At 58.6% G+C, this 57,671-nt stretch carries 48 protein-coding genes and 9 pseudogenes (2 of these 57 cut by a window edge); 37 read left to right on the top strand and 20 right to left on the bottom strand.

The features are described from left to right. The 8 genes from glmU to C1896_22335 form a co-directional block, all read left to right on the top strand. Positions 1–835 carry the 3' portion of a UDP-N-acetylglucosamine diphosphorylase/glucosamine-1-phosphate N-acetyltransferase gene (glmU, locus tag C1896_22370; GenBank protein AZZ47437.1) on the top strand. 530 nt of this gene lie to the left of the window's left edge, so only the last 835 of its 1,365 coding nucleotides appear in the window; the start codon falls outside the window, past its left edge; it ends in the stop codon at positions 833–835. Between the two features lie 314 nt (positions 836–1,149). After that, positions 1,150–1,365, top strand: coding sequence for a hypothetical protein (locus C1896_22365; protein AZZ47436.1), 216 nt, complete (start codon positions 1,150–1,152; stop codon positions 1,363–1,365). A gap of 54 nt (positions 1,366–1,419) precedes the next feature. After that, positions 1,420–2,202: a DeoR/GlpR transcriptional regulator gene (locus C1896_22360; protein AZZ47435.1), complete on the top strand. Its 783-nt coding sequence runs from the start codon at positions 1,420–1,422 to the stop codon at positions 2,200–2,202. A 2-nt stretch (positions 2,203–2,204) separates the two neighbouring features. Continuing rightward, positions 2,205–4,055 carry a glutamine--fructose-6-phosphate transaminase (isomerizing) gene (gene glmS, locus C1896_22355; protein ID AZZ47434.1) on the top strand — a complete coding sequence of 617 codons (1,851 nt, stop codon included), beginning with the start codon at positions 2,205–2,207 and terminating at the stop codon, positions 4,053–4,055. 269 nt (positions 4,056–4,324) lie between these two features. Further along, positions 4,325–5,182, top strand: a complete 858-nt coding sequence (locus tag C1896_22350) for a hypothetical protein (GenBank protein ID AZZ47433.1) — start codon at positions 4,325–4,327, stop codon at positions 5,180–5,182. Further along, on the top strand, positions 5,182–7,362 hold the full coding sequence (locus C1896_22345) for a transposase (GenBank protein AZZ47432.1): 2,181 nt from the start codon (positions 5,182–5,184) through the stop codon (positions 7,360–7,362). Before C1896_22350 ends, C1896_22345 begins: the two co-directional genes overlap by 1 nt. Further along, positions 7,359–8,819, top strand: a complete 1,461-nt coding sequence (locus C1896_22340; GenBank protein AZZ47431.1) for an ATP-binding protein — start codon at positions 7,359–7,361, stop codon at positions 8,817–8,819. Before C1896_22345 ends, C1896_22340 begins: the two co-directional genes overlap by 4 nt. Before the next feature lie 14 nt (positions 8,820–8,833). Further along, a complete protein-coding gene (locus C1896_22335) occupies positions 8,834–10,663 on the top strand; it encodes a hypothetical protein (GenBank protein AZZ47430.1) in 1,830 nt (609 codons plus the stop codon). A 10-nt stretch (positions 10,664–10,673) separates the two neighbouring features. Here the strand turns inward: C1896_22335 and C1896_22330 are convergent, their stop codons facing one another. Next, complete coding sequence (locus C1896_22330) at positions 10,674–12,332, bottom strand: hypothetical protein (protein AZZ47429.1); 1,659 nt, start codon at positions 12,330–12,332, stop codon at positions 10,674–10,676. A 340-nt stretch (positions 12,333–12,672) separates the two neighbouring features. Between C1896_22330 and C1896_22325 the strand changes: the two genes are divergently transcribed. After that, positions 12,673–13,653: an IS5/IS1182 family transposase gene (locus C1896_22325; GenBank protein AZZ47428.1), complete on the top strand. Its 981-nt coding sequence runs from the start codon at positions 12,673–12,675 to the stop codon at positions 13,651–13,653. A gap of 168 nt (positions 13,654–13,821) precedes the next feature. Here C1896_22325 and C1896_22320 read toward each other — a convergent pair. Together C1896_22320 and C1896_22315 are read right to left on the bottom strand one after the other, a co-directional pair. Beyond that, positions 13,822–14,424 (bottom strand): annotated as a pseudogene (locus tag C1896_22320) (hypothetical protein). Positions 14,425–14,613: 189 nt separating this feature from the next. Further along, positions 14,614–14,946, bottom strand: a pseudogene (locus C1896_22315) (integrase). Between the two features lie 278 nt (positions 14,947–15,224). On the opposite strand from C1896_22315, the gene phnC reads away from it, so the two are divergent. The 7 genes and pseudogenes from phnC (at position 15,225) to C1896_22280 (ending at position 20,737) form a co-directional block, all read left to right on the top strand. Further along, positions 15,225–16,052 carry a phosphite import ATP-binding protein PxtA gene (gene phnC / locus C1896_22310; protein AZZ47427.1) on the top strand — a complete coding sequence of 276 codons (828 nt, stop codon included), beginning with the start codon at positions 15,225–15,227 and terminating at the stop codon, positions 16,050–16,052. Further along, positions 16,049–16,912, top strand: coding sequence for a phosphate/phosphite/phosphonate ABC transporter substrate-binding protein (locus C1896_22305; GenBank protein AZZ47426.1), 864 nt, complete (start codon positions 16,049–16,051; stop codon positions 16,910–16,912). Before phnC ends, C1896_22305 begins: the two co-directional genes overlap by 4 nt. A gap of 8 nt (positions 16,913–16,920) precedes the next feature. Beyond that, entirely contained in the window at positions 16,921–17,748 is an 828-nt protein-coding gene (gene phnE / locus C1896_22300; GenBank protein ID AZZ47425.1) for a phosphonate ABC transporter, permease protein PhnE, read from the top strand. 8 nt (positions 17,749–17,756) lie between these two features. Continuing rightward, on the top strand, positions 17,757–18,767 hold the full coding sequence (locus C1896_22295) for a phosphonate dehydrogenase (protein AZZ47424.1): 1,011 nt from the start codon (positions 17,757–17,759) through the stop codon (positions 18,765–18,767). After that, positions 18,761–19,630, top strand: coding sequence for a LysR family transcriptional regulator (locus tag C1896_22290; GenBank protein AZZ47423.1), 870 nt, complete (start codon positions 18,761–18,763; stop codon positions 19,628–19,630). The genes C1896_22295 and C1896_22290 overlap by 7 nt, the downstream gene beginning before the upstream one ends. A 107-nt stretch (positions 19,631–19,737) precedes the next feature. Then, positions 19,738–20,043 (top strand): annotated as a pseudogene (locus C1896_22285) (IS5/IS1182 family transposase). Between the two features lie 96 nt (positions 20,044–20,139). Further along, positions 20,140–20,737: pseudogene (locus C1896_22280) on the top strand (MBL fold metallo-hydrolase). A gap of 132 nt (positions 20,738–20,869) precedes the next feature. Here the strand turns inward: C1896_22280 and C1896_22275 are convergent. After that, the gene (locus C1896_22275) at positions 20,870–22,465 is read right to left on the bottom strand and encodes a ferredoxin:oxidoreductase FAD/NAD(P)-binding protein (GenBank protein ID AZZ47777.1); all 1,596 of its coding nucleotides are present in this window, start codon (positions 22,463–22,465) and stop codon (positions 20,870–20,872) included. A 140-nt stretch (positions 22,466–22,605) separates the two neighbouring features. On the opposite strand from C1896_22275, the gene C1896_22270 reads away from it, so the two are divergent. From C1896_22270 to C1896_22245, 6 genes are all read left to right on the top strand, one after another. Next, positions 22,606–23,013, top strand: coding sequence for a DUF1924 domain-containing protein (locus C1896_22270; protein ID AZZ47422.1), 408 nt, complete (start codon positions 22,606–22,608; stop codon positions 23,011–23,013). Between the two features lie 10 nt (positions 23,014–23,023). Then, positions 23,024–23,548, top strand: coding sequence for a cytochrome C (locus C1896_22265; GenBank protein AZZ47421.1), 525 nt, complete (start codon positions 23,024–23,026; stop codon positions 23,546–23,548). Between the two features lie 150 nt (positions 23,549–23,698). Further along, entirely contained in the window at positions 23,699–24,259 is a 561-nt protein-coding gene (locus C1896_22260) for an RNA polymerase subunit sigma-24 (GenBank protein AZZ47420.1), read from the top strand. Then, positions 24,252–24,680 carry a hypothetical protein gene (locus C1896_22255; protein ID AZZ47419.1) on the top strand — a complete coding sequence of 143 codons (429 nt, stop codon included), beginning with the start codon at positions 24,252–24,254 and terminating at the stop codon, positions 24,678–24,680. The genes C1896_22260 and C1896_22255 overlap by 8 nt, the downstream gene beginning before the upstream one ends. Then, entirely contained in the window at positions 24,677–25,141 is a 465-nt protein-coding gene (locus C1896_22250) for a hypothetical protein (GenBank protein AZZ47418.1), read from the top strand. The genes C1896_22255 and C1896_22250 overlap by 4 nt, the downstream gene beginning before the upstream one ends. Positions 25,142–25,233: 92 nt before the next feature. Then, complete coding sequence (locus C1896_22245) at positions 25,234–25,716, top strand: hypothetical protein (protein ID AZZ47417.1); 483 nt, start codon at positions 25,234–25,236, stop codon at positions 25,714–25,716. 13 nt (positions 25,717–25,729) lie between these two features. On the opposite strand, the pseudogene C1896_22240 reads toward C1896_22245, so the two are convergent. The 9 genes and pseudogenes from C1896_22240 to C1896_22200 all read right to left on the bottom strand — a co-directional run bounded on the left by C1896_22240 (position 25,730) and on the right by C1896_22200 (position 32,896). Further along, positions 25,730–27,499 (bottom strand): annotated as a pseudogene (locus C1896_22240) (hypothetical protein). A 177-nt stretch (positions 27,500–27,676) separates the two neighbouring features. Continuing rightward, a pseudogene (locus tag C1896_22235) lies at positions 27,677–28,105 on the bottom strand (AAA family ATPase). A 4-nt stretch (positions 28,106–28,109) separates the two neighbouring features. Continuing rightward, positions 28,110–28,313: pseudogene (locus tag C1896_22230) on the bottom strand (integrase). A 172-nt stretch (positions 28,314–28,485) separates the two neighbouring features. Next, positions 28,486–28,821 (bottom strand): DUF1508 domain-containing protein, encoded by a 336-nt coding sequence (locus C1896_22225; GenBank protein AZZ47416.1) that lies wholly within the window; start codon positions 28,819–28,821, stop codon positions 28,486–28,488. A gap of 355 nt (positions 28,822–29,176) precedes the next feature. After that, a pseudogene (locus C1896_22220) lies at positions 29,177–29,451 on the bottom strand (diacylglycerol kinase). A gap of 13 nt (positions 29,452–29,464) precedes the next feature. Further along, positions 29,465–30,184: an InaA protein gene (locus C1896_22215; protein AZZ47415.1), complete on the bottom strand. Its 720-nt coding sequence runs from the start codon at positions 30,182–30,184 to the stop codon at positions 29,465–29,467. 2 nt (positions 30,185–30,186) lie between these two features. Beyond that, positions 30,187–30,864 carry a class I SAM-dependent methyltransferase gene (locus C1896_22210; protein ID AZZ47414.1) on the bottom strand — a complete coding sequence of 226 codons (678 nt, stop codon included), beginning with the start codon at positions 30,862–30,864 and terminating at the stop codon, positions 30,187–30,189. A gap of 81 nt (positions 30,865–30,945) precedes the next feature. Further along, positions 30,946–32,223, bottom strand: a complete 1,278-nt coding sequence (locus tag C1896_22205) for a sensor histidine kinase (GenBank protein ID AZZ47413.1) — start codon at positions 32,221–32,223, stop codon at positions 30,946–30,948. After that, the gene (locus tag C1896_22200) at positions 32,213–32,896 is read right to left on the bottom strand and encodes a DNA-binding response regulator (protein ID AZZ47412.1); all 684 of its coding nucleotides are present in this window, start codon (positions 32,894–32,896) and stop codon (positions 32,213–32,215) included. The genes C1896_22205 and C1896_22200 overlap by 11 nt, the downstream gene beginning before the upstream one ends. A gap of 191 nt (positions 32,897–33,087) precedes the next feature. Between C1896_22200 and C1896_22195 the strand changes: the two genes are divergently transcribed. The 7 genes from C1896_22195 to C1896_22165 all read left to right on the top strand — a co-directional run bounded on the left by C1896_22195 (position 33,088) and on the right by C1896_22165 (position 40,175). Then, positions 33,088–33,777: a thermostable hemolysin gene (locus C1896_22195; protein ID AZZ47411.1), complete on the top strand. Its 690-nt coding sequence runs from the start codon at positions 33,088–33,090 to the stop codon at positions 33,775–33,777. After that, positions 33,761–35,896 (top strand): AMP-dependent synthetase, encoded by a 2,136-nt coding sequence (locus tag C1896_22190; GenBank protein ID AZZ47410.1) that lies wholly within the window; start codon positions 33,761–33,763, stop codon positions 35,894–35,896. The genes C1896_22195 and C1896_22190 overlap by 17 nt, the downstream gene beginning before the upstream one ends. Next, a complete protein-coding gene (locus tag C1896_22185) occupies positions 35,883–36,719 on the top strand; it encodes a short chain dehydrogenase (GenBank protein ID AZZ47409.1) in 837 nt (278 codons plus the stop codon). The genes C1896_22190 and C1896_22185 overlap by 14 nt, the downstream gene beginning before the upstream one ends. Next, positions 36,716–37,366 carry a tetratricopeptide repeat protein gene (locus tag C1896_22180; protein ID AZZ47408.1) on the top strand — a complete coding sequence of 217 codons (651 nt, stop codon included), beginning with the start codon at positions 36,716–36,718 and terminating at the stop codon, positions 37,364–37,366. Before C1896_22185 ends, C1896_22180 begins: the two co-directional genes overlap by 4 nt. Positions 37,367–37,427: 61 nt before the next feature. Continuing rightward, a complete protein-coding gene (locus C1896_22175; GenBank protein ID AZZ47776.1) occupies positions 37,428–38,087 on the top strand; it encodes a DNA-binding response regulator in 660 nt (219 codons plus the stop codon). Then, entirely contained in the window at positions 38,081–39,502 is a 1,422-nt protein-coding gene (locus C1896_22170; GenBank protein AZZ47407.1) for a two-component sensor histidine kinase, read from the top strand. Before C1896_22175 ends, C1896_22170 begins: the two co-directional genes overlap by 7 nt. Positions 39,503–39,623: 121 nt before the next feature. Then, positions 39,624–40,175: a cytochrome b gene (locus tag C1896_22165; protein ID AZZ47406.1), complete on the top strand. Its 552-nt coding sequence runs from the start codon at positions 39,624–39,626 to the stop codon at positions 40,173–40,175. A gap of 533 nt (positions 40,176–40,708) precedes the next feature. On the opposite strand, the pseudogene C1896_22160 reads toward C1896_22165, so the two are convergent. Together C1896_22160 and C1896_22155 are read right to left on the bottom strand one after the other, a co-directional pair. Then, a pseudogene (locus tag C1896_22160) lies at positions 40,709–40,902 on the bottom strand (hypothetical protein). Positions 40,903–41,001: 99 nt separating this feature from the next. Beyond that, positions 41,002–41,307, bottom strand: a complete 306-nt coding sequence (locus tag C1896_22155; protein AZZ47405.1) for an integrase — start codon at positions 41,305–41,307, stop codon at positions 41,002–41,004. Here C1896_22155 and C1896_22150 point away from each other — a divergent pair. After that, entirely contained in the window at positions 41,254–42,108 is an 855-nt protein-coding gene (locus tag C1896_22150) for a hypothetical protein (GenBank protein AZZ47404.1), read from the top strand. The genes C1896_22155 and C1896_22150 overlap by 54 nt on opposite strands. Before the next feature lie 57 nt (positions 42,109–42,165). Continuing rightward, positions 42,166–42,798 carry an HAD family hydrolase gene (locus tag C1896_22145; protein ID AZZ47403.1) on the top strand — a complete coding sequence of 211 codons (633 nt, stop codon included), beginning with the start codon at positions 42,166–42,168 and terminating at the stop codon, positions 42,796–42,798. An 86-nt stretch (positions 42,799–42,884) separates the two neighbouring features. Here the strand turns inward: C1896_22145 and C1896_22140 are convergent, their stop codons facing one another. Then, positions 42,885–43,775 carry a sodium:proton antiporter gene (locus C1896_22140; protein ID AZZ47402.1) on the bottom strand — a complete coding sequence of 297 codons (891 nt, stop codon included), beginning with the start codon at positions 43,773–43,775 and terminating at the stop codon, positions 42,885–42,887. 92 nt (positions 43,776–43,867) lie between these two features. Here C1896_22140 and cadR point away from each other — a divergent pair, with 92 nt between their 5' ends. Next, complete coding sequence (gene cadR, locus C1896_22135; protein AZZ47401.1) at positions 43,868–44,272, top strand: Cd(II)/Pb(II)-responsive transcriptional regulator; 405 nt, start codon at positions 43,868–43,870, stop codon at positions 44,270–44,272. Between the two features lie 122 nt (positions 44,273–44,394). Here cadR and C1896_22130 read toward each other — a convergent pair whose 3' ends face one another. From C1896_22130 to C1896_22120, 3 genes are all read right to left on the bottom strand, one after another. Beyond that, positions 44,395–45,768: a HAMP domain-containing protein gene (locus C1896_22130; protein ID AZZ47400.1), complete on the bottom strand. Its 1,374-nt coding sequence runs from the start codon at positions 45,766–45,768 to the stop codon at positions 44,395–44,397. After that, entirely contained in the window at positions 45,765–46,439 is a 675-nt protein-coding gene (locus C1896_22125) for a DNA-binding response regulator (GenBank protein ID AZZ47399.1), read from the bottom strand. The genes C1896_22130 and C1896_22125 overlap by 4 nt, the downstream gene beginning before the upstream one ends. A gap of 320 nt (positions 46,440–46,759) precedes the next feature. Continuing rightward, positions 46,760–48,079 (bottom strand): outer membrane porin, OprD family, encoded by a 1,320-nt coding sequence (locus tag C1896_22120; GenBank protein ID AZZ47398.1) that lies wholly within the window; start codon positions 48,077–48,079, stop codon positions 46,760–46,762. A gap of 374 nt (positions 48,080–48,453) precedes the next feature. Here C1896_22120 and C1896_22115 point away from each other — a divergent pair. From C1896_22115 to C1896_22100, 4 genes are all read left to right on the top strand, one after another. After that, a protein-coding gene (locus C1896_22115; GenBank protein AZZ47397.1) for an IS3 family transposase occupies positions 48,454–49,616 on the top strand; the annotation gives its coding sequence in 2 pieces (ribosomal slippage) (positions 48,454–48,709 and positions 48,709–49,616; 1,164 coding nt in all). A 544-nt stretch (positions 49,617–50,160) separates the two neighbouring features. Further along, positions 50,161–51,468, top strand: a complete 1,308-nt coding sequence (locus C1896_22110; protein AZZ47396.1) for a TolC family protein — start codon at positions 50,161–50,163, stop codon at positions 51,466–51,468. A gap of 8 nt (positions 51,469–51,476) precedes the next feature. Beyond that, complete coding sequence (locus tag C1896_22105; protein ID AZZ47395.1) at positions 51,477–52,823, top strand: efflux RND transporter periplasmic adaptor subunit; 1,347 nt, start codon at positions 51,477–51,479, stop codon at positions 52,821–52,823. Between the two features lie 17 nt (positions 52,824–52,840). Continuing rightward, positions 52,841–56,011: a CusA/CzcA family heavy metal efflux RND transporter gene (locus C1896_22100; protein AZZ47394.1), complete on the top strand. Its 3,171-nt coding sequence runs from the start codon at positions 52,841–52,843 to the stop codon at positions 56,009–56,011. A 638-nt stretch (positions 56,012–56,649) separates the two neighbouring features. Here the strand turns inward: C1896_22100 and C1896_22095 are convergent. Next, positions 56,650–56,979, bottom strand: coding sequence for a hypothetical protein (locus C1896_22095; protein AZZ47393.1), 330 nt, complete (start codon positions 56,977–56,979; stop codon positions 56,650–56,652). 377 nt (positions 56,980–57,356) lie between these two features. Here C1896_22095 and C1896_22090 point away from each other — a divergent pair, with 377 nt between their 5' ends. Beyond that, positions 57,357–57,671, top strand: partial view of a cation transporter gene (locus tag C1896_22090; protein ID AZZ47392.1) — the start only. Its footprint extends 606 nt past the window's final position; 315 of the gene's 921 nt are visible here — the first part of the coding sequence; its start codon is at positions 57,357–57,359; the stop codon falls past the right edge of the window.

The raw sequence follows: 57,671 nt of genomic DNA, 5'->3' as shown, positions 1-57,671 counted from the left end.
CGGTGATTGGCTGGGTAGACTTTCAAACAGCAACGCCCAGGGTGAGTACTACCTGACTGATGTGATCGCCATGGCCGTGGCAGACGGCCTAGTGGTGGCTACCGAACAGCCGTTGCATGCGATGGAAGTCCAGGGCGCTAACGATCGCATTCAGCTGGCTGAGCTTGAGCGGCACTATCAGCAGCGCGCCGCGCGCCGTTTGATGGCGCAGGGTGTGACCCTGCGAGATCCGGCGCGCTTCGACTTGCGCGGTGAGGTCACCGTTGGACGTGACGTGCTGATTGATGTGAACGTGATTCTCGAAGGCAAGGTGTTGATCGAGGACGGCGTGGAGATCGGCCCTAATTGCGTGATCCGCAACAGTACGCTGCGCCGCGGTTCGGTGGTCAAGGCCAACAGTCATCTGGAAGGCGCCGAGCTTGGCGAAGCCGCCGATTGCGGACCGTTTGCCCGTTTGCGTCCCGGCGCGGTATTGGGCGCCAAAGCGCACGTCGGCAACTTCGTTGAGGTGAAGAACTCAAGCCTGGGTGATGGCGCCAAGGCCGGTCACCTGGCTTATCTAGGTGATGCGGAAATTGGCGCACGGACCAATATTGGCGCCGGCACCATTACCTGCAATTACGACGGTGCAAACAAGTTCCGCACGGTGATGGGCGAGGATGTTTTCATTGGCTCCAACAGCTCGTTGGTTGCCCCGGTCACCCTAGGCGATGGCGCAACCACCGGCGCAGGCTCGGTGATTACAGCCGACGTCCCGGCCGGAACTCTGGCCCTCGGGCGGGCGCGGCAAGCATTGATCACGGGCTGGCGACGGCCGCAGAAAAAGCAGAAATAGTGCTCGATGCCCGTCACTGGAGCATGCGCTGGCGGGAGCGTGCCGAGCGTGTTCACGTGTTCATTCCCCGGGCTGGCCATTGCTGTTGCGATCATCGGGGTGCTGATCAGTGCTTCCCTCTACCAATCGCATCAGGCCAGTCGTACAGGTGAGCGCCTCGAGCAGCGCAATCCTTGAGCAATCTTGCGTAATAAGCTACTGAACTGCCGCCTGGCTTAGGCCCTGCCTACGGAGCGTCGGTCAACGAGGCCTATCGGTACGTCCAGGGCTTCGTCCGACACTTTCTGCCGTAGCATGAGCAAGCCATCGAGTGCATGCCTAATGCGTTCGAACTGCGCGAAGCCCGCTTTCAGGCCAACCCGAAGCTAATCGGGATCTGTACGGCGCTGGTTGGCTTGCCCTTGATGTCGACTCCCGCCCGCAGCGTGACCCCGCCGGTCGAAGCTGTTGCGGCGACGCTCAACGATATCGCCAGCGGCGAGGGAATTCGACCAACTTGTTGGGCTTCATCGGTGGCAGGAGTTGACTGAGTCGCTGGATTAGGTTTTGATTCGCCAAATTTTCTTTCGAACCGAAACTTAGTCATGTCGAAACGCAACACTCCGCAACGACGTCACGCCATACTCGCCTTGCTCAATGAGCAGGGCGAGGTCAGTGTCGATGAGTTGTCCAGGCGTTTCGAGACCTCCGAAGTGACCATTCGCAAAGACCTCGCCGCGCTGGAGAAGAACGGCTTGCTGTTGCGCCGGTACGGCGGTGCGGTGCCCTTGCCGCAGGAGCTGATCGGCGACAGTGCGCAGCCAGTCTCGCTCTGGAAGCAAGCCATCGCCCGAGCCGCTGTAGGGTGCATTCGCGAACATGCGCGAATCATCATCGACAGTGGCACCACCACCGCGGCGATGATCCCGCAGCTGGGCCACAAGCACGGTCTGTTGGTCATGACCAATTCCCTGAGTGTCGCCAACGCGTTGCGTGAGCTGGAGCATGAGCCGACACTGCTGATGACTGGTGGTACCTGGGATCCGCATTCCGAGTCGTTCCAGGGGCAGGTGGCAGAACAGGTGCTGCGCTCTTACGACTTCGACCAGTTGTTCATCGGGGCAGACGGTATCGATCTGCAGCGTGGCACCACCACGTTCAATGAGTTGCTCGGCCTGTCACGGGTCATGGCCGAAGTCGCGCGCGAAGTCATCGTGCTCGCCGAGTCCGACAAGATCGGCCGACGTATACCCAATCTTGAGTTGCCCTGGGGCGACATTCATACCCTCATCACGGACGAACGCCTCACCACCGAGGCGCGTTCAAGCATTCAGGCCCGCGGCGTCAAACTGATCTGCGCGGCCGTCGAAACCCATCAGGAGACCTGACCATGTGTGGCATCGTTGGCGCCGTCGCTGAACGCAATATCACCCCGATCCTGCTAGAAGGCCTCAAGCGCCTGGAATACCGTGGCTATGACAGCGCTGGCGTCGCCGTGCTGGACGACGGTTGCCACCTGCACCGTCTGCGACGTTCCGGCAAGGTCGCCGAGCTGGAACAGGCTCAACAGGAAGAGCAGCTCACTGGTCGCCTGGGTATTGCGCATACCCGTTGGGCGACCCATGGAGCACCTTGCGAGCGCAACGCCCATCCACACTTTTCCGGCGACGACCTCGCGGTGGTGCACAACGGCATCATCGAAAACCACGAGGCGCTGCGTCAGCAATTGAAGGGGTTGGGTTATACCTTCCTCTCAGATACCGATACTGAAGTCATTGTCCATCTGCTGCACCACAAGCTCGGCGAGTTGGGCGATCTGACCGTCGCCCTGAAGTCAGCGGTCAAGGAGCTGCATGGTGCCTATGGCCTGGCTGTGGTCAGCGCTAAGCAGCCCGATCGTTTGCTAGCCGCCCGCAGCGGCAGCCCTTTGGTGATCGGCCTGGGGCTGGGTGAGAATTTCCTCGCCTCCGATCAGCTGGCTCTGCGTCAGGTGACCGACCGTTTCATGTACCTGGAAGAAGGTGACATTGCCGAGATCCGCCGCGACAGCGTGAAGATCTGGGACTTCGACGGCCAGGCCGTTGAGCGTGAAAGCGTGCAATACCACGAGGGCGCCGAGGCAGCAGACAAGGGCGAGTATCGGCATTTCATGCTCAAGGAAATTCATGAGCAGCCCAAGGTGGTGCAACGCACCCTCGAAGGCCGCCTTGGTGATCATCAGGTGTTGGTTCAGGCGTTCGGCCCGCAGGCGGCGGAGTTGTTCGCCAAGGTGCGTAACGTGCAGATCGTCGCCTGTGGCACTAGCTATCACGCCGGAATGGTTGCTCGCTACTGGCTGGAAGAGCTGGCTGGTATTCCGTGTCAGGTAGAGGTCGCCAGCGAATTTCGCTACCGCAAGGTTGTGGTGCAGCCCGACACCCTGTTCGTCACCATTTCCCAGTCTGGCGAAACCGCTGATTCGCTCGCCGCGCTGCGCAACGCCAAGTCACGTACCGAAGGGGAAGGGCGTTACCTCGCCAGTCTGGCCATCTGCAACGTTGGCATCAGCTCGCTGGTCCGCGAGTCCGACCTGACCCTGTTGACCCAGGCCGGTCCGGAGATAGGCGTGGCTTCGACCAAGGCGTTTACCACCCAGCTGGTTGGCCTGTTGCTGCTGACCCTGTCGCTGGGTCAGGTGCGCGGCACCTTGGCGCCGGCGCTGGAAGCGGAGCTGATAGACGAATTGCGCCGCCTGCCGACGCGTCTCGGTGAGGCGCTGGCCATGGATACCACGGTGGAAAAGATCTCCGAGCACTTCGCCGAGAAGCACCACACCCTGTTCCTCGGCCGCGGTGCGCAGTATCCGGTGGCCATGGAAGGCGCGCTGAAGCTCAAGGAGATTTCCTACATTCACGCCGAGGCCTATCCGGCCGGTGAGCTCAAGCATGGCCCCTTGGCGCTGGTCGACGCAGACATGCCAGTGGTTACCGTGGCACCGAACAATGAATTGCTGGAAAAGCTTAAATCCAACCTCCAGGAAGTGCGTGCGCGCGGCGGAGAGCTGATTGTTTTCGCGGACCGCGAAGCGGGCATCGAAAACGGCGAGGGCACCTTTATCGTCAGCATGCCGCATATCCACGACGTGCTGGCGCCGATCCTCTACACCATCCCCTTGCAGCTGCTTTCCTACTACGTCGCTGTCCTGCGGGGCACTGACGTCGATCAGCCGCGCAACCTGGCTAAATCGGTAACTGTGGAATAGCGGTTGAGATCCTCAACGTCCGTAATGGTTTTTGCCAAAATATTTTGACAACAAACAAAATATTATGACAAAACGCAAGTGTATGATTTCCATACACTTATTAGAGGTAGCCAGCCCGCCTATCCGAATCACGCGAAAGTCGACCGGATGAAGCTAATCTGTTCTCGCGTTTTTCAACTTATCCACAGCCTGCGAAGTTTCCTAAGACTTTTGAGCGTATTTTCAAGCTTCGGATTGGTGGAGGTGGCTGAAGGCACCGGGAGGCTTGTTTGCGAGGTCGTAGCTTTAGAACCCAGTCCGACATTGATCGGCATATCGAAAAAGGTTTTGGGCAAGGGAGTCTAGAGCACTACGTGCCATGGCTGCGGGTGCAGGATGTTCCATCCCATGGGCGGTCGCGCAAGATACATGGAGCCAAGGTCAATCGGCTTCATCACCTTCTTTCCGATTTGGAATATGGCTATCTACTTCTGCTTGAGTTTTCAGAATCGGTAATAGATATCAGGGAGCAATATCCCCTGTTGCCCCAATCGGCAGCCCAGTCGATTGCAAACTCGCTGAACATCGCTTATCCGGTTTATCCCGGAACGAAAGTACCTTTCGTGATGACCACCGATTTTTTAGTTACGCTGCGACAGCCTGACGGAAGCGAGCGGTTAGTTGCGCGTACGATTAAATACACCGAGTCATTCGCTTCGGGTCGAAGGCTTGAGCGCACTTTACAAAAGCTGAAGATAGAACGAGAGTTTTGGAAAAATCGCAACATTGACTGGAACGTGGTTACAGAAGAAAACATACCCGCAACCCTGAGCAGTAACTTAGATTGGTTTCGCAAAGGAGCCACGCTCAAAAGGGAGCTCCAGCAACGCGCATTAATCGTTAGTTTCCTCGATGAAGTTAAAAGCATGCGAGAGTTTCAATGGCCTCTTGATCGTATGCTAAAAAGCATTGCTAAATCGCTATTTATCCCATATAGCGACGCCAAAAACATCTTCATGCACCTGGTTTGGAACAAGAATATAATTCTTGATCTAGTAGCCGAACGGCTAATGATGAAGAGCGTCTTTCTAATTGCAGATATCTTGTATCCTTCCGAAGACTCTCGATATGAGAGTAGGGCTAGCTGATGCCATATCTAAATATTAACGATGTCATCGAACCAGTCACCGAAACCAGTGAGTTTCAACAATTGGCCAGGGTGCTCTGGCTGGATACTATAAGCGATCAAGTTGTACTTTTTAATATTGTGAAGACGCCCAATAAGCCTTGGGTGATGCGTTTGTCAGAGCTAATAAGTTTTTTGGATAATGGTGATATAAAGACAGCAACTATTGTACCTAGCCCATTTATGCTACGGATTGAAGAAGATATTTCTGAAAAAGAGAAATGTTCTCGTGATAAAAACTGGCTGCGTATCCGGGATCTGATTGAGACGGAAGTTCCGGGAGAGATATTTCAGCCTGGAGCTATGGGGCGCTTAATAACTGACCAAGCGATAAAATGCGAAATACCCAAAAAAACTATATATCGACTACTGTATCGATATTGGATGAACGGCCAGGTTCGTAACGCGTTACTACCTGACCGTTTTAACTCTGGGGGTCCAGGTAAACCCAAGCAGTATAGGGTTGGAAAAAAACCCGGCCGCAAAGCCCATTTTCAAGGAGTGGAAGTCGATACTCAGTCAAAGGTTCTGACGGAGGCCGACAAGAACTGCATTAAGGTAGGCTTTTCTTTATTTGCAACCGGAAAAGTTGGCACTATCGCTGATGCTTACATAAAAATGCTCAGGCGGTTTTATACATCAAAAACGCTTCCAGGCGATTGTATGGAACCACCACTACTTTCCGCAAATGAACTTCCAACCGCTAGGCAGTTCGCTTATTGGGGACACAAAGCGTATGACGATATTACCGTTCTTAGAGGAAGAGGCGGTGAGCGAAATTGGAAAAAGGATCATCGTCCGCTGACTGGTACTGTACGCGATGGTCTGCGTGGTCCTTGCCACTTGTTTGAAATAGACGCTACTGTGGCTGACATATATCTGGTCAGCCGATACAACCGAGACTGGGTTATTGGCCGCCCGGTTGTTTATGTGGTAATTGATACTTTCTCAGGCATGATCACTGGCGTTTATGTCGGCCTTGAAGGGCCGAGTTGGAACGGCGCCCGTCAGGCACTGTTTAATGCATTTACGTCGAAGAAAGATTTTTGCGCGGATAATGGTGTTGATATTACCGAGGACGATTGGCCTTGCCACCACTTACCTCATGAAATCTTTGCTGACAGAGGAGAGATGTTGGGTCAGGCTGCAGAAGGCTTGGCTTCAGGGCTCAGAATAAACCTTGGTATAGCCCCTCCTTATCGGCCGGACTGGAAGGCCATCGTTGAGAGCAGTTTCAAAGTACTCAACGTTACTACCCAAATACATTGGATCCCCGGCGCAGTACGTAAGAGGAATAAAGAACGGGGAGAGCGTGATTATAGGCTGGATGCTACGCTCAATTTGGCAGAGTTTACAAAGATTATTGTTCAGGGAATACTCCATTATAACAAGCACAATCGGCAGCCCGACCGCCTTACCAAAGAGATGATAGCCGATCAGGTGGAACCTACCCCAATAGGCATATGGAGTTGGGCGCTCCGAAATGATCGAATCGATGAAAATTCCCAGGCTGACGAACTTATTTACCTACATCTTTTGCCCCGAGACAGAGGTTCTATACAAAAGGGAGGGATTAAGTTCAAGGGTATGTTTTACATCTGTGACTTAGCCGTTGAGCAGAACTGGTTTGCCAGAGCAAGACATAGAGGGGTAAGCAGCATTCTTTGTTGGTATGACCCTAACAGCACTGAACATATCTGGATCCAAAATAATCAAGGTAACTTCCTACGCGGTGATCTAAGGAAATCTGAAGTTCGCTATATCGGGTATCGGTTTGATGAAGTTATAGACATGCTCGCCATCATCAAACAAGAGTCCCCAGACAGCAAATACACCAAGCTAGTCAGTAAAGTCTCGCTAGATGCCGAAATATCTGACGTCGTTAAAGCTGCAAAACAAGATAAGTTGTTAAAAACTGAAGTTTCGACGAAATCTGAAAAGTTGGGCAACATTCGTAGTAATCGAGCTAGCGAACGCTTGCAAGAACGTAAGGAGTCGTTCGTCCCCGATGACTTGCGATCTTCTGTTCCTCCGCGACCCGACGCGATTATTAGCGCTGGCGTCGCGGAAGATTACGCCGGTGCCCGCAGCGCTGAGGTCTTTGATCTACTGAGCCGGCTACGCCCAGGGGCCAAGAAATGAGCCGAAATATACATTTCGTCGCCCAGTATGAGGCATCGCCTGTTTTAGAGTTTCAAGGGAATCCATTAATAGAAGCGTTACCACCAATCTTCTCCGAAACCGACACGGCTTCATTGATCACGCATTTTCCGCCGGTGAACGAGCATGAGCGCGAACTCGATAGAGCGGTACGGCTTCACTGCATCGATCGCTTACGTACGGTCGTTCAGCCTTTACCGGTTCATCTTGAGCTGGAATCAAGCCTGTCTTCGTTGATTCGAAGTGGATACGTAGGGCGTAATCCGCTGTCGCCAACGACCGTGAGGCACCTTCACTCACTTTCAACGAGCAGGCGGACATCCGACGGGTTTCGCTCTACTGCAACGACCTTCAGCTTGGTTGGGTTGAGCGGGATCGGAAAATCGACGGCCCTTGAATCAATTCTGCGTCTTTATCCGCAGACAGTTCTCCATGAACGCTATGAAAGTCGTCAGTTTGTACAAACGCAAATCACTTGGTTAAAGCTGGATTGCCCGTTCGATGGTTCACTTAGCGGTTTGTGTCGGGCGTTCTTCCGTGCGGTGGATCAGGCTATTGGCCAAGATCGATACGCAAACAGCTACCGCTCTCGAAGTGGCCTCCCTGACACCATTCAACGCATGGAACAGGTTGCGAGCACCTATTTTATAGGCGCCTTGCTAATCGATGAAATTCAGCATCTACGGTCGGCGCGAACCGGCGGAAAAGACAACATGCTCAATTTCTTCGTCAACCTGATCAATTCGATTGGCATCCCAGTCGTGTTCATCGGGACTAACTCAATGATCAGCCTGTTTTCGGACGTGCTTCGAAATGCAAGACGTGGATGTGGCCTTGGCGTTATCGAGTTTCAAAGATTCGAGAAGCACGATCGGTACTGGAAGATGTTGGTGCAGTCCTTGTGGGCCTATCAATGGTGCCGTGAGGTTAGTCCGCTGTCGGATGAGCTGTTCGACGTACTCTATGATTTAACTCAAGGTGTCACAGACTTCCTGGTTAAGCTCTTGATCCTAGGTCAGCGCTTCGCTATTCAGTACGGCGAGGAGCGCCTTGATCCAAGCACGTTCAGACGCGTGGCCGATACCAAGATGCAGATCCTTAAACCGGCGTTGTCGGCCTTACGTAGCCGGGATCCTAGGCAGCTGGGGCGGTTCGAAGACCTATTGCCAATTGATTCCCAGCTTGAGGGCATGATGCTGCCGAGCTCTGACGACGTGTCGAAACGGTATTCACTGCTGAGCGGCATTAGTCCTATGCCGACGGTGAAACCGCTAGGCAAACCAATGGCAGCTGTACCAAAGCTTGTTACCGCGTCCTCTCAAGAGTCCGCGAGGCTGTCTGAAATAGCCAAGAGTGAAAATCCCCTTCAGCAATTGCGCGATGAGGGCTGGCTGTGTGAGCAGATATTTGAGTTCTCTGACGCCTATCGCGATAGGTAGGTTTGAGGTGGGGGATGGATACTGGACCAGGCTTTTTCTTAGCTCCCTTCCCAGACGAAACACTTCACAGTCTGTTAAGTCGTTATTGCCGGCTGACTGGGTTTGCTTCGGTCCGCCAAGCATTCAACAACGTTGAGCACAGCTACGCCTTTACCCGAAACACTAGCCTCCCTTGCCATTTAAAAGAATCAGAAAGGCTTCTCAACCCGGTTACTGGGCTGGACGCCAACGCTCTCATCTCTCGACATACTTTGCTCCCTTACTTCCAACCATTTATGTCGTCAGAGCAGCTAGCGATGACGCGCCGTCAAATGGAGAGCAGGAACGGCCAAGGGTTGAAGATGAGGCTTGGGCTTATTGCAAGTTCTCTAGAAAGATACGTTCGGGTTAGGTTTTGCACGGCATGTCTTGAAGAGGATGATCAAAGACATGGTCAATCCTACTGGCATCGCGTACATCAGCTACCTGGGGTGTGGATATGCCCCCATCACGTACAGCGCCTTTTAATCGTTGAACCGGCTTGGCTCCGGGATAAAGCTACGCGGTGCTTCCTGCCTACTGACGATGAATTACAGGCGCACACCCTTGCACTAAAGGTCAGTGCGCTTCAGAGAAACGCTCTTCATCGTCTCGCGGCTCTGTCATGGTCAGTACTCCATAGAGACTCTGCCCCACTGCAACCTGACATGGTCCAGCAAAATTTGTTGAGGGGGGCACAGGTCCGTGCGCTCGTGAGTTCCAATGGCAGGCTTCGACTGACGCCGTTGGCTGAAATGTTAGCTATCTACTTCAAAGCGTTGCCCAGCACAGGGGAGTTTTCGCGACTGTGCCCAGCGAGCGCAAAACAAGCTCCCTCCTGGATCCTCAAGCTGTTGCGAAAGCCAAGAGGTGCCCATCACCCGCTGCATTATTTAGTTCTTGCGGATGCGCTTGGACTCAGCTTCGATCATCTAACCGTTAGGCGCTCTGTTTCCTTCGTCCCCACGGTGGGCAGCATTGCGAACACGGCGACCGGCGGAACTGGTGGACTAATGGAGACGCTTGAGGAAATGTACACGGAAGGACGTTCTCTTCGGCAGATTGCGGCTGTGACAAGCGTGAGCGTCTCTACACTGCACGTCCATGCTGTTCAGCTTGGATTAAGTGTCCGTTCTCGCCCGTCCATTCTCCTGCCAGGCCTCAAAGCGCAAATCCGGGATCAGGTAATTGCGGGGAAATCCTTTGCTGAAGTAGCTACGGATTGTGGTGTTTCATTGACGTCGGTGTATCGAGTACTGAGGATGGAAACCGGCCTTAAAGACATGTTGTCAGGGTTGCGAGTGGAGCGAGACCGAGAGAACCGCCGTACTCGTTTCATTATGGAACGTGAGAGGAACACGACAGCTCAGGCGTGCACCGATTACGCTTGGCTTTACCGTAACGATAGAGATTGGCTGAAAGAAAAGCTCCATCGCATCGGAAGGATCGCTCGTAAGCGCACCGCCGCTGTTGACTGGGCAAGGCTGGATAAAGAGTTGTCGCGTCGAATCCGAGAGTGCGCGCGGAGCCTTAGGGCTCGGCCAGGGAAGCCACTTCGGATCTCTGTTTCGCGGATAGGACGTGAGCTGAATTCTTCCACACTGTTCGAGAAAAAATTGCCTAAGTTGCCTCGATGCAGCATGGAGCTTAAGGCAAGCTGTGAATCAAAAGATCAATTTCATCACCGCAGATTAGAATGGGCTGCTAAAGAATTACGCGCACGTAAGGCAAGTTTTGGTGCTGCGACCTTGTTGAGGTTCGCAGCCATTCGCCCACCCAGTGGAAATGCAGCTTCGTATCTCATGAGATTGATCAACGAAGCTTAGCCATATGGGGTTAGTCTAATTTGACCATACGAGCTTTTTGATAAGCTCGGCCGGCATAGCCTGCATCAACCGTTACAGGGCCCGACCATTGCCGCGTGATTGAAAATTTGTTCATTTCATCTAGGTGGCTAAACTTTTGATTTACCATCACCTCGATGTTCCAGCCAAAATGGCTGAGAATCGAATTACAGCTAATCTTATTAATTTTTATCAAATCACTTAAATTAACAATTGACGGATTAAGGTCGAGCCTTTTGAGTTCGTGTATTCCCCATATTATCCGCCGGACATGGAAGTGCCAAAGGGATTCATGATGTTCTTTAACCTTTTTTGAAACTTCAGGATAAAGTTTTTCCCTGTCTCGCCCACCCGGCAACCTTTTAGGTAGAAGAGAAAGAATATTCCCGATATTTACTCTTTTAGGTTTAGAAGAAAGCGAGTAAAGACCCTCAATTCCGTCCTCTATGGTCTTTGCATAACTAAGATCGGCGATGCTAGTATCAGGCTCTGTCGTTCCAGCTAAATAGGTGATTAACCACTTACGATCATGTTTAAAAAGCCATGAAGTTGCCTTCAAAGAGTTCTTCCAGCAGTCTTCTAGTGTTGAATTTGGCCAGCGGTTTACGATCTGCTGTATCTTAGCCCTGTAAACCGAGCTTTTACTTTCCGTCGATTTTGGATGCTTTGAATCTGTCCTGCGAGCTCTTACGAGAGGCAAGGTCTGTTGATTTTGTAGAGCGCTTTTAAATACGTTGAAATCGCGAAATAGGAAAAAGCTTAGTATCAAATGCCGTGTTACTGGCATATCTAGTTGATTATCTATTGTAGAAAGACGAATCCACGTTTTTGTCTTCTTGGCAGCGTATGCAGCGTCTGCTTGACAGAGAAATTCATCTCCAAAAGTTTCGACTATACTTTTGAATAGTGATGCTTGTGAAACTAGGCTGCCAGCTCGGAGCCCTAGCATGGAAGCTTGTGTTCTGTACGCTTGCGCAAGGGATTCTTGCGAGATAGTAGGAACGTCTCCGTGCAATAGCTCTTTGGAGAACATAGCGAATTCGTTCTCAAGTACGGGAGCGATTTTGCTGCACGTGTTTGTACTAACAGACCAGCCACACTCACAGGGCAGCCACGGCATCGTTAGAATTCGATTCTTCGTATAAAACGGCTTGGAACAAAATAGACATGAGCTTATCAAGCTTTCACAGTGCTTCCAGCAACTGGAAACTCCTGGTATTTGATGAGCTCTATGCCAATAACTGGAGCCAAACTCAGTTTCGTCGCTCTGGCAGCATGTGATGCAGAGTTTAGCTGTGCCATGCACGCCTACCACGCGCTGAGGAACTCGTGACAGCGCGGTTGTAGAAGTTTCTTGGTTAAGTTTTTTGTGAGAGTCCTCGGTTCCAAGAAATGATGTAAACAATGGCAGAAGTGTATTGGTATTTAGCAAGCTTTTAAGGTTTTCTTCAGCTTCTCCTGGGAGCCGTTCAGCTAGCTGAGATATTTTCTTCGGGACAACAACGTCCAAAGGAAACGGGGCAGCGTCGAATGCATCTCGGAAAGTCAATGGCTGTGTTTTGTTGCCTGATAGAAAATGGTAGCGAGAAACTCTTGAGTGCAATGTTTCATCAGGAAGTGAATGTGGAAAAAATGGAATCTTGTGATGCACCGTTACAACTCCTGCTTAGCACATACATGTAAGTTAAACGTAACATGGATTCCATTCACAAGTCTCTCGTCGATTGCCAGCGTGATCAGAGAATAACCTAACTGGTACTTTCTAATGGACGATTTAATGTGTGGTCAGGATTGGCCAATGTGCATAACCTACGACGAACAATATTGTTGCGCTAAACCGCGTAAACGTGATTTTCTACGCCTCAAGTCGACCCTGCTTCAAAGATAGGCGTTGCTCAAGACTCGGTGGAAGTAACTAGTCTCTTAGGGAAACTCTGAAAAGACTTTCTGATTTGGCAAAATGTGCCCAATCCCACCCGCCGAGTTTTCCGATGAAGCAGATGACCTTCGCCGACGCAGAGTACGCCGGCAAGCGCAAACAGACCCGCAAGGAGCTGTTCCTGATCGAGATGGATCGGGTGGTGCCGTGGACGGGTTTGATTGCGTTGATCGAGCCCCATTACCCCAAGGGTGAAGGCGGCCGACCGGCCTATCCGCTGATGGCAATGCTGCGGGTTCATCTGCTGCAGAACTGGTTCGGCTACAGCGACCCAGCGATGGAAGAGGCGCTGTACGAGACCACTATCCTGCGCCAGTTTGCGGGGTTGAACCTGGAACGCATCCCCGACGAAACGACCATCCTCAACTTCCGCCGGCTGCTGGAGAAACATGAGCTGGCTGCCGACATCCTGGCTGTGATCAACGGCCACCTGGGTGACCACGGCCTGTCGCTGCGCCAAGGCACTATCGTCGATGCCACACTAATCAACGCGCCGAGTTCGACCAAGAACAAGGACGGCAAGCGCGACCCGGAGATGCACCAGACCAAGAAAGGCCGGCAATACTACTTCGGCATGAAGGCGCACATCGGCGTGGATGACGAATCGGGCTTGGTGCACAGCGTGGTGGGCACGGCGGCCAACGTGGCGGATGTCACCCAGGTCGATAAGCTGCTGCACGGCGACGAGAATGTGGTTTGCGCCGACGCTGGTTACACCGGCGTTGAGAAGCGTCCCGAGCATGAGGGGCGTCAGGTGATCTGGCAGATCGCGGCACGCCGCAGCACCTACAAGAAGCTCGATAAGCGCAGCGCGCTATACAAAGCCAAGCGCAAGATCGAGAAGGCCAAAGCCCAAGTACGCGCCAAGGTCGAGCACCCGTTCCGCGTGATCAAGCGGCAGTTTGGCTATACCAAGGTGCGCTTCCGCGGGCTGGTGAAGAACACCGCTCAGTTGGTCACGCTGTTCGCGCTGTCGAATCTGTGGATGGCGCGCCGACATTTACTGACCAACGCGGGAGAGGTGCGCCTGTAATGCGGGGAATGGCCGCCGCGAGGTGCTCGCGGCGGCTAAAACACAGAAATGAGCGGTGATCTGATCGTTTTTGGTCGATTTTCCGCTTTCAAAATCGGCGGAAGCTGAAGTCAGCCAGAAATACATGGCTACTTCAGACCATCCTTAGTGGGACCGAGCGTGGCATGGTCAAACGTAAATCGCCGTTTGGGCCTCTATTACTTGCTCGACGGCAGCATAAAGGTCAACGTTGGTTTGCTGTGTCTTGATCGATACTACGAGGCTGTACCTGACGGTATCGTCGTAACGCTGATGCTTGACCAAAGTTTTCCACCAGCCCAAGGCGGGATAGATGCCGAGCATGCCGCGGCCTGCTAGGTCAGCAGCAGTACCCCGCCATATGTCCGAATGAAGTGAGTCGCGATGCCTGGTTTGGGTGCCAAGCAGCCAACAGGGGTCTGAGCCGCCTCCCTGATAGGCACCTTCCTCCTCATCCCGAGCACGCTTGTTGATGCGTTGCCGGAACTGGTCCTTGTCTTCATTAGGGCGACTTACGTCAAATCGAAGACCATGCGACTCGTAGCGATAGCGGCCTTTGATGCCGCGCTCGGCGATGCCCGGGTTTGGCTCAATGAAGTAGGAAAGGGTTACTCGCATCTCCACTTCGACGTTGCCGAGGTTGAGCAATTCCTGACGAGGCCAAGGAAGAAGGTGCAGATGCATGTCTCGCGCGGTGGGAGGTTTCGTGCCTTGCCTCGCAAAAGGCTTCAGTTGGTCCTCAACGATCATTGTGTCCCGCGGAAGCCAGACCAGGCGGGTGAGCCCGTCAAATATGGCCACGGTCATGCCCCGGTTAGAGGGTGTCCGATTGGTTGTGTACTCATTCCATGTAGACACTGCCGTTGCTCACACTCTGCCGTTAGCCACTGGCTGCTTTTGGCCGGTTAGCGACGGTCTGACTTCGACCGTCGCAATATATGGTCAGACCTCGGTCTGCTCCGCCATTTCCAGAGCGTCATCGACCTCAATCCCAAGATATCGGACGGTGCTCTCAAGCTTCGTATGGCCGAGCAGAATTTGAATCGCCCGTAGGTTCTTCGTCCTGCGATAGATCAGCGATGCCTTCGTACGTCTCATCGTGTGTGTGCCATATATGGCAGGATCTAGGCCAATGGCTTTTACCCAGCCTTTGACGATACGAGCGTATTGACGAGTGGATAGATGGTCTGATGTATGCAGCCTGCTCGGGAAAAGGCAGTCCTGGCTCCGGAGCTGTGCTTGATGTATCCAGGCGGCGAGAGCAGACCGTGTTTCCCTAGTGTGCGCTCTCTTGCTTGGATGGCATTACGTTCTGGCCCAACGTTACTGTAGCGAATCCGCAGCAGTATCAATCAAAGCCTCCTGTATCCCGCGTGAAGAAAGACGCTACGTTGCGCCCGTTCTTCCACGGCTTCGCTTGCCGCCCCGCTACGGCAGATTCGAAGTATTCATCGAAATGTCATCCTTTAGAAGCAGTGCGTTAACAAGGAATTTCTACCCTTTGCATCGCGAACCGCAATTGTGCGGCCAGCAATATTGCGAAAGGTGATCAAATGACGCCCCATCCGATACAGGACGCCGTGCTGCGGGTCGACCGGTTGAGCGTCGTCTATCCAGGCGGCGTGACAGCCCTACGCGATACCTCGATTGCATTTCGGCGTGGTGAGTTCACCGTGCTGCTTGGTCTCTCGGGCGCAGGCAAGTCGACCTTGCTCCGTAGTCTCAATCGACTCGTCACGCCCACTGGCGGCAGTGTCACCAGCGAACTCGGTGAGCTCGGCAGCGGCTCGGCCTTGCGTCAGCATCGTCGGCGTACCGCCATGATCTTTCAGCACCACCAGCTAATCGAACGTCAAAGCGCACTGGCTAATGTGCTTACCGGTCGGCTGGCCTTTCACAACACGCTCCGCTCGCTGTTTCCTCTGCCGCGTGCCGATCAGGAGATTGCGCTCAGTTGCCTCGCTCGGGTCGGTCTGGCAGACAAGGCGCTAAGCCGGGTGGACAAACTGTCCGGTGGCCAGCAGCAGCGGGTAGGCATCGCGCGTGCGCTAGCGCAACAGCCGGCGATCATTCTGGCCGATGAGCCGGTAGCCAGTCTCGACCCGGCCACTTCGGTCCGTGTTCTCGGATTGCTGCGCGACATCTGCAAGGAAGACGGCATCACCGCCATCGTTTCGCTGCATCAACTCGAATATGCCCGCCGCTTCGCCGATCGCGTCGTCGGGCTGGCCGATTCTCAGATCGTTTTCGATGCCGCGCCCTCGGAACTCACCGATGCGCAGCTTGAGCGCATCTATGCAGGCCGCTCTACGACTCAGCCAGCGAATGCTCCGGCTGAACCACCTGTCATGCTCGAACCTTCACTGGAGATGTCCCGATGAAACGCTTATCCGCGCTCTTATTGACTTGCTTGCTGTCCGCTGTTTCAAGTTTGTCCGCCCTAGCGGCCGATGCCGATCCGGATGTGCTAAAGGTTGCCCTGCTGCCGGACGAAAACGCCTCCGAGCTGATCAAGCGTAACCAGCCGCTGAAGGATTATCTGGAAGAGCATCTGGACAAGAAGGTGCAGCTGATCGTAACCACCGACTATTCCTCGATGATTGAGGCGATGCGCTTTGGCCGTATCGACCTGGCGTATTTCGGTCCGCTGTCCTACGTCATGGCCAAAAGCAAAAGCGACATCGAGCCCTTCGCTGCCATGGTCATCGACGGCAAGCCGACCTATCGCTCGGTGATTATCGCCAATGTGGCGTCAGGCGTGAATGAGTATGCCGACCTTAAGGGCAAGAAGATGGCCTATGGTGACCGGGCATCGACGTCCAGCCATTTGATTCCCAAAACCGTGCTTCTTGAGACGGCCGATTTGACGGGTGGGCAGGACTACGAACAACATTTTGTGGGCACGCATGACGCCGTTGCCGTCAACGTGGCGAACGGCAACGCCGATGCGGGTGGGCTGTCGGAGGTAATTTTCAATCACGTAGCCGAACGTGGCCTAATCGATCCGAGCAAGGTGAAAGTACTTGGTTACAGCGGCGAATACCCCCAGTACCCCTGGGCGATGCGCTCGAACCTGAGCCCCGAGCTGAAAACCAAGGTGCGGGATGTATTCGTCGGTATCGACGATCCCGAAGTGCTGCGCAACTTCAAGGCCGAGGCCTTCGCGCCAATCACCGACGCCGACTACGATGTGATCCGCAACATGGGATCGCTGCTCGGCCTCGACTTCGCCACGATGTGAGCACCGATATGTCTACTCATTACGACGTGCAGGCGCTGCCTGCAGAGCAACGCGAGCACATCCTTCGAGGCTTCGGCCTCGGTTGGTGGCGCCAGCTGGGGCAGGTGGCGATTGTATTCGGAGTGGTGCTGTTGGCCTGCTGGTACGTGGGGCTGCTCGATGCCACCACGCTGCTGAACGGGCTGCCCTCCATCGCGACCCTGGCAGGCGAGGCCATGCCGCCAGACTTTTCGGGCTATCGAAGCTGGATTCGCCCCTTGATCGACACCTTGGCGATGAGCATCGCCGGTACGGCCATCGCAGTGGTGTTCTCGCTGGTGGTGGCCTTCGTTGCAGCGCGCAATACGGCGCCGCACCCCCTTGTGTTCGGTGTTGCCCGGGTGCTGCTCAATGCCCTGCGGTCGGTGCCGGAGCTGATCATGGGCATCATCTTCGTTGCAGCCGTAGGGTTCGGCGCCTTGCCGGGCGTGCTTGCCCTGGGTCTGCATTCGGTCGGCATGGTCGGCAAGTTCTTCGCCGAGGCCATCGAGCACGTCGACGAAGCGCCGGTGGAAGCCGCTCGGGCGGCGGGGGCTACGCCGATGCAAGTGCTGCTGCACGCGGTTTTGCCACAGGTGACGCCGCAGTTCGCCGACGTGGCGATCTACCGCTGGGAATACAACTTTCGCGCCTCCACCGTGATGGGCATGGTTGGCGCCGGCGGTATCGGCTTCGAACTCATGGGCTCGCTGCGCATCATGCAGTACCAGGAGGTTGCAGCAATCCTGCTGGTCATCCTGGCCATGGTCACGCTAGTAGACGCCTTCAGTGGCGTGCTGCGCAAACGTTTCAAATAGGACAAACCATGCTGCCGAAACTCGTTATAACTCACCGAGTACACGATGAGATCCTGCAACTGCTGGCGCCACATTGCGAGCTGATGACCAACCAGACCGACAGCACGCTGACGCGCGAGGAAATTCTGCGCCGCTGTCGCGATGCTCAGGCGATGATGGCGTTCATGCCCGATCGGGTCGATGCAGACTTTCTTCAAGCCTGCCCTGAGCTGCGTGTAGTCGGCTGCGCGCTCAAGGGCTTCGACAATTTCGATGTGGACGCCTGTACTGCCCGCGGGGTCTGGCTGACCTTCGTGCCTGATCTGTTGACGGTCCCGACTGCCGAGCTGGCGATCGGACTGGCGGTGGGGCTGGGGCGGCATCTGCGGGCAGCAGATGCGTTCGTCCGCTCTGGCGAGTTCCAGGGCTGGCAACCACAGTTCTACGGCACGGGGCTGGATAACGCTACGGTCGGCATCCTTGGCATGGGCGCCATCGGACTGGCCATGGCTGATCGCTTGCAGGGATGGGGCGCGACCCTGCAGTACCACGAGGCGAAGGCTCTGGATACACAAACCGAGCAACGGCTCGGCCTGCGCCAGGTGGCGTGCAGCGAACTCTTCGCCAGCTCGGACTTCATCCTGCTGGCGCTTCCCTTGAATGCCGATACCCAGCATCTGGTCAACGCCGAGCTGCTTGCCCTCGTACGGCCGGGCGCTCTGCTTGTAAACCCCTGTCGTGGTTCGGTAGTGGATGAAGCCGCCGTGCTCGCGGCGCTTGAGCGAGGCCAGCTCGGCGGGTATGCGGCGGATGTATTCGAAATGGAAGACTGGGCTCGCGCGGACCGGCCGCGGCTGATCGATCCTGCGCTGCTCGCGCATCCGAATACGCTGTTCACTCCGCACATAGGGTCGGCAGTGCGCGCGGTGCGCCTGGAGATTGAACGTTGTGCAGCGCAGAACATCATCCAGGTATTGGCAGGTGCGCGCCCAATCAACGCTGCGAACCGTCTGCCCAAGGCCGAGCCTGCCGCATGTTGAATCCGGTCTGGCTGAAGAGCCTGGTAGCGATCGTTCAAACAGGCAGTTTTCAGAGCGCGGCGAGGGCGTTGGGGCTGGCCCAGCCGACGGTGTCGCAGCACTTGCAGAAGCTTGAAGAGCAGGTCGGCGTAACGCTGGTGCAGCGCAGTCGTAGCGGCTGCCAGCCTACCACACGGGCGCTGGCCTTCATGCCGCATGCGACCGCCTTGCTCGACATGCACGCCCGGGCGCTAGAAGCCCTGCATGGCAATCGTGAGCGCGTCGGGGCCAGCTCCAACATCGGCACCTACCTTCTCCAGCCATTCGTGCGCAACTATCTGACGACCGCAAATGAGAGGGGCGAGGTGGATCTGCGCATCGCCGCCAACCCGGATGTGGCCGACCAGCTACTGGCGGGCCAGCTCGACGCCGCGATCATGGAATGGTGGCTACCTCACCCCGACTTCGAATACCGCCTCTGGCGGGTCGAGCCGCTGGTGCTTATCGTCAGCCCCGACCATGCGCTGGCTGAAGCAGGGTGCATAGAACGTGATCGTCTGGTGGACCTGCCGATGCTGGGAGGTGAACCGGGTAGCGGTACCGGACGGCTTCTGACCGAATACTTTGGCGAACTGGGCGTGCCTCGCAGCGGTATGCAGCTAGGCAGCACCGAGGCAGTCAAACAAGCAGTGAGGGCGGGACTCGGCGTGTCGTTGGTGATGGCTTCCGCAGTACAAGACGAAGTTCGCAGTGGCGCGCTGGTAGCTCTTCCCATCCCGGGGCTTGAAAAGCGTCTCCAACTGATCTGGCGCAAACCTCCCGGAAATCTGCACCCGCCGGGATTTGTGCGGCACTTATTGGAGGAGGCAGATCTAGCTGGATAAGGTGATGGATGGTTGCGATCCAGCGCTTGGCTTGTCAGCCTAGGGAAACTCTGAAAAAGACTTTCTGATTTGGCAAAATACCGCGACCCCACCCACCGAGTTTCCCGATGAAGCAGATGACCTTCGCCGACGCCGAGTACGCTGGCAAGCGCAAGCAAACCCGCAAGGAGTTGTTCCTGATCGAGATGGATCGGGTGGTGCCGTGGAAGGGCTTGATTGCTTTGATCGAGCCACATTATCCGAAGGGTGAAGGTGGCCGTCCGGCCTACCCGTTGATGGCGATGCTGCGTGTGCATCTGCTGCAGAACTGGTTCGGCTACAGCGATCCAGCGATGGAGGAAGCGCTGTACGAAACCACGATCCTGCGCCAGTTTGCCGGGCTGAACCTGGAGCGCATCCCCGACGAAACCACGGGGTGCTGCTGGTCCGCAAGTGACCCGCTGCGATTGAACGCCGGCGGCCAACCGGCGCTCACATCCGTAACCCTCACGGATTACGGAGGCACACGCATGCTGGTATTCGAGTCGATCTACACCGAAGGTCTGGCGCAGATTTCCTATCTGGTGGGCGACAGCAAGGCCGCCGTCGCCGCGGTGATCGATCCGCGGCGCGACGTCGAGGTCTACCTCGACCTGGCGCGCGACAAGGGCCTGCGCATCGCCTATGCCATCGAGACGCACATCCACGCCGACTTCGTTTCCGGCGCCCAGGCGCTGGCCGAACGCTGCGGCGCCGAGATCATCGGCGGACTACGCCTTCGGGCTGCGTCAGGTGGACGACGGCGAGGTGCTGGAACTGGGTCAGGTCAGCCTGGAAGTGCTGCACTCGCCAGGCCACACCCCCGAGCACATCTCGCTGCTGCTACGTGACAGCCAGCAGGGCGAAGCGCCCTTCGCGCTGTTCACCGGCGATACGCTGTTCAACCTCGACGTCGGCCGCCCCGACCTGCTCGGCGAGGACAGCACCAAGCAGCTGGCAGCGCAGCTCTACGCCACGCTGTTCACCCGCTACCTGCCGCTCGGCGAACGCATCGAGATCTACCCCTGCCACGGCGCCGGCTCGGCCTGCGGCAAATCCATCGGTGACCGTCGCCACTCCACCCTCGGCAAATGGCCAATCGCTTTTTCCACCGGCCAGAGGCACAGGTACTGCCGGATAAGGCTGCGCCGTTATCCACCCTACGCCCCGTCGATCACCCGATGCGCAGGGTGGAAAACGGCCAGCGGCCTTTCCCACACGTCAGTATTCGACTTGCAGTTCGGCGCTGCGCGGTTCGGCTTGGCAGGCCAGCGCCCAGCCCTGACGCACCTCGCTTTCGCTCAGCACCTGGTTGCTGCGCATGCTCACGCTGCCCTCCACCACCCGGCACTTGCAGGCGGCGCAGACACCCGAGCGGCACGCGCTCGGCGGTTGCAGGCCAGCCTGTTCCATGGCCTCCAGCAGCACCTCGCCGCGCGGCACGTCCAGCTCGTGACGGCGACCGTCGAGCGCGACCCGCAGGCGGCTGCGGCGCCCGCCCGGTGCGGCCGTCGGCGCTGCGGCGGCAAAGCGTTCCAGATGGATACGCGCCGCATCCACACCCCGCTCGCCCAGCGCGGCACCCGCGGCATCCATGAACGGTTGCGGCCCGCAGATGAAGGCGTCGGCGGCTGACCAGTCAGCGATCTTCGTGGCAATCGCCGGGCCGCTCGGCACACCCTGCTCGGCATCGAGCCAGATGCGCAGCTGCAGGCGATCGGGGTAACGCGCAGACCACTCGGCCAGCTCCTCGGCAAAGATCAGCGAGGCGGCATCGCGGCTGGCATAGAACAGCCGTACCTGCCCGCTGCCCTCGACCAGCGCCGCCTGCAGGATCGCCATCAGCGGCGTGATACCGCTGCCGGCGCCGAGCAGCAGCAGATCGTCATCCAGGTTGCGCGGCACGAACACGCCGGCCGGCGGCAGCGCCTCGATGCAATCGCCGGCCTGCAGGTTGTCCAGCAGCCAGTTCGACGCGCGGCCGCCGGGCACCCGCTTGATGGTGATGCGCAGCGCGCCATCCGCCTGCGGTCGCTGCGACAGCGAGTAGCAGCGCAGCAGCGCCGGCTCGGCAGCGGGCACCTTCAGCGTGAGGAACTGCCCCGGCTGCGCGGCAAAGCGTGCGCGCTGGGCGGCCGGCACCTGCAGGGTGAACGAGCAGCTGTCGGCGGTTTCGGCCTGGCGTGAGACGATGCGCAGACGGGTGAACTCCCCGGCGGCAGGCGCTGGCGCCGATGCGAACGCGGTCGCGACCGACGTCGTTGCCGGTGTCGACGTCGAAGCCGAAGGTGCAGTCGAAGCCGGCCCCGCCTTGGGCACGCCGCGCAGCATCGGCCATACCGACTTGCGGCGGAACAGCAGCACATAGCCGACATGCAGGCCGATCAGCCACAGCCCCAGGTTGGCGAAGAACTCGTGCACCTCCTCGGCATCGCCCATCCAGCCGATGAAATCGATGTCGCTGGCAGCGCCGAAGACATCCGGCCCCACGCCCGGCAGGGCGGCCAGCACATCGCCGTTGTCGACCATACCCAGGCCGACCACGCTGGCAATGGCGAAACTGCCCAGCGCGCCGACCGTCAGCCACTTGCCGACGCTCGACAGGCCCGGCTTGCTCCGCTGGCCCTTCGGCGGCAGCAGCTGTGGGAAGCCGCGCAGGCGCAGCGGCACGATCAGCAGGCGCCACACCAACAGCGCCACCAGGCCGTAGCCCAGCCAGATATGCAGCGTCTCGGCGTCGTCACCGCTGAGGTAGGCGCCAAGAAAGAAACCGGCCAGCAGCCAGTGGAACAGACGGAAACGATTGAAAGCAGCCACGACGGCGATCCTCATTGAATGGATGCCGCCTTTGTATTCCTGCGAGCTGAAACGAAACTGAACGCCGCCAGCCGCTGCGGTTCAGCTTGGCGTAAGGCGGCGCGCCTAGGCTGCACTCATTCCCAACCGGAGAGCGCACCATGAAAGCCCGCTGGATCATCCTCCTGTCCTGCTGCCTGAGCCTGCCCGCCCTGGCCGAAACCGAACACCCACTGCTGCCCGGCTACGCCGCCCAGGCGCGTCAGGAGAATCCGAACTTCGCCGGTTTCTCCGCCGAGCGCGGCAAGGCGCTGTACTTCGCCGAGGAGCAGCGCAATGGCAAGACCATGAGCTGCACCACCTGCCACACCGCCGACCCGCGTCAGCCCGGCAAGACGCCGGCGCATCGCAAGGTCGATCCGCTGGCGCCGGCAGCCAACCCCGAGCGCTTCACCGACCTGAAGAAGGTCGAGAAATGGTTCCGCCGCAACTGCGACGACGTCTACGCCCGTGAATGCACCGCGCAGGAAAAAGGTGACTTCATCAGCTGGATCGACAGCATCAGATAAGGAGCCTGCCATGAAGATCGCACCCCTCGCTGCCGTCGCCGGGCTGGGCCTGACCCTGGTACTGGCCGGCCTCAGCTTCGCCGATGACGACGACCATCGAGAGCGCAAGGGCTACAAGCGGCCCAAGCGCCTGACGGTACCCAGCGACGCACCGCTGGTGTGGAAGGAAGAATGCGCGGCCTGCCACATGCTCTATTCTCCCGGCCTGCTGCCTGCCGATGCCTGGCGCGAGCAGATGCGCACCCTGGGCGATCACTACGGCAGCAACGCGTCGCTGGACCCGGTGCAGGAAAAGGAAATCCTCGACTTCCTGGTCCGCGCCTCGGCCGCCAACCGCCTACCGGTGGAGCCGTCACCCACCGCCGGCGAGCCGCCACGCATCAGCCAGACGCGCTGGTTCGAGCACAAACACGACGAGCTCAGCGAAGCCAAGTTCGCCCGCGAGTCGGTCGGCGGCCGCTTCAACTGCGTGGCCTGCCATCGCGACGCGGAAAAAGGCGACTTCGACGAGGACCGGGTGAAGATTCCGCGCTGAGACAAAAATAGCCGGAACATTTCGCCAACCGTTGCGTTATATCCCTGCGGCAACCCGGCCGGCAGCGCACGGGCACCGGTAAAAACCGAGGCGTTGGCAACGCAGCAGGTTTTAGCGGCGCCCTGCGCGGTCAACCCAGACGAGCGCTTAATGAACGACAGCGAACAGGACCTCATCCAGCAGGCCGCGCGTGGTGATCGCCAGGCGTTCGGCACGCTAGTGCGCGTCCATCAGGCGCGGGTCTTCCACTTCCTCCGTCGCCTGCTCGGCAGCGCCGACGAGGCCGCTGACCTGACTCAGGAAACGTTCATCCGCGCCTTCCAGGCGCTGCCCAGATGGCGCCCGGAAGCACGCTTGCAGACCTGGTTGCTGCAGATCGCACGCAATGCCGCGCTGGATACGCTGCGCCAGCGGCAACGCTACGTCGACGTGGCGCCGGAGGAACTGGCCGAGCCGGTCGATCCAGCGCCATCGCCGCTGAGCCGACTGCAGGCCGGTCGCGATCTGGCATTGCTGGAACGCTTGCTAGCCCGCCTGCCCCACGAACAGCGCGAGATCCTGCTGCTGCGCGAGGTGGAGGGGCTGGCCTACGACGAACTGGCCGCCACGCTGCAGCTCGCCGCCGGCACCGTCAAGTCGCGCCTGGCACGCGCCCGCGAGGCGCTGCTGCACGGCTATCGCCAGGCCAACGGAGGCACCCTCGATGACTGAGCATCTGGACATGGCGATCCTGTCCGCCTACCTCGACAACGAACTCGACGCCGCCGCACAGCGCCACGCCGCCGCCCACCTGGCGGGTTGTCCGCAGTGTCGCGCCACCCTGGCCGAACTCGACGGGCTCGGCCAGGGCTTGCGTGCGCTGGCCTGCCCGGAGTTGCCGGCCGAGTTGCAGGCGCGTCTGCAGCGGCCCTTCGCGCCGCCGCCCGTGCGCAGCTGGTGGGCCCGGCACTGGGCGCAGGGTATCGGCGCCGCGGCGTCGGTCCTGCTCGGCCTGCTGCTCGGCTATGCCCTGCCCGGCCAGCCGCCGGGCAGCTCACCCAGCCACGACCTGCTCGCCGTCCTCGGCAGCACCCCACCCGGCGCGCTCTGCGCGCGCCCCGAATTCTGCTACCTGAAGGTAAACCTGAAATGAGCAACACCACCCTGCGCAATGCCCTGGTCCTGTCCGTGCTGGTCAACGTCGGCGTGCTCGCCGGCCTTGGCTGGCAGAAACTCAGTCGCGATGGCCTGCCGATGCCCTCCGGCGCACCGACCGAGCTGTCGCGCGAGCTGCAACTGAGCGCCAGCCAGCTGCAGCGCTGGCACGATGCCGAGGCGCCGTTCCTGGCCTACCTGCGCGCCTCCAACGCCAGCCTCGGCGAACACCGCAACCGGCTGATCGAGGCGATCTTCGCCGAACAGGTGGACCGCACGGTGATCGACGCCGAGCAGGCGAAGATCGCCGAACTGCAGAACGAACAGCAGCGCCTGCTCATCGACCAGCTGCTGCAGGAGCGCGAGATCCTCGAACCGCAGCAGCGCGCGCGGCTCGCCCAGGTGCTCACGCAGCAGTCGTTCGGCGCCGACAGCATCGAGCAATTGCACCGCAAATGACGGATTGCACGGCGCGATGGAACAAAACCGTCGCGCCTGCGTTAGAACATCAGGAGCCGCACTTCGCCGGCTCGCTCAATGGAGTTCTATCGATGATCCGCAAACCTTACGCTCTCGCCCTCGCCATCATCCTCGCCGGCACCCTCGGCCACGCCGGCACCAGCCTCGCCGCCACCAGCCATGACCACGGCCACGGCGAAGGCGCGCCGGCGCTGCAACTCGATGCCGGCAAGCGCTGGGCCACCGACGCGCCGCTGCGCCAGGCAATGGGCACCATCAACAACGATATGCGCCAGGCGCTGCCGGCGATCCACGAAGACCGTCTGCCCGCCGCCCGCTACGGCGAACTGGCCGAGACGGTGCGCGGCCAGGTCGCCTACATGGTGGAGAACTGCAAGCTGAGCGCCGAGGCCGACGCGCAGCTGCACCTGATCATCGCCCAGCTGCTCGCCGGTGCCGACGCCATGAGCGGCGCCCCGGCCGGTCAGCGCGACGGCGCGGTGACGGTGGTCGGCGCGCTGGGCGACTACGCCACTTACTTCGCCGACGACAGCTTCAAGCCGCTGGAACACTGATCGACCGCCGCGCTCAACCCTTGTCCGGCCGTGCCGGCGGGGCCGCTTTCACCGCGAGCGGCACCTCGGCGGCCACCGCTTCCGACTCGCCCTCGCCGCTGCGATCTCCGCTGGTGTTGGCCAGCAGGCTGGCGGTGGCGGTCTGCAGGTAGGCGTGCAGCTGGCGCAGCAGCTGCGGCTGATCCTCGGCAGCGGCGATCCGCTCGCCAGCCGGTTCACCGCCCAGGCGATAGCGATACAGCCGCGCCGGCTGCTCCTTGGGCTGTACCAGCACCCGATCACCGCGGATCAGCGCCACGGTCTGGTCGCTGCCCGACGGCTTGACGATGCCGAAACCCGGATCGTCCGCCGGCAGGCTGAGCAAATCGCGGCCCCAGCATTGATGACGCACCTCGCCACCGAGGCGGCCCATGATGGTCGGCACCACGTCCACCTGCGTACCGACCACCTCGCGACGGCTGCCGAAACGCTCGGTGACGCCCGGGGCGATCAGCAGCAGCGGCACGTGGAAGCGCAGCAGGTCCATCTCGGTGACTTCCTCCGGCGCGCCGAAACCGTGGTCGCCGACCACCACGAACAAGGTCTGCTTGAACCAAGGCTGGTTACGCACCTTGTCGAAGAACTGCCCCAGCGCCCAGTCCGAATAACGCATCGCCGTCAGATGCTGATCCAGCGCGCCATGCCCCTCGACAGCAGCGACCGGCAACTGCTCGGGCAGCGCATACGGCGTGTGGTTGGACAGCGTCTGCAGCAGCGCATAGAACGGCGCGCCGTTATCCAGCTTGCCCAGCTCCTCGGCGGCGCGGGTGAACATGTCCTGGTCGGAAACGCCCCAGGTCGGGTCGGAAACCACCGGATTCACGTAGTCGTTGCGGCCGACGAAGCGCTTCATGCCCTGGTTGCCGAAGAACCCCGCCTGGTTGTCCCAGGCGAAATCGCCGTTGTAGACGTAAACGTCGTCGAACGCCCGCGCACCGAGCAGCTGCGGCAGGCCGGAGAAGCGATGGCCGCCTTCGGGCGTCTGCATCAGGTACTCGAAGCCCGGCAGGTTGGGAAAGCAGGCCATGCTGGCGAACATGCCCTGGTGGGTGTGGGTGCCGTTGGCGAAGAAGCGCTCGAACAACAGCCCCTCGCCGGCCAGGCGGTCGAAGTTCGGCGTGATGCCGTCGGCACTGCCGAGCGCGCCGACATAGCGGCCGGCGAAGCTCTCCATGAGGATCACCACCACGTTGCGCACCGCCAGCTGGCCGTCCGCCGGCGGCTGGAAGTCACGGCGCACCGGCGCCAGCTCGGCGTCCACCAGCCGGTCGTTGGCGGTCAGCAGCAGCTCGCGGGCGATCGCCTGCGCATCCGCAACCGGCAGTGTCGCCTTCCAGCTGTTGTCGCGATGGCTCGAGAAGCGGTTGCGCGCCGCATCGTAGAGCGACAGCGTGGCGTTCTGCCCGAGGTGGTTGGCGAAGGTCGAGGCGGTGGTGAAGGCATCGCCCCAGCGCAGCGGCGGGCCCTGACGCAGCGTGCCGCGCGCGGCCACCACGCTGACCACCAGCAACACGCCGAACACCGCGAACCGCGCCGGCCAGCTCGCGCCGCGGCGGGCCGGCGCGCTCGCCAGGCTCACCGGAGCGGCGCGGGTGCGGCGCTCCAGCCAGCCGAACAGCGCGAACAGCGCGGCGCTCGCCGCGAGCCAGGCGGCCAGCAGCCGCAGCACCGGGAAGCCGTGCCAGAGCATGCTCAGCACCGTCGCCGGGTCTTCCTGCAGGTACTGGTGTTGGCGCTGATGGAAAATTGACCCACCCTGCCGATTGAAATTTGACCCAGGACGGATTGCTGATTTTGTTACCAGCAACTGTGGATAAGTCTACCAGCGCAGCTGCTGTTGCCCCCACTCCTTCGCTAGCCCAGTTCAGTTGTTTAAGACCTGCCACACGCAGCCATGTAGCAGGCCGTCGTCGCCATGAAATCAGAACGGCTCATCGTCCTCCGGTTCTTGGCCGCCCTTACGCTTTCGCTCCCGTGATTTGATCTTGGCCTGGGCCGCCAAGCTACTGTGTTGCAGGCGATAGGACTCGTTACCGGTTTCGACGATGTGGCAGTGGTGGGTCAGCCGATCCAGCAGGGCGGTGGTCATCTTGGCGTCGCCGAACACGCTCGACCATTCGGCGAAGCTCAGGTTGGTGGTGATCACCACGCTGGTGTGTTCGTACAGCTTGGACAGCAGGTGAAACAGCAACGCACCGCCAGCCTGGCTGAACGGCAGATAACCCAGTTCGTCGAGGATGACCAGATCCATGCGCAGCAGTGCCTGGGCGATCCGCCCGGCTTTGCCGTCGTGTTTTTCGCGCTCCAGCAGATTGACCAGATCGACCGTGGAGTAGAAGCGCACGCGCTTACTGAGCAACGTCGCACACACGGAGTTTGGTTAAGTCGCAGGCTCGAAGCTTGCTGTCGATGGCCAGATCGAAGAGAGCCAGATCCCGGGATCTTTCTGCAATTTGAAGCCTTACTCGGATGGCCCAGATATCTCTCAGTCGGAGTGGGGTTTTCTGCCCGACCAACTTACCTTTGTTCCAGGGCTGACGGCTACAGGTAGCAATGATGTTTCATGGCAAGTCCTCCACATGTGGGAGGGCAAGCATGGCTAGCCAGAGCAGTGGTCGCTAACCGGCCAAAAGCGGTCGATCACATCCGAGCAGGGAAAAGCGGCTATTAAGAATACTCAGCCGCCCATCTCAACGAAATGCCCAAGTGATTTTGAACAGACTGAAGCGATTAATTGCCCACCTCAACAACCTTAGCGTCGGGTGCGTGGTTTTTCACCGACTCGATACCCTTGTCGCGTGAGGCTTCGGAGGCATATGACTGGCTCGTCCCGACTACTTGGTGATTACCCGCCTTAAGGTTGAACATAAACTTGTCAGCCCCGCTGGCCTTACGCTCGTAGCGTGCATCATCAGGCGCATTTTTTTTGACTGACTCGACTCCATTTAGACATCCAGACTTATCCTTGTAGCCCTCGCTGGCCAGAATTGCTTGGCCATTGTTGGCTTTGAGCCGAAAACGAAATTCACCCGCTTTGTCGTTGTATATTTCAAACGTCCCAGACATATAGCTATTCCTTATTTTTGGCTTTCATGAGATCCATCGATATCGCTGCGGTCCAAAAAATGACTGTTTGCCCATTAGAAATATGGTTTCTGTGTGATGCTAGCCAGGCAAAATCGATGCTCCAGCTTCAGTAGAACTGCATGACAAATGCACCATACCCCAAGAGCTAAACCAGATTTTTGAACAGTCAAAGTATAGACACAGATCTCAACACGGCTCAATTTCTTCGTCGAGTGAAGAGCCCAGCTTTTGCAGAGATATCCGAGCGGCTGCTTTTGGCCGAAAGCTGCCGTAAGCGGCGGGCTGCTTTCGGCCAAAAGCGGACCGTTACTGCTCCTACACTTTTTCTGCGGCTTACCTCCGAATTGAGCAATTCGACGATCAGGCCGAGAATCGCCACGGCGATCAGCACGGCACGCTCGAGGCCGCTGACGTCGAACAGCAAGGCGGCTGGAATCAACGCAGGTTCAGCAGCACCCGCTGGCGGAACGCCGCCTCGCCCCGATAGGCGGCCTTGAGGCCGGCGGCGGAGTAGCCGGCGGCATACCAGATGCGCGCCAGCCCCCCGCTGCGCCCTTTCATAACCGCACCACCAACCGGCACGTCAACGCTTGCCGCGCCATCGCTCATCACGCGGGCCGGCTTAGATGACATCGCAGCGCATCTGGCTGAACGTGCCGTGGGCAGTCAGCAATCGTCGCCAGTCCTGTTCCGGCATGGCCTGGCGATGACGTTTGAGCTGGCGCAGGTCATGCCGTGCAGCGGCACTGCGACGTAGCCGGCGACGGCTCTTTTCCAGATCAAGCAGCGCGACCTCGACACGGGTCGCGTCATCTTCACCCTGAGCCCTGATGAAGATGTGCTTGGGATAGCAGCAGCCATGCTGCCAGCGTGCCTGATGAATGCGCGCCAGGGTGATCCCGACCGCCGCGAGCATGCGCTCCTGTACCGCCGGACCGAAGCGCTCCCCCAAGTCCTGTTGATACCAGTCCTCCAGGCTGATGAAACCCTCCAGTTCCGCCGTCACCAGCAGCGCCTGCCACTGACCGGCTTGCTGCCGGGTCCCGCAGTAGACCAGTTCCGGCACCTGCACGCCGAGCCGGCCGAATGCTTGCAGCGCCTGCAGTTCGCGCAGCACCGTGGGCCGGCCGAAAGGATGCAGCGGCGACCGATACAGGTGGCCAATCTGCCGTTTGCAGTACAGCAGCGGCTGCTGCGGATCGCGCAGGCGTATCCGTTGCACACCGCTTTCGCCGGCGCGGCGCTGGTTGGGTTCCTCAACCCATTCGCCCTGCGTGCTCCACCAACGCTGGAAGGTGCTGGTACGCGCTTCACGGGCAGGCAATACGAGTGGTCGGCTCATGTTCAACCCCGCTTGCGCAGCACGTAGACCCGCCACATGGCGTAGCCCGGGAGGAAGTCATTGCGGTCGAGGATGTCGAAACCGGCCTCGGCGAATTCCGCCTCGATCACCGAGCGCGCGACAACGAAGCGGTTCTGGTTTTCCTTCGCCGGCCGGCGACGCTCCAGGCGCTTGCGCTTCCAGGCCTTGTAGTTGCCATCGACCCACAGCGAGACGATCAGCGTATCGCGGGTGACGCGGTGGAACTCACGCAGCATCGCCAGCCGATGCGCCGGGTCGGCGATGTGGTGCAGCAGGCGCATGCAGAAGATGCTGTCCACTGCGTTGTCGCCCATGTCGATGGCGAAGGCTGAGGTCTGAAAGGTCTCCACCCGCTTGAGCACTTCCAACGAATGCGCCGATTCGGCGATCGCCAGCATGTCGGCGGAGTTGTCGGCGGCGAAGATCATCCGGCTCGGATGCTCGGCCAGCAACGGCCAGAAACGCCCGGCGCCGCACGGCAGATCGAGCACCAGATCGGGCTCGCCGGCGAGCTTCAGTGCGCGGCGCGCCATCTGCTCGTCACGCCAGTGCGACAGCCGTCGGGCCAGGCCATCCTGATGCTTGTGCAGGTATTCGTAGGCGTGCTGGCGGTCGTACTTGCGCGAGAACTCCAGTTCGATGGGGCTCGATGTGGTCATGGCGGGCATTCCGGTTGGAAACGGAACGCCAAACTAACCAGACAGACATCAAGGGCCCGTCAACGGGATGTGAAAAAAACGTCAAACCACGCCGTCATGAAAGCGCACCTGAAAGCAGCTGCCCTGCGGTTGCCGCGGCACCACGCCTACCTGCCAGCCCTGATGGGCGCAGATCCGCTTGACCAGCGACAGTCCCAGCCCCAGCCCTTCGCCGCGCCCCTCGGCGCCGCGCACGAATGGCTGGAACATGCGCTCCTGCTCCGCCAAGGGGATGCCCACGCCGCTGTCCTCGACGCGAAAGCCACCTTCGTCGAGGACCAGCCGCACCGTGCCCCGGTCGGTGTAATGCAGTGCGTTGCGAAGCAGGTTGGAAATCACCGTGCCGAGCAGGGTGTGGTTGTAGACGCCCGGGTTCTCGCCCTGCTCCCGCAGCTCGAAGGCCAGGCCTTTTTCCGCCAGCAGTGGTGCCCAGCGCTCGCTCTGTTCGGTCGCGACGCTCCGCAAGCTGGCGTTGCCGGCCAAGGACGTCTGTTGCGGACGTGCCCGCGCCAGCATCAGGAAGGTTTCTACCAGCTCGTGCATTTCCCGCGCGGCGCGCTGGATGCGCGCCAGCGGTCGCTGCGCGGCTGGCGCCAGTGCGGCCTGCTGTTCGAGCAGCTCGCAGGCGCCGAGTACCACCATCAGAGGGGTGCGCAGTTCGTGGCTGACATCGGCGGTGAACAGCCGCTCGCGCTCCAGGGTCTGGCGCAGCTGGCCGAGCGTGCTGTCGAACGCCGCGGCCAGGTGGCCGACCTCGTCGTCGGGATATTGCAAGGCCAGCGGCGGCGCCAGCGGGTGCAGCTGGTCGCGGTGGCGCACCTGATTGGCCAAGCGACTGACCGGCGCCAACACCCGGTTGGCCATCAGCCGCCCCAGTGCCCAGGCACCGAGCACGCTGAGCAGAAAGCCGGCCAGCACGACGTTGAACAGCGCATCCTCGCGGGCCTCGAACTCGTGCTGTTCCTGCACCAGCACGTAGCGGTCAGCGCCGACGTTGCGCACATAGACGTAGTAGGCGTCATCACCGCGAACCAGCTCGGTGAACCCCTCGCCGAGCCCGGCAAATGCCTTTGGCATCGGGTGCTCGGGCAGATGCGAGGCGAAGAAACGGGTGCTGGTATCCAGCTGCGGAGTCCGGCCGTTTGGCAGGTCCTCGTTGAGCACGATGTCCAGGTCGCGACTCAGCTCCTCGGTGACCAGCTGCTCTTCGATGAAGTGCACCACGCCGACGATGCCGAGGGCGAACGTACCACTCACCATCAGCGTCATCAGCGTGAAGGCGATGACGATCCGCCGCGCCAGCGGCTGCTTAGCGAGCATTGCAGTCCTCCGCCAGGCGAAAGCCGAGGCCGTGCACGGTATGCAGCAGCGGCTTGGCAAAGGGCTTGTCGAGCACCTGGCGCAGCTGGTGGATATGGCTGCGCAGAGCGTCACTGTCCGGCAGGTGGTCACCCCAGACGGCTTCCTCCAGCGCTTCGCGCCGCACCACCGCCGGGCTGCGCTGCATAAGGATCGCCAGCAGCTTGTGGCCGATAGGGTTGAGCCGAATCGGCTGGCCGCCACGGGTGGCTTCCAGGGTATCCAGGTCGTAGCAGAGATCGGCCACCTGCAGCTGACGGCGACGCGATCCCTGGCAGCGACGCAGGATCGCCTCGATGCGGGCAACTAGCTCGGACAGCGCGAAGGGCTTGATCAGATAGTCGTCGGCACCGGTCTGCAGCCCCTTGATGCGGTCAGGCAGGGCATCGCGGGCGGTGAGCATGATGATCGGCGTGTCGCGCCCGGCATCGTCGCGCAAACGCTTGCACACCTGCAGGCCGTCGATGCCCGGCAGCATCAGGTCCAGCACGATCAGGTCGTAGTCCTGCGTGGCGGCAAGGTGCAGGCCGCTGAGGCCATCCTGCGCGCAGTCGACCACGTAACCCTTGAGCTCGAGGTAATCCAGCACGTTGGCGAGAATGTCACGGTTGTCTTCGATGACCAGGATGCGCATCGCTGGGGTACTCGCTAGAAGTTTCGGAACGGCAGACGCTGCTTATTACGCCTGCGCGCGGCGCAGAACATAGCCGAGACGATGTGAAAAAAACGTCGCCTCGCCAGCCCCGCATTTAGCGCCGTGCGGCTTAAGGCTGCCTTAAGTTTGCCGCCCAACAATCGCCCCAGGCTTCTAACCGAGGTTCCCCGATGGAACTGCCCTGGGTTGATCAAACTGACGTACTGGCGTGTATCGGCCGTGAGCCGGCGCTTACCCTGCAACTGGCGCAGGCCGATGCAGGCGAGCGGCGCGCAGCACTGGAACGCTTCATCCACCAACGGTTCGCCGAGCACTATCAGGCACGGGTTCGGCACTTCATGCCCTGCCTGCTGGGCCTGCATGACCAGAACGGCGAGGTGCAGGGGGCGGTCGGTCTGCGCAGCGCCCAGCGTCGGCCGCTGTTTCTCGAGCGTTATCTTGACGAACCCATCGAGCAGGCCGTGAGCCAGCGCCATGGGCATACGGTGCCGCGCGAGGAGATCGTCGAGGTCGGCAACCTGGCTGCGTTCGGCAACGCCTCGGCGCGCCTGCTGATCGTCGCGCTGACCGACCTGCTGGTCGCCCAGGGTTTTCGATGGGTGGTGTTCACCGGCACGCCGGCCTTGCTCAACAGCTTTCAGCGCCTCGCGCTCGATCCGCTGCCACTGGGTCTGGCCGATCCGGCGCGCATGGGCGATGAGCTGGCCGACTGGGGCAGCTACTACGCCAGCCGCCCGCAGCTGATGGCCGGCGAGATCCTGCCCGGCCACCAGCGCCTGCTGCAACTCGGCATCTACGCCCGACTCGGCTACCAGCCGCTGTTCGATGCCACGGAGGTGCCCCATGCAGCCTGCAGCTGAACGCTTCTGGGCGACGCTCGACCAGCACGCCGGCATCGCGCTGAGCGAAGGGCCACGTCAGCTGAGCTATGCCGAATTGCGCCACGAGGTCGCGGCGCGCGCCGCCCAGCTGCAACGGCTCGGCGTGCAGCGCGTCGCCTTGGCGCTGGACAATGGTCTGGAGTGGGCGCTGTGGGATCTGGCCCTGCTGCGCGCCGGTCTGGTCTGCGTGCCGCTGCCGGGATTCTTTTCCCCGGCGCAGCAGGAGCATGTGCTGAACCATGCCGGCATCGACTGCCTGATCGGCGCAGTCAGCTCTTTCAGCGAGCGCTGCGGCTTTCGTCCGACCGCCGGCGACCTGTTACAGCGCCAACCGGATACCGTCACGCCGGTGCCCGACGGCACCCTGAAGATCACCTATACCTCCGGCACCACTGGCCAGCCCAAGGGCGTCTGCATGGATGCCGAAGCGCAGCTGGCGGTGGCCGAGAGCCTGCGGCAGGCCAGCCTGCCGTGCGACGTGCGACAGCACCTGTGCGTGCTGCCGCTGGCGACGCTGCTGGAGAACATCGCCGGGCTCTATGCGCCGCTGCTGGCGGGTGCGCGGGTCGAACTGCGGCCGCTGGCCGAGATCGGCTTCAGCGGTGCGGCGGGCTTCGAGCTGCAACGTTTGCGGGCCACGCTGCAGGCCAGCCAGCCGCACAGCCTGATCCTTCTGCCGCAGCTATTGCTGGCGCTGGTCAGCGCCGCTGAGCAAGGCGTGCCATTACCCGCATCGCTGCGCTTTATCGCTGTGGGTGGCGGTCGCGTGGCACCGCAGCTGCTGGAGCGCGCCGAGCGCCTCGGGCTGCCGCTGTTCGAGGGCTACGGCTTGTCCGAATGCGCCTCGGTGGTCTGCCTGAACACACCCGAGGCGCGGCGCATCGGCACGGTCGGCCGGCCGCTGCCACACGTCGAGCTGCGCTTGGCCGACGATGGCGAGGTACTGGTGCGCGGCCCGCACATGCTCGGTTACCTCGGCGAACCGCCACTGACCGGCGAGTGGCTGGCCACCGGCGACCTAGGCCATTTCGAGGATGGCTTCCTGATCCTGCACGGGCGCAAGAAGCATCAGTTCGTTACCGCGTACGGACGCAACGTCAATCCCGAGTGGGTGGAGGCCGAGCTGGTACAGCAGGCGTCCATCGCCCAGGCCTGGCTGCATGGGGAGGCGCTGGCGCAGAACGTCGCCGTGCTCGTACCTCGCCGCCCCGAGCTGAGCGATGCCGAGCTGCAGGCGGCGGTCGAGCGGGTCAATGCCGGCCTGCCGGACTACGCCCGTGTACACCACTGGCTGCGCGCCGCCGAAGCCTTTTGCCCCGACAACGGCCTGGCCACTGCCAACGGCCGCCTGCGCCGCAACGCCCTGTTCAGTCACTACCAACCGACCATTCACGCCCTTCTTTTCCCTGACTTCGAGGTACGCGGCATGGACTTTTTCGACCAACTGCAACACCAGACCAGCGATGCACGCGAATACCTGCTCCGCACACCGATCATCCACGCCGCGCTCGCCGGCACTTCGACCCGCGCGCAGTACATCGCCTTCCTGAGTCAGGCCTACCACCACGTCAAGCACACCGTGCCGCTGTTGATGGCCTGCGGCGCACGCCTGCCGGAGCGCCTGGAATGGCTGCGCGAGGCGATCGCCGAATACATCGAGGAAGAAATCGGCCATCAGGAATGGATCCTCAACGACATCCGCGCCTGTGGCGGCGATGCCGAGGCGGTGCGCCATGGCCTGCCGGCACTGCCCACTGAGCTGATGGTCGCCTACGTCTACGACCGCATCGCGCGGCACAACCCGGCGAGTTTCTTCGGCATGGTCAACGTGCTGGAAGGCACCAGCATCGCGCTGGCGACCCAGGCCGCCGGCGTGCTGCAGGACAAACTTCAGCTGCCGGCCAAGGCGTTCAGCTACCTGACATCCCATGGCAGCCTGGACCTGGAGCACATCGAGTTCTTCAAGAAGCTGATGAACCGCCTCAACGACGAGGACGACAAGGCCGCCGTGGTGCACACCGCGCGCGTCGTCTACCGCCTCTACGGCGACATCTTCCGCAGCCTGAGCGCACCGGAGCACGACCATGCAACTGCGTGACGCGCGAATCCTGCTGACCGGTGCCAGCGGCGGCATCGGCCAGGTGCTGGTCGAGCGGCTCTGCGCGAACGGCGCACGGCTGTTACTGGTGGGACGCGACAGTCTTGCTCTGGAAGCGCTGACGCGCCGCTATCCGGGGCAGGTCAGCCTGGTCTGCGCCGACCTCACCCAGCGCAGTAGCCGGCATACGGTGCTCGATGCCGCGCGGCGTTTCGGCGGCCTCAACTGCGTGATCAATGCCGCCGGGATCAACCAGTTCAGCCTGCTCGAACAGCAGGACGAGGACGCCATCGCCCGACTGATCAGCGTCAACGTCACCGCCACGCTGCAGCTGACCCATCTGCTGCTACCGCTGCTGCGCCAGCAACCGCGGGCGCTGCTGGTCAACCTCGGATCGACCTTCGGCTCCATCGGTTACCCGGGCTTCACCGCCTACTGCGCGAGCAAGTTCGCCCTGCGCGGCTTCTCCGAAGCGCTGCGGCGCGAATTGGCCGACAGCCAGATTAAGGTGCTCTACATCGCGCCGCGCGCCACCCGCACGGCGATGAACAGCGCCGACGTGGTGGCGATGAACAACGAGCTGAAGGTAGAGATGGACGATCCGCAAGAAGTCGCACGGCAGATCGTCCATGCCATCGCCACCGAGCGAGAGGAGCTCTACCTCGGCTGGCCGGAAAAGCTCTTCGTGCGCCTTAACGGCCTCTTGCCGCGCCTGGTCGACCAGGCGCTGCGCAAGCAGTTGCCGGTGATCAAGCGCTTCGCCCGTGCCGACCAGCCGCGGCCGCCCGCACCCCAGCCCAACTCAACCGGAGAACACCCATGAAGCGTCTGCTTACTCTTTGCAGCGTCCTGCTGGCGCTGGCCAGCCAACCCTCCTTCGCTCTCAGCCCGGCCGGCGAATCGTCGCTGCGCCAGATCCAGACGCGCTGGGCGGAGATCAACTACCAGCTGCCGGCGGCACAGCGCCAGGCGGCCTTCGCCCGTCTTGCCTCGGAGGCCGAAAGCGCGGTCGTCGGCGAACCGCAGGCCGCCGAGTTACACATCTGGCACGGCATCGTGCTCAGCACCTGGGCTGGTGCCAAGGGCGGGCTCGGCGCGCTGGGCCTGGTCAAGCAGGCCAAAACGGAACTGGAAAAAGCCATCGAGCTCGACGCGCAGGCACTCGACGGCTCGGCCTATACCAGTCTGGCCAGCCTCTACTACCAGGTGCCCGGCTGGCCGATCGGCTTCGGTGACGAGGACAAGGCCGAGGCGCTGTTCCAGCAGGCACTGGCGCTGAATCCGAACGGCATCGACCCGAACTATTTCCACGGTGACTTTCTGCTGCGCCAGAAGCGCTATGGCGAAGCGCGCACGGCGCTGGAAAAAGCGCTCGCCGCGCCGGCACGCCCCGGCCGCGAACTCGCCGACACCGGCCGCCGCGAGGAAGCCCAGGCGCTGCTCGCGCAGGTCAAGGAAAAGCTGGAATAACCGGTTGCGGCGGCGTTGAATGCACAACAACGCCGCGAGCACCAAAGACGACAGGAACGACATGCGCATTCTGCTGGTGGAAGACGATCGCGCCCTCGGCGAGGGCATCCGCACCGCACTCAAACCCGAGGGCTACACGGTCGACTGGCTGCAGGACGGCGCCAGCGCGCTGCATGCGCTGAGCCACGAGAGCTTCGAGCTGGCCATCCTCGACCTCGGTCTGCCGCGTATGGACGGTCTGGAAGTACTCAAGCGCCTGCGCGCCTGCGCCAACCCGATCCCGGTGCTGGTACTGACCGCGCGCGATGCCACCAGCGATCGCATCGCCGGGCTGGATGCCGGCGCCGACGACTACCTGGTCAAGCCGTTCGACGTCGCCGAACTCAAGGCCCGCCTGCGCGCTCTGCTCCGGCGCAGCTTCAATCGCCCTGAGCCGGTACTGGAGTACCGCGACATCCTGCTCGATCCGGTCAACCAGCAGGTCAGTTATCAGGGCACGCCGATCAACCTGCCGCGCAAGGAGTTCGTCCTGTTGCACGAGCTGATCGCCCAGCCCGGCCGCGTGCTGACTCGCGATCGCTTGCAGCAGGTGCTCTACGGCTGGGACGAAGAAGTCGAGAGCAACGCGCTGGAAGTGCATATCCATCACCTGCGCAAGAAGTTTTTTCCCGAGCTGATCCGCACCGTGCGCGGGGTCGGCTATCTGGTGGACAAATGCTGAGGCGCTCTATCCGCAACCGCACCCTGGTGCTGGTGCTTGGCATTCTGCTGCTGTCGCTGAGCCTGATCTCCTGGCGCAGTTATCGCGATGCCCGCCACGAGATCGAAGAGCTGTTCGATGCTCAGCTGGCGCAGAGTGCGCGACTGGTGCAGGGGCTGGTGATGCGCGAAATGAATCCTCAGGCCCACGATGCGCTACAGCAGGCGCTGAACGCTGCGGTGAATGCGCGGCGCGACCAAGGCGTGCCGGGGCACGATTACGAAACCAAGCTCGGTTTCCAGGTCTACACCGCGGATGGCAGCAACCTGTTGCAGTCCGCAGGCGCGCCGAACGGCGCGCTGAAGCAATTGGCCGGCGCAGACTCCACCTCACACTTCAGCCGCGTGAGCGTCGGCTATCACGACGTGCAACTCGACGGCCATGCCTGGCGCCTGTTCCTGCTACATGACCGCGAGGACGATCTGTGGATTCTGCTCAGCGAGCGCGACGACGTACGCGGCGAACTGGTCGGCAAGATCGCCCGGCGCAGCCTGCTGCCCGACCTTATCGGCCTGCCGCTACTGGCGCTGCTGATCTGGCTGGCGGTGGGCTGGGGTCTGCGCCCGCTGGCACACATGGCGCAACTGCTGAAGAGTCGCGATCCGGACAATCTAGCGCCGCTGCTGCTGGCACCGCTGCCGCAGGAGTTGGAGCCGGTGGCCGCCTCGCTCAATCGTTTGCTGCAACAGGTCAACCAACTGGTCGACCGGGAAAAACGCTTCATCGCCGACGGCGCCCACGAGCTGCGCACCCCGCTGGCCGTACTGCGCATCCATGCGCAGAACGCATTACAGGCCGAGCAGCCGGAAGACCGTGAGGCTGCCTTGCAACAGCTGCTGACCGGCGTCGATCGCACCACGCGTGTGGTCACCCAACTGCTCACCCTTGCCCGCCTGGAACCCAATGCGCAGCCGCTGCATCCACAGCAGCTGGACCTGCTGCCGCTGTGCCGCGAATGCCTCGCCGAGCTGACGCCGCTGGCGCTGGCGCGCGATCAGGAATTGACGCTGGAGGCTGACGACGTGGCCGATCACAGCCTCCCCGGCGATGCCGCCGCGCTCGCCACGTTGCTGCAGAATCTGGTCGGCAATGCCCTGCAGTACACGCCCGACGGAGGGCAGATTCAGGTCAGCCTCCAGACCATGGAAAACGGCGTCAGCCTGCGCGTAGATGACAGCGGTCCGGGCGTGCCGGCAGCGCAGCGCGACAAACTGTTCGAGCGCTTCTATCGTCAGGGCGACGGCCAGGGCGCGGGGCTCGGCCTGGCCATCGTCGCGCGCATCGCCGAACTGCACGGCGCGACCATCGAACTGGCGGACTCACCGCTCGGCGGGCTGCAGGTCGCCGTGCACCTGCCCCGCCAGCCACACCACTAGCCCAGACCGACCAGCGGCGAGCTGCCGCGACCGCCCGCCGCAGGCGCAACGGGCATTCGCTAAGGTTCGCTTAAGGCTGGCGCCCTAGACTGCCGACATTCCCCTACTCGGAGTGTGTGAAATGACTGCATCGAACCCTCTGGCACGCTACGGTCGCCTGAGCATTGCCCTGCACTGGCTGATGCTGCTGTTGATCGCAGCGGTCTACGCGACCATCGAACTCAAGGGCAATTTCGCCAAGGGCAGTGAACCGCGCGAACTGCTCAAGCACTGGCATTTCATGCTCGGGCTGACGGTGTTCGCGCTGGTCTGGCTGCGTCTGATTGCCCGCTGGCTGCATCCCGCGCCCGAGGCGGTCGCCGGGGCCGGCTGGGAACGCGCGCTGGCCAAGCTGATGCATCTGGCGCTGTACGGACTGATGATTGGCCTGCCGCTGCTCGGCTGGCTGACCCTGAGCGCGGCGGACAAGCCGATTCCCTTCTTCGGCCTTGAGCTGCCGGCGCTGATCGGCGCCAACAAGGAGCTGGCCGGCGAGTTCAAGGAGCTGCATGAAACGCTGGCGGTGGCCGGCTACTGGCTGATCGGCCTGCACGCGGCGGCGGCCTTGTTCCACCAATACGTGCGCCGCGACGGCACCCTGTTGCGCATGCTGCCGCAGCGCCACCAGGCCTGACGCGCAAACACGACAACGCCCGGTCGACTCACCATCGACCGGGCGTTTTCATGGGTCAGCCGAGCAGTTCGCTGAACGGCAGATACTCTACCGTCTCGCCTTGCCATGCGTGCGGTTGCGCTTGTTAGATGCCATTGCAAGGTTCGCGCCGTCATTGCGTGGTGCTTATTGCGGATTTTCTCGGCCGAGCAGTCCATCAGACGCGGGTCCTGCGTCGTTGCTGTTCATAACGGGCGATACGCTCTAGGTGTCTTGGTCCGACAATGTGCGGCCTTTACCCAACCGCATGTTTCATTGATGAACGCCTCGGCCTGCAACACTCAATTGAACGAATCCGCCCCGCAGAGTGGTCGGAAGCCATAATCGTCATCTATCCCCATCCTTTTCCCTTTAGGCCCATGACAATAGCTGAGCAGGCAAAGCAATCGAGGGAAAAGCCACCTCTCTGTAATGGCGCGGATCGGCAGCTTCTGGCCGCTAGCCGCCGTTTTGGAGCGAAAGCAGTCAACCACAATCAGACATTGTTTGGATTGCTATGACGAGGCGCCATCAGCTCGTTGCTGGAGTTTCAAGCAAATGTTTTCCTCTCCCGCCTCAACTGACAGCTCATCACCCAAACTCCGTCTGAGTGCTTAAGTAGCTCTGATGGAAGCTCAACGATGACGTCTCCGCTGCCATCCCCTGGGTCTTGGCATACAACTCGCCAGCTTTCAGATGTAGTAGTCATAGATTCGCCCTGAACGCAGTAGGCACAGATCCGCTTGGTACGGTGGGGCAGCATTTGGCCGGTTAGCGACGGCCTGGCTTCGACCGTCGCTATGCATGGTCAAACCTCGGTCTGTTCCGCCATCTCTAGGGCATCATCGACCTCAATCCCCAGATATCGAACGGTGCTCTCCAGCTTCGTATGGCCGAGCAACAGTTGAACTGCCCGCAGGTTCTTCGTCCTGCGATAGATCAGCGATGCCTTCGTACGTCTTATTGTGTGAATGCCATACAGGGCTGGATCAGGGCCAATGGCTTTCACCCAACCTTTGACGATACGAGCGTATTGACGAGTGGATAGATGGTCTGAGATATGCAGCCGGCTCGGAAAAAGGCAATCCTCGCTGCGGGGCTGGGCATGATGTATGGCGATGTGCCGTTCCCTAAGATCAAATGGATTTTCCAGAATCTCAACAAAGCCGAGGTCCTGCTGACCTTCAATGTCGATTTTTTGGTTACGTATCTAGCCGACCGCCAAGCGAACCGGAAAGCCATTGCAAATATCGGCTTGGATCAGCATGTGCCATGGGACATGCTTAAACAGCTGAAGGCGCATCAGCCACGGAGCTGGCAATACCTGATCCAGCGCTATCTGTCCGAGGGGATCAAGCAGGAAAGCGGTGCCCAGTACATGACCGTCTTCTTCATTCGTCCGGCCGGCAGCAACCCGATGGCCTATTGGTTTATCCATCTGGCGAACAACTACCGCGCTAACGATGTGATGAAGAAGATCCACTGGAAATACGGCAACAACTTTTCCCATATGCTGTCGCCTTCCAGCTTTTTCAGCTACGACGCCAATCGGGATATCGCCGTGACAGGTCAGCACGATTTGCTGTTGGATGAGCATTATTTCGACGATGCTACCAATGACCGCATCCGAGGAGAACTTTCGGAGCTCTTGCCCAAACAGGTCTACGAGGTAGAACGGCAACCTTTTTTGGGCCTGATGAGCGGATTGACCAACTACACCATGGCTGACGAGCTTCGCGTAAAGCAGGCACTCGACATTGCTGTCGCGACCGGTGATCTGCTGGCGGTCGACAAGAACGGCAAAACAAGGCGTCGAAAAGGCACAAGCATCAAGTCGACAGATATCCTGATAGCGCCCCCGCAAAGACCCATCTTCTTCGTGCCACCTCTGAAGAAATCCAGTTCAGAAAACTGAGAGGGGCGGCATCGCTCTTCGGGTGGGCGGTTCGCCTCCAACGGTAGAGGTACCGGCATGATACAAGCAGTAGTTTTCGATGTGTTTGGCACGCTTCTCCAGATAGGTGAGCGCCGCCATCCTTTCCGCCAACTGATGCAGAACCTGCGGCTTCAGGGCAAAACACCAAGGCCGGATGACGCACGGACTCTGATGACTCGAAATCTGGGCTTGGCTGGAGCTGCCGATTATTTCGGTGCGCAGTTGAGCAACTCTGAGTTAGCTAGCCTTGAAAGCGACCTTTTCACCGAGCTGGCCAGCGTTCGCCTTTTCGATGATGCGTTGGAGTCGCTAAATCAGCTAAAGGACGCCGGCCTGAATCTCGCGTTGTGCTCCAATCTCGCAGCCCCATATGCGATTCCGGCCAAACTGTTACTGCCGTCGTTCGATGTTTACGGATGGAGCTTTGAGGTTGGGACAATAAAGCCTGAGCCCGCAATCTATCGTCAGATGATCGAACAGCTTGGCTGCGAAGCCTCCGCTATCGCAATGATCGGTGACACGTTGCAAGCCGATATGCTTGGTCCAATTGGGCAAGGCATGCGGGGCTACCACCTACAGCGTGAAGGAAAAGCCGATCAGTGCGGCTTCGTCTCGCTGATGGACTTTGCAGCCCACGTTCTGCAATACCCACCATCCGCCAACGGCTAAAGCGGCGTCGCCAGTTTTAGCTGACGCCGCTAGACCCGGATGGCTTACAGGCATGAAGACACCCTTTTTCTGTAACGGGAGCTCCTTCAACCCTTGAGCGCCAGAATACGCCGAGCGCCGTTGAGAACGATGAATCCCACGACGGTACCGATAATCAGGTCTGGGTAGTTGGACCCAGTCCAAGCGACGAGCGCTCCGGCGACTATGACGCCCATGTTGATGACCACATCATTGGCGGAGAATATCCAGCTCGCTTTCATGTGAGCACCACCTTCCCGGTGTTTGGAAATCAGCAGCAAACAACCCGTGTTGGCGAGCAATGCCAGGAACGCGACGGCCATCATTATCAGCGACTCGGGCTCGCTGCCGAATATAAAGCGTCTGATCACCTCTACGAGCACGCCGAGGGCCAAAATCAGCTGGAGCACACCAGCAAGGTGTGCAGCACGCACCTGCAGATTGACGCTGCGCCCAACCGCATAAAGGGCCAGGCCGTACACTGCCGCGTCAGCGAACATGTCGAGCGAATCGGCAATCAGACCCGCGGACCTGGCAATCAGGCCAGCAGTCATCTCTACCACGAACATGAAGGCGTTGATGCCTAACAGTAAACGTAGGGAGCGGGATTCCTGTGTAGAGTTCGCCGGATTCTCGGCGGCTTTGATCATCTCAGGGTCTGCCGCGACAGTTTTCTGAAGAGTGGCGCCTAGCCCTAACGTCGCCAGCTTTTTGGTTATGGGCTCAACGGCACTGTCATGCATGACATCTAACCGACGGTCCGACAGATCAAAAGTCAGCTTCCGAACTCCGTCCAAACCATTCAGCGCCAAGCGGATCATTCGCTCTTCTGATGGACAATCCATCTTGGGCACGGCGTAAACACTGACCCATTGCCCCGTCGTATCGGAAGGGTTTTGCATATCGGCATCAGCGGCTGGTGTCGCATCGCAGCCGCAGGGACCATCGGACTTGCTCATGATACGGCTCCACTTGAAATCGAAGATGGGATCATTAAAAGCCTTATAGCTACTATAAGGTCAATAACGCAGAGCCGATGAGGATTCACACGATGCGCATTGGTCAGTTAGCAAGGCTAATAGGGATTGATACACAGACGATCCGCTTCTATGAGCAGCAGGGCTTGTTGCCACCGCCTGATCGCCAGGCGAACGGCTATCGTGTCTACACCGAGAAGCATGGCGAGCGGCTAGCTTTCATCCGGCGCTGCCGAATCTTGAATCTGTCACTTCCAGAGATTCACGCACTCCAAAGCTACCAGGATGACCCTCGCCAGCCTTGTACGGCCGTCAATGCCTTACTCGATGATCACATTTCTCAAGTCAGATCCCAGATAACCGCTCTGCAATCACTCGAACGACAACTCGTTTCACTGCGGGCTAATTGCAACGATGGGCGGGAAGTTGAGGCTTGCGGCATTCTCGCCGGAATTAGCGAGGACGCATGCATTAAATGAACGGCGTTGGGGCTTGCGGGCCTGGTTACCCGGCCAACGCGCATGCCCTCGAAATGGTTGTTTGTCCCTGTGGTTTTTGCCCCTTCGTAGTGATGGCTGTCTCCGTGCGGTATCACTTTGAGTCAGGCCTGCCGAGGAAACGTGAGTTCAAACGTGGTCCGACCGTCTTTGCTGGCGACGGCCACGTGGCCTTTGTGGAGGTTCATCACTGAGCGGACAATCGCTAGCCCCAATCCTGCCCCGCGAGGTTGTATGCCGTTAACGCGGTAAAAGCGGTCGAACAGATGTGGGAGATGATCCGATTCGATAGTCGCGCCATGATTGGTGACAGCCAGCGAGACGATGTCTACGTCCTCCTCAAGGATCTTAAGTTCGACCGTACTGCCAGTATTTGAATGCCGCAGCGCGTTGGATAGCAGGTTGGAAATGGCCCGCTGGACCATAAGTCGATTTCCCAAAATCATGGCATCGCCCGTTACTGTCGTAGCGACTCCCGCTTCTTCGGCAAGGACTTCGAAGTATTCACATACGCGCCTCGCCTCGCTTCCTAAAGATAATTGTTCGAGCTTCAGTGCTGGGCTGGCGTGGCTGGCCTGGGCGAGAAACAGCATGTCTGACACGATTCGATCCATGCGTTCGAGTTCTTCAACCGACGACTCGATCACCTCCCGATAATGCTCCTTGCTTCGCTCACGCACCAAAGTCACCTGCGCCTTGCCTATCAGGTTGTTCAGCGGAGTTTTTAACTCATGAGCCACATCGTCCGAGAATTGTGACAGTTGCTGAACGCCGTCATCGAGTCGATGAAGCATTACGTTGAGGCTGTGCGCCAATGCCTGGAGCTCTTGCGGAAGCCGATCGGTGCGGATTCGAGGTGATAGATCCTGTGTAGATACCTTAGTCGCCAAGGCCCGGAACTTGCGAAGCGGCCGCAAGCCATTTTGGGCGATTAGCCATCCAGCCAATCCGATCAATATCAGTAGCATCGGCACGGTCACTAAGGCCGAGCGCAGGAATGCAGCCACCAGCCGTTGATCGGCACTGCGATCTTGCGAAAGTAAAAGCGTCATTGGAGCCAGTCCCGGGACTTGGATTTGCTTGCGCCCGGTTAGCATCTGCACGCCATCTTTCGTTGTCCAGCCAAGATAGTCGCCGTCCCTGCTCACGAGATCCAGCTGCTGCGGCGCATTGGCGAATCGGCCGATACTGAAAATGGGTGATTTCGCTGTATCGCCGATGACCGTAATCGAAAGGTTGTCATGGCCGAGTACGGTATCGCTCAATGCGTGTTGCCAGGAGCGGCCCATACGGGCTTTGGTGTCTTCGAGGAGTCCATGATCGATCTGAGAGAGCTTGGCCGTCACTTCCTCCTGGGCGCGCAGTTCCAGTTGGCGCACCAGTACCCAGTAGCTCAGTGCAATCAGCAGCGCGACCAAAGCGGCGCCGGTCAGTGTGATTTGAAGCGCGAGACGCGATGCGAGGCTGAGTGGCTTCAAGGCCGCGCCTCCAGCACGTAGCCCACACCCCGGATGGTGTGTATCAGGCGATCGCCGAAGGGTTCGTCCACTTTCATCCGCAGGCGACGAATCGCAACATCCACCACATTGGTATCGCAGTCGAAATTGATGTCCCACACCATGGCAGTTATTTCCGTACGCGTGAGGACTTCGCCAGTCCGGCGCATGAGCAGATGCAATAACGCAAATTCTTTGCTGGTGAGGTCGATACGCTGACCGCTCCGGTAAGCCCTATGCCGGGCCGGGTCCAGTTCGAGGTCGGCTACACGCAGGTTGCTCGGAAGTGTGACTGCCTCGCCTCGCCGCAACAGTGTCCGGATACGGGCAAGCAGCTCGGGGAACTGGAACGGCTTGACCAGATAGTCGTCGGCGCCCGATTCCAAGCCGCGGACTTTTTGCTCTAAGCGGCCATTGGCAGTCAGCATGATGACGCGTGTCTGCTTACGCCGCCTGATGAGTTCGAGAACCTCCCACCCATCCATGGTTGGCAGATTCACATCTAGCAGCACGATGTCATAGTCGTTCTGCAGTGCCAGGTGAAACCCATCGAGGCCATCACTTACGCAATCGACCAAGTAACCACATTCGATAAGACCCTGCTGCAAGTATTCCGCAGCTTTGATCTCGTCTTCGACAACCAGGATGCGCATGTTTTGAGGTAACTCGGCAAGGAGGTGCGCGGTAAGCGGAACCAAAAAAATCCATGTAGTAACTAGGTCAAGACGAAAGCGGCTTGGCTCTAGCGTGAAAGGCAGAGGCGAAAAGATCTGCCCAGGGAAGCGGGAAGCACTTTAACGCGGTAAAAGCCCTGTGAGGGCTATCTTGCGAATTTGTAATCTACCGGTCATTTGGTTGACCCGCAGCGCGAGCGGGTGCACCAAACGAAAAAAGGCGCCCTGATGGGCGCCTGAAACACATCTTCAAACCAAGGGAGCAAAACTAAAGAAGATGTGGTGTTGCTCATGGTGTTTCACAAGATCGAGAGAGGGTACTCGGCGATGAATCGGACCTCATCGAGGTCGGACTCGAAAGCAGTCGCCCGCGTGGTAGCCTGGCGCACCCGCAGAGACAAATCCTTGAGAGAGCCAGTCTGTACAACGTAGCGGGCTTCGACGTCGCGTTCCCAGCGGTTCTGTCCCGTCAGCGGCGCACCGTTATCGTCTTGGCGCATGTACACCTCGTTCGCGTTGCTGTAATCGGCGCCCCAACCGCGGGCGTAGCGGGTCATGAAAGTAAGCCCGGGTATGCCGTACTCCGCCATGTTCAGGTCGTAGCGCAGCATCCAGGACTGCTCTTTAGGTGAGTTGAAATCACTGTACTGAATGGAGTTGTTCAGGTAGATCGAGTCCGCCTGGCGCAAGTAGTCAAAGTCGTTGTTACCGTTGTTTCGCTGATACGACGCCGTGACAGTGTGCGCGCCGAAGGCGACACCCAGGCTGGAGCTCCAGATGTTGTTGTTGAACTCGCCCAGCAACTCACGGCCTTCGTCGGTTGCCTTGTAATAGTTGAAGCTGGCCAGCAGCGCGACGATATCGGAGAGCGGATAGGTGGCCGACGCACCGAAGTAATGCTGGTTCCAGGCATCTTTGAGGCGGCTGGTGTACAGGCTAAGACTGATATTTTCATTCACGCTGTAGTCACCGCCTGCGTAGCCGAGCCAAGGCGCGTCTACGCCCCCGCCGTAGAAGGTGACGAAGTCTTCGTTCATGTTACTGGTGTTGGGCTGGCTCATCGCGTGCAAGCGGCCTCCCTGAAGGGTGAGGTCGTCCAGCGAGTTGTTCACAACGGTGACACCCTTGAAAGACTCCGGCAGCAGCCGAGAGTCGCCGAAGTGCACGACAGGTGTAGTGGGAAATACATCGCCGGCCTTGATCTCGGTGTCCAGCAAGCGTGCTTTCACCGCGCCCCCCACCCGTGTGAAGTCATCCTCAGGATCGCCAGCGCTGTCGTGGGGAAGCAGGTCGATGCTGCCGCCCACACCGGAGCGCCCCGAACCGGAGTCGAGCTTGAGGCCGAGCATGGCGAAAGCGTCGAAGCCAATCCCTACCGAGCCTTGGGTATATCCGGACTCGAAGAAGGCCATCAATCCGTGGGCCCATTCCTCGGAGTAGCCATTGCCGGCGGCACTCTCACCGTCGCGAAAATCCCGATTGAAATAGAAGTTGCGATTTATCAGCGATAGCGTGCTGCCTTCGATGAAGCCCTCGGCTGTTTCCGATTGGGCAAAGACCGGGGCGCTGCCCAATGCCAGTGAAAGGGCTGTCAGCGAAAAAACGGCCTTTTTGCTCATGATGATGCTCCTTATGTACGGCAGGTCAGTGCTCGAATGACGCCTTTCGCCTTTTTGTTTTTAGCGCTTGGCCATGTTCTTCCCCTAGAGATGACGGCAGGATTAGCGGCAAATGACTATTTTGTAATCTGAGGAAGCCCAATCGCGCACTCCTTCGATTACAGATTTGTAATGTTGCGGTCACCAGGTCGTTATCCACACTTATTTAAAGTCACCACCCCATAGCCATCAGCTATCTCGCCGGCTTGGCAAGGCTGATAAAAACGCTTTCGTGTATTTGTCTACTAAATTCAGGGCGAATCACTATGTAGTGGTCTACTAAACCCGGACACCTATTTAGGGCGAGAATGCTCGCCATAGAAAGAGGTGTCTAAATGAGCAAACAACGTCGTACGTTCACGCCCGAATTCAAGCGAGAGGCTGCCTGCTTGGTGCTCGACCAGGGCTACAGCCATATCGAAGCGGCTCGCTCGCTTGGGCTCGTTGAGTCGGCTCTGCGCCGATGGGTTAGTCAGCTCCAAGAAGAGCGAAACGGCATTACCCCGACCAGCAAAGCGCTGACGCCCGAGCAGCAAAAGATTCAGGAGCTGGAAGCCCGGATCAATCGCCTGGAACGGGAAAAATCGATCCTAAAAAAGGCCACCGCGCTCTTGATGGCCGAGGAGCACGAGCGTTCGCGTTGATTGATCAGTTCCGGTCTGAAGAGCCGATTGATCTGTTGTGCTCGGTGTTTGAAGTCCCCCGTTCCTGCTATTACGCGCACTGCCGCAAGCGCCGATCTCCTGACGTTGAGCGGCTGCTTTTGCGAAGCCGCGTGAACGAGCTTTTTACCCAAAGCCGCAGTGCGGCGGGAAGCCGAAGCATCATGTTCATGATGCGCGAAGACGGGATCGAGATTGGACGGTTCAAGGTACGTAAACTGATGAGCGATATGAAACTAATCAGCAAGCAGCCCGGTTCGCACGCTTATAAAAAGGCGACGGTCGAGCGGCCGGATATCCCGAACATACTGGATCGGGAGTTCACCGTATCCGCACCGAATGAAGTCTGGTGCGGTGACATCACGTATGTGTGGGCTCAAGGTCGTTGGCACTATGTGGCGGCTGTGCTCGATCTCTTTTCCCGCCGCGTAGTGGGCTGGGCGTTTTCATCGAAGCCCGATGCCGACCTGGTCATCAAGGCCTTGGATGTGGCCTACGAGCAGCGTGGCCGCCCACAGAACGTGCTGTTTCACAGCGATCAGGGCAGCCAATATGGAAGTCGCAGTTTCCGCCAGCGCCTGTGGCGTTACCGGTTCAAACAGAGCATGAGTCGGCGCGGAAACTGCCATGACAATGCGCCAATGGAGCGGTTGTTCCGGAGCTTGAAAACGGAATGGGTGCCGAGCGTGGGCTACATGAGCCCTGCGCTGGCACAGCAAGATATCGGTCGGTATCTGATGCAACGCTACAACTGGCAACGGCCACATCAATTCAATGGCGGGCTACCGCCCGCCGTCGCTGAGGAAAAACTTAACGCAGTGTCCGGGATTAGTTGACCACTACACTATCGCAGTAGAGGCGCATGTGTTTCGCGTCTTGGCGGGGGTAGTTCTTATGATTGGATTCGACATCTAAACCAGGAAGTCATCGTTTTGCCTTGGATGAGAAAAATAGTTTTGCTGATGTTGCTAGCCTTGTTCCCATTGCAATCATCATGGGCAGTTGTTAGCACGAGCTGCAGTCATGAGGATGGTTCGGCAGCAAATCATCTTGGACATCACGAACATCCGCACGAGTCTCTGGGTACTGACGAGGAAGGATCGTCAAAAGCCGCAAAAAAAATCAGTCTGGATGGAGACTGTGTCTTTCATGGCGACCATATCAAGCCGCTTATAACGAAAGGGATCTGTCCTGGTTCGGTATTATCAATGAGCTTGAAACCGTTTCCTTCTGCTAGCTACGCATCGGCTGAAGCGGGGCGTCCTGAGAAACCTAATTGGCGCATCGGTGCAAAACCGGTGGGACGCCAAAGTAACCAGTAAGCGCCATTTATCTGTATCTGACGTCTCACCGAACCTTCCCTTTTTTTAGGAGATTTCGGTGCGAAAAGCTCTTTTCTCGCTGGGGTTGACGACGTTGTCGTGCAATCTCGCCTTTGCGCAACCCTTAGAGTTGCCGACCTTCACACAGACCTTACCTGTCGGTGTGTCAAATACATTCCCCGTTGAGTCTGTCGAATCCATAAGCTTTCTACGCGCCTTGGAACTCGCTAGCTCTGCAAGCCCTGAACTGGCTGTTGCAAGACGTGAGCTGGCTGCTTCTCGCGCATTAATTAGCCAAGCCGGAGCACGTCCGAATCCAATATTGTCCGCTAGCCAGGAGGGAATCCGGGGCGATGCCCCGGAGACCACGCTTGAACTGAGCCAAGAAATAGAGCTGGGTGGTAAACGTTCGGCTCGTATTGAGGCGGCGCAACGAGCCTTGGACGTAGCAGCTGCTGACCTACAGGACGCCCAAGCTCGACTGAGGGGGGCAGTGATGGGCGCGTACTACGATGTGCTTACTGCTCAAGAACGGCTGGACCTCGCTCAGGCTGCTTCAAAGCTTGCGAAGCAAGCAGTGAACGTGGCCAATCGACGTGTGAGGGCCGGCATGGTTTCTCCCGTAGAGGAAACCCGGGCGCGGGTTGCGGCTACTGGAGTGCAAGTAGAGCTTGCCCAGGCCACAGCTGAACTCGAAGCTGCGCGCACTCGGCTGGCGGCCAACTGGGGAAATCCACAGCCACGCTTTGAGCGAGTAAAAGAGCCGGCAGAGGCAGTGCCTCCTCTTCCCGAGCTAGCTGAGCTTTATAGCCGTTTGAACGATTCCGCCCAACTAACCCGCGCGCGTCGGGAGGCTGAAAGACGTCGGGCTGCGTTAAAGCTGGAAAGGACGAATCGCTTTTCTAACGTGACGGTTAGCGTAGGTGCCCAACGCTCAGATGAATATAACGGCACGCTGGGATTGGTGAGTATCTCGATGCCCCTGCCGTTGTTTGATCGAAACCAAGGCAACATCGGAGCAGCGCAGGAACGGGCCTACCAGGCGCAGGACGAGCTCAACGCCGTCCATATACGCCTGAAAAGCGAACTTTCCCAAGCGCACATGCGGCTGCGCACTGCTCGCCAGCAGTTTGAACTGTTGCGCAACGATATGCTCCCCAGTGCCCAAAGCGCTTATGAAGCTGCCAGCAAGGGGTTCGAACTTGGAAAATTCACGTTCCTTGACGTACTGGATGCTCAACGCACGCTTTTCCAAGCCCGATCTCAGTACCTGTCTGCGCTATCACAAGCTAACCAGGCGGCGGCAGAAATCTCGCGAATTGTCGGAGATGGGTCGGCCGTTATCACCTCGGCCACTCAGCCATAGGAATCCATATGAAAAGTAAATCGAATACATCTTCCTTGGCTGGTCACAAGAAGCAGATTTTTTGGATCGTCGTCATATTAAGCGTGGCACTTATGCTTGGCGGATTGCTTCTTCGCAGTAGTCCAGCTGTGCCCGATGCGGGCGACGCACATAGCGAGCATGGTGACGAATCGGAGCATGAGGATGAAGGGCATTCGGATGAGGATGCAGAAGCCGAAGGAGATCATGGCCATGATGAAGGAGGCGCCGATAGCGATCACGAGGTCGGTGCGGCAGAGAAAGATGAGCATGAAGATGAGCCCGAGGGAGCGGAGCATACTGAAACAGCAGAGGTAGAACTCTCAGAGACACAAATCCTAGCCGCCGGCATCTCACTGGCAACTGCTCAGCCCGCAAAGATAAAAAGCGCAATTGAGCTGCCTGGCGAAATTACATTCAACCAAGACCGCACAGCGCAAGTTGTGCCTCGTCTCTCAGGTGTCGTTGAAGCGGTCAAAGTCGATTTGGGCGAACAGGTGAAACAGGGGCAAGTACTTGCTGTGATCGCGAGTACAGACCTGTCGGAACGTAGAAGCGAGTTCTACGCGGCGCAAAAACGTCTTGCATTGGCTCAAAAAACCTATCGACGCGAAAAGGAGCTATGGGAAGAGCGTATTTCTGCGGAACAGGATTATTTACAGGCACAACAGGCTTTACGGGAAGCAGAGCTGACTGTTGCGAATGCAAACGCACAGCTACAAGCGCTTGGCAGTGATGCTGGCAAGCCAGACGCATTGAGCCGCTACGAACTCAGGGCGCCGTTCGATGGGATGATCGTTGAGAAGGACATCACGCTCGGTGAGTCAGTCAATACCGATGACCAGATATTCATCATTTCCGATCTCTCCACCGTGTGGGCAGATATCAGCGTTCCTGCCAATGCACTCAGCGCGGTACGAGTAGGCAGCAATGCCGTTATCGAGGCCACAGCATTCGAGTCCAGTGCCAATGGAACCGTTTCTTATGTCGGCTCACTTGTTGGTCAGCAAAGCCGCGCCGCTACCGCCCGGGTCACACTTCCCAACCCTGAAGGGGTTTGGCGCCCCGGCCTGTTCGTCAAAGTGCAGGTAGGCGCTGGCGAAGCATCCGTGCCAGTCGCAGTAAGTCCTGATGCGATCCACACATTGGAAGAAAAGCCGGTGGTGTTTGTACGGACCGACCATGGCTTTGCTGCTCAGCCAATCGTGAGTGGCCGCAGCGATAGTGACGCGGTCGAAATCAAGGAAGGCCTCCAGCCCGGAGCGCGCTATGCCTTGGATAACAGCTTCATCATCAAGTCCGAGCTTGGCAAAGCCAGCGCCTCGCATGCTCACTGATACGGAGTTATAGAATCGTGTTCGAACGTATCATTCGTTTTTCTATCGAGCATCGCTGGTTGGTTATGCTAGCCGTGCTTGGCATGGCAGCGTTAGGAGCTTACAGCTACCAAAAGCTGCCTATCGATGCTGTCCCGGATATCACCAACGTACAGGTGCAAATCAACACTGCGGCGCCAGGTTATTCCCCGCTGGAAGTGGAGCAGCGTATTACCTACCCGCTCGAGACGGTAATGGCTGGGCTGCCCAAGCTCGAGCAGACACGATCCTTGTCTCGATATGGACTTTCTCAGATCACAGTTATTTTTGAGGAAGGCACTGACATCTATTTTGCCCGCCAACTTGTGAACGAGCGCCTGGGAGGGGCCAAAGATCAGCTCCCAGATGGCGTCACTCCAACACTTGGCCCTATTTCCACTGGGCTTGGCGAAATCTATTTTTGGACGGTTGAAGCTGAGGAAGGTGCCACCAAATCGGACGGTACGCCGTATACCCCTGCTGACTTGCGTGAGATTCAAGATTGGATCATCAAACCGCAAGTCCGAAATGTACCTGGTGTTACTGAGATCAATACGATCGGAGGATATGCAAAGGAATATCAGATCGCCCCCAACCCAGACACTTTGCGGTCGTTTGGACTAACACTACAAGATTTGATCGAGGCGGTTGAGCAAAACAATAACAATCTAGGTGCCGGATATATTGAAAAGCGCGGCGAGCAGTATCTTGTTCGCGCTCCAGGACAAATGCAGTCTGTGGAGGACATCCGCGATACCCTTATTAGCAACGTTGACGGTACCCCAGTGCGTATCCGCGACGTTGCGACGGTCGAGGTTGGAAAGGAGCTCCGCACTGGCGCAGCCACCGAGAATGGCCGCGAAGTGGTACTAGGTACGGCCTTCATGCTTATCGGTGAAAATAGCCGAGTAGTTTCAAGGGCTGTCGACGACAAGATGAAAGAGATAAACCTTTCGCTTCCGGAAGGCGTAAAGGCAATTACTGTCTACGATCGAACTGTACTCGTAGACAAAGCTATATCCACCGTTAAGAAGAACCTCACTGAGGGTGCCATTCTTGTTGTGGTTATACTTTTTCTCTTCTTAGGCAATATCCGGGCGGCGATCCTAACCGCGCTTGTGATACCGCTTTCTATGCTCTTCACGTTCACCGGCATGGTAGCCAATCAGGTCAGCGCCAACCTGATGAGCCTAGGCGCATTGGATTTCGGCATCATTATCGATGGAGCCGTGGTGATTGTTGAGAACTGCGTGCGTCGACTTGCACACGCTCAGTCCCATCACGGACGGGCATTAACACTGTCCGAACGGCTTCATGAAGTATTCGCTGCGGCAAAGGAAGTGCGTCGGCCTCTATTGTATGGGCAGCTGATCATTATGATCGTGTATCTGCCGATATTCGCCCTTACAGGGGTAGAAGGTAAGATGTTCACGCCCATGGCGTTTACCGTAGTGACAGCGCTATTCGGGGCGATAATCCTTTCGGTGACGTTCGTCCCGGCGGCCGTTGCGCTCTTTATCGGTAAGCGGGTTACGGAAAAGGAAAACTTTCTAATCCGCAATGCTAAACGGGCCTACGCACCTGCGCTCGATGCGGTAATGGCCAACAAGCCAGCAGTGCTCACCTTTGCGGTAGTTGTAGTCATACTTTCTGGCCTCGTAGGGTCACGTATGGGCAGTGAATTCGTGCCTAGCCTCAACGAGGGAGACTTCGCTATCCAAGCCCTTCGTGTACCAGCTACCAGTCTTAGTCAGTCTGTAGAGATGCAGCAGCAGCTGGAGCGAAAGCTTATGGATGAGTTTCCGGAGATTGAACGCATATTTGCGCGAACTGGCACTGCGGAAGTGGCATCGGATGCTATGCCTCCAAATATCTCTGACGGGTACGTCATGCTGAAGCCACAAGAACAGTGGCCGGATCCAGGCAAGTCGCGTAATCAGCTCTTAAGCGAGGTGCAAGCATCCGCCGCTGAGTTGCCGGGCAATAACTACGAGTTTTCCCAGCCGATTCAGCTGCGTTTCAACGAGCTGATTTCCGGAGTTCGTGCCGCGGTAGCCGTGAAAATCTATGGTGATGACATGGACGTTCTTAACAGCACGGCGGCGGAAGTATCCGAGGTGCTAGGACAAGTACCAGGCGCTTCAGAGGTTACGGTCGAGCAGACGACTGGCCTTCCCATGCTCACGATTGATATCGATCGCGATCAGATCGCACGATACGGCCTGAGTCTAGATACCGTCCAGCAAGCGGTTGCAGTAGCTATCGGTGGCCGAGAGGCAGGCACCTTGTTTCAAGGAGATCGGCGTTTCGATATCGTGGTTCGTTTACCGGACGAGATACGCAGCGATCTCGCCGCAATTGAGCGGCTTCCAATTGCCCTTCCAAGGGAATTAAACAGCACCATAAGTTATATCCCCCTCGGCGAGGTGGCCACCCTGGATTTGGCCCCCGGTCCGAATCAGATCAGTAGAGAAGAAGGGAAACGGCGAATTGTCGTCAGTGCAAACGTCCGTGGTCGTGACATTGGATCATTCGTATCTGAGGCAGAACAGAAAATCCAGGCCCAGGTAGATATCCCGGCAGGTTATTGGATCGACTGGGGCGGTACCTTTGAGCAGCTTGAATCGGCAACGAAGCGGCTGCAGATTGTCGTCCCCGTGGCGCTGCTCCTGGTCTTCATTCTGCTTTTCATGATGTTCAACAATGTCAAAGACGGTTTGTTGGTCTTTACAGGGATTCCATTTGCGCTCACCGGAGGCATTGTTGCGCTGTGGCTCAGAGATATCCCATTGTCCATTTCAGCAGGTGTTGGCTTTATTGCTCTGTCAGGCGTCGCCGTTCTAAATGGCCTGGTAATGATCTCCTTCATCCGTAGCCTACGGGAGCAAGGTTTACCTCTGGACACTGCGATCCGCGAAGGTGCCCTTACCCGGCTACGACCGGTATTGATGACAGCCTTAGTGGCTTCACTCGGGTTCGTTCCAATGGCCTTGAATGTGGGTACCGGTGCAGAGGTACAACGTCCCCTTGCGACGGTGGTGATCGGGGGGATTCTCTCCTCAACGGTGCTAACGCTATTAGTTTTGCCGTTGCTCTACCAGATGGCTCATCGACGCGAAGACGAATTGGAGGAGCAAGAAATCGCGTTGGCCGCTGACAGAACAAGCTAGAGATTGGATGGCGGCACACAACGCCCCGTTCTTGCTAGCTAGCGAGAACGGGGCGCGTTAATTATCGGAGCGCAGTTTCATTAGCGGCGCAGCGGACAGCACAGCCTTTGTGGCGCAGTCTGATGCATCTAAGCGGTAAATAAAAAATTGCTCAGCGCTTAGTGCGTATGACTTTCGCTACATACGCGTCCTTGACCTGATGGCTTTCACCCACGGTGAGCTGACGAAGGATTATGCAAACAGCGACTGACCTGCCCCGGTCGGCAGCAAAGGGCGATAGCTACGACAAAGCCCTGGCTGGAACGATCAGCGGGCTGTGCAAGGCCGAGCTGACACCGTCAATCATGGGCGAACCGTGAGGCCTTTGAGATAGCGACCCAGACATGGGTGCGCTGTACGCCACAGCGTCTGTTCAGCTCACTCGGACATGATCCTTGCGAAGGCTAATAACAACAGATCAGGCAATGGCGGCCTGACTTAAACGAAACGGCTTATATAAATTCCGGGCGATTCGCTGGTAGCGATGTTGCGGGCAAGTTATGGAAACAAAAAAGCGCCCCGAAGGGCGCTTAGAGTGCAACTGCTTCCAAAGGAGATTGGAAGCTGCCGGAGGCGAATATCGTTCAGATATGAAGCGGTTAGTCAGCTTTGGTTTCTTTCTTGCTTTCCGTATTGTTCTGATCTTGGCGGGTATCCTTAATCTGTAATTCGTCTATTTTTCGTTTGGCGGATTCGGTTCCGTGAATTCGTTTTTGATCTGCTCGGAATTTTTCATTAAATTTAATTGAGCGGTCGTAACCATCTTCTGCATAAGACAATGCGGAGCCGCAGATTACCAAACCAACAACAATAGCTTTCAACAGATTCATAGGGCAGTCCTCGCTAAATTCAAAGGTGGCTTGCTGAGCTTTCTCGCTGAGCCCTGCAGGTTCGAATGAATTTTGCGTGATTGAAGTTAACAGCAGCATGAGCCAAGCATTACATTATTGAAATGTAATGCTTCCATTGCGCGGTGACATGAGCGCCTTGCTTCGTCATGTCAGCACCGAGGCGCACCAATCTGCAAGGGCCTATCCTACGAAAAGAATGATTGGAAGATTACAATTTTGTCATCTTCGGATTGACGCCGCATCATCTATCATTAGCGAGCAACGTCGTTTAACGTTTGAGAGGGATCGGCCAGTTATCGGCAAGTTTCAGACGATAATGCACGAACTCGCTTGAGAGTGGTCGCATTTCTGTCAGTGTGGTTTGGAAGGCCAGATGGTATTGGTGCTAGTATTATCTATTACTTTTTTGGGCTCCCTATCCTTGTCTTATGTTATTTAAGGACGGTTAAAAACCAATGGCTCACGAACATAACCATAACACCGAAGCCATAGGCGATAAGCGTTTAATCGCTGCCATTGGCGTTAATACTGTGCTAACTCTGGCACAAGTTGTTGGAGGAATACTTTCTGGCAGTTTATCGCTCATAGCTGACGCGCTACATAACTTGAGCGATGCCGCATCACTGGTTATTGCGCTCATCGCACGTAAAATCGGTCGCAAACCGCCAGATGCTTTTAAAACCTTCGGCTACCGACGCAGTGAAACCATAGCGGCTTTGATTAACTTGGTCACGCTGATTATCGTTGGTCTCTACCTCATCTACGAAGCT

The sequence above is a fragment of the Pseudomonadaceae bacterium SI-3 genome, from assembly GCA_004010935.1.
Classification (GTDB): domain Bacteria; phylum Pseudomonadota; class Gammaproteobacteria; order Pseudomonadales; family Pseudomonadaceae; genus Stutzerimonas.
This window is presented reverse-complemented; position numbering and strand designations above follow the sequence as displayed.

What these genes read in the sequence shown, in the direction of transcription:
- C1896_22365 (AZZ47436.1), top strand. Translation starts at nt 1,150, where the DNA reads ATGCCTAATGCGTTCGAACTGCGCGAAGCCCGCTTTCAGGCCAACCCG.
- C1896_22360 (AZZ47435.1), top strand. Translation starts at nt 1,420, where the DNA reads ATGTCGAAACGCAACACTCCGCAACGACGTCACGCCATACTCGCCTTG.
- glmS (AZZ47434.1), top strand. Translation starts at nt 2,205, where the DNA reads ATGTGTGGCATCGTTGGCGCCGTCGCTGAACGCAATATCACCCCGATC.
- C1896_22345 (AZZ47432.1), top strand. Translation starts at nt 5,182, where the DNA reads ATGCCATATCTAAATATTAACGATGTCATCGAACCAGTCACCGAAACC.
- C1896_22340 (AZZ47431.1), top strand. Translation starts at nt 7,359, where the DNA reads ATGAGCCGAAATATACATTTCGTCGCCCAGTATGAGGCATCGCCTGTT.
- C1896_22335 (AZZ47430.1), top strand. Translation starts at nt 8,834, where the DNA reads ATGGATACTGGACCAGGCTTTTTCTTAGCTCCCTTCCCAGACGAAACA.
- C1896_22325 (AZZ47428.1), top strand. Translation starts at nt 12,673, where the DNA reads ATGAAGCAGATGACCTTCGCCGACGCAGAGTACGCCGGCAAGCGCAAA.
- phnC (AZZ47427.1), top strand. Translation starts at nt 15,225, where the DNA reads ATGACGCCCCATCCGATACAGGACGCCGTGCTGCGGGTCGACCGGTTG.
- C1896_22305 (AZZ47426.1), top strand. Translation starts at nt 16,049, where the DNA reads ATGAAACGCTTATCCGCGCTCTTATTGACTTGCTTGCTGTCCGCTGTT.
- phnE (AZZ47425.1), top strand. Translation starts at nt 16,921, where the DNA reads ATGTCTACTCATTACGACGTGCAGGCGCTGCCTGCAGAGCAACGCGAG.
- C1896_22295 (AZZ47424.1), top strand. Translation starts at nt 17,757, where the DNA reads ATGCTGCCGAAACTCGTTATAACTCACCGAGTACACGATGAGATCCTG.
- C1896_22290 (AZZ47423.1), top strand. Translation starts at nt 18,761, where the DNA reads ATGTTGAATCCGGTCTGGCTGAAGAGCCTGGTAGCGATCGTTCAAACA.
- C1896_22270 (AZZ47422.1), top strand. Translation starts at nt 22,606, where the DNA reads ATGAAAGCCCGCTGGATCATCCTCCTGTCCTGCTGCCTGAGCCTGCCC.
- C1896_22265 (AZZ47421.1), top strand. Translation starts at nt 23,024, where the DNA reads ATGAAGATCGCACCCCTCGCTGCCGTCGCCGGGCTGGGCCTGACCCTG.
- C1896_22260 (AZZ47420.1), top strand. Translation starts at nt 23,699, where the DNA reads ATGAACGACAGCGAACAGGACCTCATCCAGCAGGCCGCGCGTGGTGAT.
- C1896_22255 (AZZ47419.1), top strand. Translation starts at nt 24,252, where the DNA reads ATGACTGAGCATCTGGACATGGCGATCCTGTCCGCCTACCTCGACAAC.
- C1896_22250 (AZZ47418.1), top strand. Translation starts at nt 24,677, where the DNA reads ATGAGCAACACCACCCTGCGCAATGCCCTGGTCCTGTCCGTGCTGGTC.
- C1896_22245 (AZZ47417.1), top strand. Translation starts at nt 25,234, where the DNA reads ATGATCCGCAAACCTTACGCTCTCGCCCTCGCCATCATCCTCGCCGGC.
- C1896_22225 (AZZ47416.1), bottom strand. Translation starts at nt 28,821, where the DNA reads ATGTCTGGGACGTTTGAAATATACAACGACAAAGCGGGTGAATTTCGT.
- C1896_22215 (AZZ47415.1), bottom strand. Translation starts at nt 30,184, where the DNA reads ATGAGCCGACCACTCGTATTGCCTGCCCGTGAAGCGCGTACCAGCACC.
- C1896_22210 (AZZ47414.1), bottom strand. Translation starts at nt 30,864, where the DNA reads ATGACCACATCGAGCCCCATCGAACTGGAGTTCTCGCGCAAGTACGAC.
- C1896_22205 (AZZ47413.1), bottom strand. Translation starts at nt 32,223, where the DNA reads ATGCTCGCTAAGCAGCCGCTGGCGCGGCGGATCGTCATCGCCTTCACG.
- C1896_22200 (AZZ47412.1), bottom strand. Translation starts at nt 32,896, where the DNA reads ATGCGCATCCTGGTCATCGAAGACAACCGTGACATTCTCGCCAACGTG.
- C1896_22195 (AZZ47411.1), top strand. Translation starts at nt 33,088, where the DNA reads ATGGAACTGCCCTGGGTTGATCAAACTGACGTACTGGCGTGTATCGGC.
- C1896_22190 (AZZ47410.1), top strand. Translation starts at nt 33,761, where the DNA reads ATGCAGCCTGCAGCTGAACGCTTCTGGGCGACGCTCGACCAGCACGCC.
- C1896_22185 (AZZ47409.1), top strand. Translation starts at nt 35,883, where the DNA reads ATGCAACTGCGTGACGCGCGAATCCTGCTGACCGGTGCCAGCGGCGGC.
- C1896_22180 (AZZ47408.1), top strand. Translation starts at nt 36,716, where the DNA reads ATGAAGCGTCTGCTTACTCTTTGCAGCGTCCTGCTGGCGCTGGCCAGC.
- C1896_22175 (AZZ47776.1), top strand. Translation starts at nt 37,428, where the DNA reads ATGCGCATTCTGCTGGTGGAAGACGATCGCGCCCTCGGCGAGGGCATC.
- C1896_22170 (AZZ47407.1), top strand. Translation starts at nt 38,081, where the DNA reads ATGCTGAGGCGCTCTATCCGCAACCGCACCCTGGTGCTGGTGCTTGGC.
- C1896_22165 (AZZ47406.1), top strand. Translation starts at nt 39,624, where the DNA reads ATGACTGCATCGAACCCTCTGGCACGCTACGGTCGCCTGAGCATTGCC.
- C1896_22150 (AZZ47404.1), top strand. Translation starts at nt 41,254, where the DNA reads ATGCAGCCGGCTCGGAAAAAGGCAATCCTCGCTGCGGGGCTGGGCATG.
- C1896_22145 (AZZ47403.1), top strand. Translation starts at nt 42,166, where the DNA reads ATGATACAAGCAGTAGTTTTCGATGTGTTTGGCACGCTTCTCCAGATA.
- C1896_22140 (AZZ47402.1), bottom strand. Translation starts at nt 43,775, where the DNA reads ATGAGCAAGTCCGATGGTCCCTGCGGCTGCGATGCGACACCAGCCGCT.
- cadR (AZZ47401.1), top strand. Translation starts at nt 43,868, where the DNA reads ATGCGCATTGGTCAGTTAGCAAGGCTAATAGGGATTGATACACAGACG.
- C1896_22125 (AZZ47399.1), bottom strand. Translation starts at nt 46,439, where the DNA reads ATGCGCATCCTGGTTGTCGAAGACGAGATCAAAGCTGCGGAATACTTG.
- C1896_22120 (AZZ47398.1), bottom strand. Translation starts at nt 48,079, where the DNA reads ATGAGCAAAAAGGCCGTTTTTTCGCTGACAGCCCTTTCACTGGCATTG.
- C1896_22105 (AZZ47395.1), top strand. Translation starts at nt 51,477, where the DNA reads ATGAAAAGTAAATCGAATACATCTTCCTTGGCTGGTCACAAGAAGCAG.
- C1896_22095 (AZZ47393.1), bottom strand. Translation starts at nt 56,979, where the DNA reads ATGCTGCTGTTAACTTCAATCACGCAAAATTCATTCGAACCTGCAGGG.